At 73.2% G+C, this 56,839-nt stretch carries 52 protein-coding genes (1 of these 52 cut by a window edge); 22 read left to right on the top strand and 30 right to left on the bottom strand.

Annotated elements, in window-relative coordinates; all coding sequences use genetic code 11:
- Positions 1-1,731: the 3' portion of an acetyl/propionyl/methylcrotonyl-CoA carboxylase subunit alpha gene (locus PV341_RS05075; protein ID WP_499513631.1), read on the top strand. Its footprint begins 42 nt before the window's first position; only the last 1,731 of its 1,773 coding nucleotides appear in the window; the start codon falls outside the window, past its left edge; the stop codon is at positions 1,729-1,731.
- Between the two features lie 98 nt (positions 1,732-1,829).
- Here PV341_RS05075 and PV341_RS05070 read toward each other — a convergent pair whose 3' ends face one another.
- Entirely contained in the window at positions 1,830-2,819 is a 990-nt protein-coding gene (locus PV341_RS05070) for a DeoR/GlpR family DNA-binding transcription regulator (RefSeq protein ID WP_500356852.1), read from the bottom strand.
- Positions 2,820-2,999: 180 nt separating this feature from the next.
- Positions 3,000-4,448, bottom strand: coding sequence for an NAD(P)H-quinone dehydrogenase (locus tag PV341_RS05065; protein ID WP_499513630.1), 1,449 nt, complete (start codon positions 4,446-4,448; stop codon positions 3,000-3,002).
- Between the two features lie 63 nt (positions 4,449-4,511).
- Between PV341_RS05065 and PV341_RS05060 the strand changes: the two genes are divergently transcribed.
- From PV341_RS05060 to PV341_RS05050, 3 genes are all read left to right on the top strand, one after another.
- Complete coding sequence (locus PV341_RS05060; RefSeq protein ID WP_499513629.1) at positions 4,512-4,949, top strand: gamma-glutamylcyclotransferase family protein; 438 nt, start codon at positions 4,512-4,514, stop codon at positions 4,947-4,949.
- A gap of 134 nt (positions 4,950-5,083) precedes the next feature.
- Positions 5,084-5,917, top strand: coding sequence for a purine-nucleoside phosphorylase (locus PV341_RS05055; RefSeq protein ID WP_499513628.1), 834 nt, complete (start codon positions 5,084-5,086; stop codon positions 5,915-5,917).
- A 278-nt stretch (positions 5,918-6,195) separates the two neighbouring features.
- The gene (locus PV341_RS05050) at positions 6,196-7,926 is read left to right on the top strand and encodes a phospho-sugar mutase (RefSeq protein WP_500326688.1); all 1,731 of its coding nucleotides are present in this window, start codon (positions 6,196-6,198) and stop codon (positions 7,924-7,926) included.
- Positions 7,927-8,005: 79 nt separating this feature from the next.
- Here PV341_RS05050 and PV341_RS05045 read toward each other — a convergent pair whose 3' ends face one another.
- From PV341_RS05045 to PV341_RS05035, 3 genes are all read right to left on the bottom strand, one after another.
- Positions 8,006-8,659, bottom strand: a complete 654-nt coding sequence (locus PV341_RS05045; RefSeq protein WP_500326686.1) for a PH domain-containing protein — start codon at positions 8,657-8,659, stop codon at positions 8,006-8,008.
- 78 nt (positions 8,660-8,737) lie between these two features.
- Positions 8,738-9,700, bottom strand: coding sequence for a hypothetical protein (locus tag PV341_RS05040; RefSeq protein ID WP_500356842.1), 963 nt, complete (start codon positions 9,698-9,700; stop codon positions 8,738-8,740).
- Entirely contained in the window at positions 9,697-10,284 is a 588-nt protein-coding gene (locus tag PV341_RS05035) for a SigE family RNA polymerase sigma factor (protein WP_500326682.1), read from the bottom strand. The genes PV341_RS05040 and PV341_RS05035 overlap by 4 nt, the downstream gene beginning before the upstream one ends.
- A gap of 130 nt (positions 10,285-10,414) precedes the next feature.
- Between PV341_RS05035 and deoC the strand changes: the two genes are divergently transcribed.
- Genes deoC through PV341_RS05020 form a run of 3 tightly spaced genes read left to right on the top strand, consistent with a single transcriptional unit; the run spans position 10,415 to position 13,813 of the window.
- A complete protein-coding gene (deoC, locus tag PV341_RS05030) occupies positions 10,415-11,410 on the top strand; it encodes a deoxyribose-phosphate aldolase (protein WP_500326830.1) in 996 nt (331 codons plus the stop codon).
- A gap of 8 nt (positions 11,411-11,418) precedes the next feature.
- Entirely contained in the window at positions 11,419-12,915 is a 1,497-nt protein-coding gene (locus tag PV341_RS05025) for an aldehyde dehydrogenase family protein (protein ID WP_500326680.1), read from the top strand.
- Positions 12,908-13,813 carry an aldehyde dehydrogenase family protein gene (locus tag PV341_RS05020; RefSeq protein ID WP_500356840.1) on the top strand — a complete coding sequence of 302 codons (906 nt, stop codon included), beginning with the start codon at positions 12,908-12,910 and terminating at the stop codon, positions 13,811-13,813. The genes PV341_RS05025 and PV341_RS05020 overlap by 8 nt, the downstream gene beginning before the upstream one ends.
- 123 nt (positions 13,814-13,936) lie before the next feature.
- Here the strand turns inward: PV341_RS05020 and PV341_RS05015 are convergent, their stop codons facing one another.
- A complete protein-coding gene (locus PV341_RS05015) occupies positions 13,937-14,287 on the bottom strand; it encodes a hypothetical protein (RefSeq protein WP_499513621.1) in 351 nt (116 codons plus the stop codon).
- A gap of 172 nt (positions 14,288-14,459) precedes the next feature.
- Here PV341_RS05015 and PV341_RS05010 point away from each other — a divergent pair, with 172 nt between their 5' ends.
- Positions 14,460-15,083, top strand: a complete 624-nt coding sequence (locus PV341_RS05010; RefSeq protein ID WP_500326676.1) for an ATP-binding protein — start codon at positions 14,460-14,462, stop codon at positions 15,081-15,083.
- 133 nt (positions 15,084-15,216) lie between these two features.
- Here the strand turns inward: PV341_RS05010 and PV341_RS05005 are convergent, their stop codons facing one another.
- Positions 15,217-15,993: a SigE family RNA polymerase sigma factor gene (locus PV341_RS05005; RefSeq protein WP_500326674.1), complete on the bottom strand. Its 777-nt coding sequence runs from the start codon at positions 15,991-15,993 to the stop codon at positions 15,217-15,219.
- A 187-nt stretch (positions 15,994-16,180) separates the two neighbouring features.
- Between PV341_RS05005 and PV341_RS05000 the strand changes: the two genes are divergently transcribed.
- The 5 genes from PV341_RS05000 to PV341_RS04980 all read left to right on the top strand — a co-directional run bounded on the left by PV341_RS05000 (position 16,181) and on the right by PV341_RS04980 (position 19,893).
- The gene (locus PV341_RS05000) at positions 16,181-16,858 is read left to right on the top strand and encodes a response regulator (RefSeq protein WP_026251393.1); all 678 of its coding nucleotides are present in this window, start codon (positions 16,181-16,183) and stop codon (positions 16,856-16,858) included.
- Entirely contained in the window at positions 16,855-18,408 is a 1,554-nt protein-coding gene (locus PV341_RS04995) for an ATP-binding protein (protein ID WP_500326672.1), read from the top strand. The genes PV341_RS05000 and PV341_RS04995 overlap by 4 nt, the downstream gene beginning before the upstream one ends.
- Positions 18,405-19,067, top strand: a complete 663-nt coding sequence (locus PV341_RS04990) for a hypothetical protein (protein WP_500326670.1) — start codon at positions 18,405-18,407, stop codon at positions 19,065-19,067. The genes PV341_RS04995 and PV341_RS04990 overlap by 4 nt, the downstream gene beginning before the upstream one ends.
- Positions 19,068-19,120: 53 nt before the next feature.
- The gene (locus PV341_RS04985; protein WP_500326668.1) at positions 19,121-19,609 is read left to right on the top strand and encodes a VanZ family protein; all 489 of its coding nucleotides are present in this window, start codon (positions 19,121-19,123) and stop codon (positions 19,607-19,609) included.
- Between the two features lie 83 nt (positions 19,610-19,692).
- Complete coding sequence (locus PV341_RS04980; protein WP_499513615.1) at positions 19,693-19,893, top strand: PspC domain-containing protein; 201 nt, start codon at positions 19,693-19,695, stop codon at positions 19,891-19,893.
- Positions 19,894-19,968: 75 nt separating this feature from the next.
- Here PV341_RS04980 and PV341_RS04975 read toward each other — a convergent pair whose 3' ends face one another.
- Both PV341_RS04975 and PV341_RS04970 read right to left on the bottom strand, forming a co-directional pair.
- Positions 19,969-20,298, bottom strand: a complete 330-nt coding sequence (locus tag PV341_RS04975; protein WP_500326666.1) for a hypothetical protein — start codon at positions 20,296-20,298, stop codon at positions 19,969-19,971.
- A 166-nt stretch (positions 20,299-20,464) separates the two neighbouring features.
- Positions 20,465-21,658, bottom strand: a complete 1,194-nt coding sequence (locus tag PV341_RS04970; protein ID WP_500356838.1) for an adenosine deaminase — start codon at positions 21,656-21,658, stop codon at positions 20,465-20,467.
- A gap of 101 nt (positions 21,659-21,759) precedes the next feature.
- Between PV341_RS04970 and PV341_RS04965 the strand changes: the two genes are divergently transcribed.
- A complete protein-coding gene (locus PV341_RS04965; RefSeq protein WP_500326662.1) occupies positions 21,760-22,545 on the top strand; it encodes an alpha/beta hydrolase in 786 nt (261 codons plus the stop codon).
- Between the two features lie 23 nt (positions 22,546-22,568).
- On the opposite strand, the gene PV341_RS04960 is transcribed toward PV341_RS04965, so the two are convergent.
- Together PV341_RS04960 and PV341_RS04955 are read right to left on the bottom strand one after the other, a co-directional pair.
- Positions 22,569-23,405, bottom strand: a complete 837-nt coding sequence (locus PV341_RS04960; RefSeq protein ID WP_500326660.1) for an aminoglycoside phosphotransferase — start codon at positions 23,403-23,405, stop codon at positions 22,569-22,571.
- A 62-nt stretch (positions 23,406-23,467) separates the two neighbouring features.
- The gene (locus PV341_RS04955; protein WP_500326658.1) at positions 23,468-24,448 is read right to left on the bottom strand and encodes a LysR family transcriptional regulator; all 981 of its coding nucleotides are present in this window, start codon (positions 24,446-24,448) and stop codon (positions 23,468-23,470) included.
- A 63-nt stretch (positions 24,449-24,511) separates the two neighbouring features.
- On the opposite strand from PV341_RS04955, the gene PV341_RS04950 reads away from it, so the two are divergent.
- On the top strand, positions 24,512-25,798 hold the full coding sequence (locus PV341_RS04950; RefSeq protein WP_500326656.1) for an MFS transporter: 1,287 nt from the start codon (positions 24,512-24,514) through the stop codon (positions 25,796-25,798).
- A gap of 70 nt (positions 25,799-25,868) precedes the next feature.
- Here PV341_RS04950 and PV341_RS04945 read toward each other — a convergent pair whose 3' ends face one another.
- The 8 genes from PV341_RS04945 to PV341_RS04910 form a co-directional block, all read right to left on the bottom strand.
- Positions 25,869-27,146 carry a thymidine phosphorylase gene (locus tag PV341_RS04945; RefSeq protein WP_500326654.1) on the bottom strand — a complete coding sequence of 426 codons (1,278 nt, stop codon included), beginning with the start codon at positions 27,144-27,146 and terminating at the stop codon, positions 25,869-25,871.
- A gap of 15 nt (positions 27,147-27,161) precedes the next feature.
- Positions 27,162-27,584, bottom strand: coding sequence for a cytidine deaminase (locus tag PV341_RS04940; protein ID WP_500326652.1), 423 nt, complete (start codon positions 27,582-27,584; stop codon positions 27,162-27,164).
- Entirely contained in the window at positions 27,581-28,870 is a 1,290-nt protein-coding gene (locus PV341_RS04935) for an ABC transporter permease (RefSeq protein WP_500326650.1), read from the bottom strand. Before PV341_RS04935 ends, PV341_RS04940 begins: the two co-directional genes overlap by 4 nt.
- Positions 28,867-29,982 (bottom strand): ABC transporter permease, encoded by a 1,116-nt coding sequence (locus tag PV341_RS04930; protein WP_499513605.1) that lies wholly within the window; start codon positions 29,980-29,982, stop codon positions 28,867-28,869. The genes PV341_RS04935 and PV341_RS04930 overlap by 4 nt, the downstream gene beginning before the upstream one ends.
- Complete coding sequence (locus PV341_RS04925; RefSeq protein ID WP_500326648.1) at positions 29,979-31,529, bottom strand: ABC transporter ATP-binding protein; 1,551 nt, start codon at positions 31,527-31,529, stop codon at positions 29,979-29,981. The genes PV341_RS04930 and PV341_RS04925 overlap by 4 nt, the downstream gene beginning before the upstream one ends.
- Before the next feature lie 257 nt (positions 31,530-31,786).
- Complete coding sequence (locus tag PV341_RS04920) at positions 31,787-32,836, bottom strand: BMP family lipoprotein (RefSeq protein ID WP_500326646.1); 1,050 nt, start codon at positions 32,834-32,836, stop codon at positions 31,787-31,789.
- 154 nt (positions 32,837-32,990) lie between these two features.
- Positions 32,991-34,193 carry a M20 family metallopeptidase gene (locus tag PV341_RS04915; protein ID WP_500326644.1) on the bottom strand — a complete coding sequence of 401 codons (1,203 nt, stop codon included), beginning with the start codon at positions 34,191-34,193 and terminating at the stop codon, positions 32,991-32,993.
- Positions 34,194-34,753: 560 nt separating this feature from the next.
- Positions 34,754-36,325, bottom strand: a complete 1,572-nt coding sequence (locus PV341_RS04910) for a glycosyltransferase (protein WP_500326642.1) — start codon at positions 36,323-36,325, stop codon at positions 34,754-34,756.
- 206 nt (positions 36,326-36,531) lie between these two features.
- On the opposite strand from PV341_RS04910, the gene PV341_RS04905 reads away from it, so the two are divergent.
- The 3 genes from PV341_RS04905 to PV341_RS04895 are packed head-to-tail and all read left to right on the top strand — an operon-like array spanning position 36,532 to position 39,660.
- Entirely contained in the window at positions 36,532-38,400 is a 1,869-nt protein-coding gene (locus PV341_RS04905; RefSeq protein WP_500356836.1) for an AbeC-like domain-containing protein, read from the top strand.
- Entirely contained in the window at positions 38,397-38,768 is a 372-nt protein-coding gene (locus PV341_RS04900; RefSeq protein WP_500326639.1) for a hypothetical protein, read from the top strand. The genes PV341_RS04905 and PV341_RS04900 overlap by 4 nt, the downstream gene beginning before the upstream one ends.
- Entirely contained in the window at positions 38,761-39,660 is a 900-nt protein-coding gene (locus tag PV341_RS04895; protein ID WP_500356834.1) for a SecDF P1 head subdomain-containing protein, read from the top strand. The genes PV341_RS04900 and PV341_RS04895 overlap by 8 nt, the downstream gene beginning before the upstream one ends.
- Positions 39,661-39,723: 63 nt before the next feature.
- Here PV341_RS04895 and PV341_RS04890 read toward each other — a convergent pair whose 3' ends face one another.
- From PV341_RS04890 to PV341_RS04875, 4 genes are read right to left on the bottom strand one after another with little or no spacing between them, the layout of a single operon-like run.
- Positions 39,724-40,839: a hypothetical protein gene (locus tag PV341_RS04890; RefSeq protein WP_500326635.1), complete on the bottom strand. Its 1,116-nt coding sequence runs from the start codon at positions 40,837-40,839 to the stop codon at positions 39,724-39,726.
- Positions 40,840-40,842: 3 nt separating this feature from the next.
- Positions 40,843-41,799, bottom strand: a complete 957-nt coding sequence (locus PV341_RS04885) for an N-acetylneuraminate synthase family protein (protein ID WP_500326633.1) — start codon at positions 41,797-41,799, stop codon at positions 40,843-40,845.
- Positions 41,796-43,082, bottom strand: a complete 1,287-nt coding sequence (locus PV341_RS04880) for a cytidylyltransferase domain-containing protein (RefSeq protein WP_500326631.1) — start codon at positions 43,080-43,082, stop codon at positions 41,796-41,798. Before PV341_RS04880 ends, PV341_RS04885 begins: the two co-directional genes overlap by 4 nt.
- 29 nt (positions 43,083-43,111) lie before the next feature.
- Positions 43,112-44,419 (bottom strand): DUF6716 putative glycosyltransferase, encoded by a 1,308-nt coding sequence (locus PV341_RS04875; protein ID WP_500326629.1) that lies wholly within the window; start codon positions 44,417-44,419, stop codon positions 43,112-43,114.
- A gap of 187 nt (positions 44,420-44,606) precedes the next feature.
- Here PV341_RS04875 and PV341_RS04870 point away from each other — a divergent pair, with 187 nt between their 5' ends.
- Together PV341_RS04870 and PV341_RS04865 are read left to right on the top strand one after the other, a co-directional pair.
- Positions 44,607-45,587, top strand: a complete 981-nt coding sequence (locus PV341_RS04870) for a glycosyltransferase family 2 protein (protein ID WP_500356833.1) — start codon at positions 44,607-44,609, stop codon at positions 45,585-45,587.
- Complete coding sequence (locus PV341_RS04865; protein WP_500326625.1) at positions 45,587-46,939, top strand: polysialyltransferase family glycosyltransferase; 1,353 nt, start codon at positions 45,587-45,589, stop codon at positions 46,937-46,939. Before PV341_RS04870 ends, PV341_RS04865 begins: the two co-directional genes overlap by 1 nt.
- A 75-nt stretch (positions 46,940-47,014) precedes the next feature.
- On the opposite strand, the gene PV341_RS04860 is transcribed toward PV341_RS04865, so the two are convergent.
- Positions 47,015-47,674, bottom strand: coding sequence for a TetR/AcrR family transcriptional regulator C-terminal domain-containing protein (locus PV341_RS04860; RefSeq protein WP_500326623.1), 660 nt, complete (start codon positions 47,672-47,674; stop codon positions 47,015-47,017).
- Between the two features lie 66 nt (positions 47,675-47,740).
- Between PV341_RS04860 and PV341_RS04855 the strand changes: the two genes are divergently transcribed.
- Positions 47,741-49,201, top strand: a complete 1,461-nt coding sequence (locus tag PV341_RS04855; RefSeq protein WP_500326621.1) for an FAD-dependent monooxygenase — start codon at positions 47,741-47,743, stop codon at positions 49,199-49,201.
- A gap of 1 nt (position 49,202) precedes the next feature.
- Here PV341_RS04855 and PV341_RS04850 read toward each other — a convergent pair whose 3' ends face one another.
- Positions 49,203-50,783 carry an acyl-CoA mutase large subunit family protein gene (locus tag PV341_RS04850; protein WP_500326619.1) on the bottom strand — a complete coding sequence of 527 codons (1,581 nt, stop codon included), beginning with the start codon at positions 50,781-50,783 and terminating at the stop codon, positions 49,203-49,205.
- 124 nt (positions 50,784-50,907) lie between these two features.
- Between PV341_RS04850 and PV341_RS04845 the strand changes: the two genes are divergently transcribed.
- Complete coding sequence (locus PV341_RS04845) at positions 50,908-51,789, top strand: L,D-transpeptidase family protein (protein WP_500356831.1); 882 nt, start codon at positions 50,908-50,910, stop codon at positions 51,787-51,789.
- Here PV341_RS04845 and PV341_RS04840 read toward each other — a convergent pair.
- The 5 genes from PV341_RS04840 to PV341_RS04820 form a co-directional block, all read right to left on the bottom strand.
- Positions 51,780-52,205, bottom strand: a complete 426-nt coding sequence (locus tag PV341_RS04840; RefSeq protein WP_500326615.1) for an SRPBCC family protein — start codon at positions 52,203-52,205, stop codon at positions 51,780-51,782. The genes PV341_RS04845 and PV341_RS04840 overlap by 10 nt on opposite strands.
- Before the next feature lie 327 nt (positions 52,206-52,532).
- Positions 52,533-53,579: a hypothetical protein gene (locus PV341_RS04835; RefSeq protein ID WP_500356829.1), complete on the bottom strand. Its 1,047-nt coding sequence runs from the start codon at positions 53,577-53,579 to the stop codon at positions 52,533-52,535.
- Positions 53,576-54,208, bottom strand: a complete 633-nt coding sequence (locus PV341_RS04830; RefSeq protein ID WP_500326611.1) for an RNA polymerase sigma factor — start codon at positions 54,206-54,208, stop codon at positions 53,576-53,578. The genes PV341_RS04835 and PV341_RS04830 overlap by 4 nt, the downstream gene beginning before the upstream one ends.
- A gap of 51 nt (positions 54,209-54,259) precedes the next feature.
- The gene (locus PV341_RS04825; protein WP_500326828.1) at positions 54,260-54,787 is read right to left on the bottom strand and encodes an RNA polymerase sigma factor; all 528 of its coding nucleotides are present in this window, start codon (positions 54,785-54,787) and stop codon (positions 54,260-54,262) included.
- Between the two features lie 239 nt (positions 54,788-55,026).
- A complete protein-coding gene (locus PV341_RS04820) occupies positions 55,027-56,592 on the bottom strand; it encodes a beta-N-acetylhexosaminidase (protein WP_500356827.1) in 1,566 nt (521 codons plus the stop codon).
- Positions 56,593-56,839: the final 247 nt, after the last annotated feature.

Below are 56,839 nucleotides of genomic sequence, written 5' to 3'. Positions count from 1 at the left end.
CGCGTCGCCCGTGCCTGCCGGGATGCCGGGATCGCCAGCGTGGCCGTCTACGCGGAGCCGGACCGGGACGCGCTGCATGTGCGCGTGGCCGACGAGGCGTACGCGCTGGGCGGTGACACCCCGGCCACCAGTTACCTGGACATCTCCAAGGTGCTGGCGGCCGCAGCCGAGTCCGGGGCCGACGCCGTCCACCCCGGCTACGGCTTCCTGTCGGAGAACGCCGACTTCGCCCAGGCCGTCCTGGACGCCGGGCTCACCTGGATTGGTCCCCCGCCGCAGGCCATCCGTGACCTCGGCGACAAGGTCGCCGCCCGCCACATCGCCCAGCGCGCCGGAGCGCCCCTGGTCGCCGGCACCCCCGACCCCGTGTCGGGCGCCGACGAGGTCGTGGCGTTCGCGCGCGAGCACGGCCTGCCGATCGCGATCAAGGCCGCCTTCGGCGGCGGCGGCCGCGGACTGAAGGTCGCCCGAACCCTGGACGAGGTCCCCGAGCTGTACGAGTCGGCCGTCCGCGAGGCCGTCGCCGCCTTCGGCCGCGGCGAGTGCTTCGTCGAGCGTTACCTCGACAAGCCCCGGCACGTGGAGACCCAGTGCCTGGCCGACAGCCACGGCAACGTCGTGGTCGTCTCCACCCGGGACTGCTCCCTGCAGCGCCGCCACCAGAAGCTGGTGGAGGAGGCCCCCGCGCCCTTCCTGACCCCGGAGCAGAACGCCCAGCTGTACGCGGCGTCCAAGGCCATCCTCAAGGAGGCCGGCTACGTCGGTGCCGGCACCTGCGAGTTCCTGGTCGGCACGGACGGCACCATCTCCTTCCTGGAGGTGAACACCCGTCTGCAGGTCGAGCACCCGGTCACCGAGGAGGTCACCGGCATCGACCTGGTCCGCGAGATGTTCCGCGTCGCCGACGGCGAGGAGCTCGGCTACGACGACCCGCCGCTGCGCGGTCACTCGTTCGAGTTCCGCATCAACGGCGAGGACCCCGGCCGGGGCTTCCTCCCCGCCCCCGGCACCGTCACCCGTTTCGACGCGCCCACCGGCCCCGGTGTGCGTCTGGACGCGGGTGTCGAGGCCGGCAGCGTGATCGGCCCCGCCTGGGACTCCCTGCTGGCCAAGCTGGTCGTCACCGGCGCCACCCGGCAGCAGGCCCTGCAGCGCGCCGCGCGCGCCCTGGCCGAGTTCCAGGTCGAGGGCATGGCCACCGCCATCCCGTTCCACCGCGCGGTGGTCGCCGACCCCGCCTTCGCGCCCGAGGTCCACGGCAAGCCCGGTCCTTTCACCGTCCACACCCGGTGGATCGAGACCGAGTTCGTCAACGACATCAAGCCCTTCGCCGCCCCGGCCGACGCCGAGGAGGACGCCGAGCCCGGCCGCGAGACCGTGGTGGTCGAGGTCGGCGGCAAGCGGCTGGAGGTCTCCCTGCCCGCCTCGCTGGGCATGACCCTGGCCCGCACCGCCGCCGCCGGCGGTGCCCGCCCCAAGCGCCGCGCCACCAAGAAGGCCGGCTCCGCCGCCTCCGGTGACTCCCTGACCTCCCCGATGCAGGGCACGATCGTCAAGATCGCCGTCGAGGAGGGCCAGCACGTCAACGAGGGCGACCTCGTCGTGGTGCTGGAGGCGATGAAGATGGAGCAGCCCATCAACGCCCACCGCGCCGGCACCATCAAGGGCCTCACCGCGGACGTCGGCTCCTCCGTCTCCTCGGGTGCCCTCCTCTGCGAGATCAAGGACTGACATCCCGTCCGCGGACGGCAGCACGAACGCCGCGGGCCCCAGCCGGTGACCGGCTGGGGCCCGCGGCGTTCTCCGTCCGGGACGCCCTGGGTGCAGGCCTAGCGACGCCGCGGGGCCAGGTCGGCGATCCGGGCGGCCTGCTGCTCCCCGGCCAGTTGGGCGGTGCGCAGCGGGGACATGCCCGACACGCTGCCACCCGACTGGCCGGCGGCCCTGGCGCGCGGCTCACCGGGAGCCGTACCGCCCGGGTAGTTGCCGGAGGGGTGCTGATGGCGCCGGGGTCCCGGCACGGGCGGCATCTCCCGTCGCTGCCGCCCGTGGGGCATCCCGTTGTCCGCCCCGTCGGTCGGCGCGACGGCGACCTGGACACCGCGGTCGGCCAGGGCCTGGAGCTCCGTCGCGGCGCGGTCGTCGCCCGCCGGCGGTTCGTCCGTGACCAGATGCGTGATCAGGTCCGTGGGCACGGTCTGGAACATGGTGTCCGTGCCCAGCTTGGTGTGGTCGGCCAGGACCACGACCTCCGCCGCCGCCTGGACCAGGGCCCGGTCGACGCTGGCGGAGAGCATGTTGGACGTGGACAGCCCCCGTTCCGCGCTCAGTCCCGCCCCGGACAGGAAGGCCCGCGACACCCGCAGCCCCTGCAGGGACTGTTCGGCGCCGCTGCCGACCAGCGCGTAGTTGGAGCCGCGGAGCGTGCCACCGGTCATGACGACCTCGACCCGGTTCGCATGCGCCAGTGCCTGCGCCACCAGCAGGGAGTTGGTGACGACGGTCAGCCCCGGCACCCGGGCGAGCCGGCGTGCCAGCTCCTGGGTGGTCGTGCCGGCGCCGACGACGATGGCCTCGCCCTCCTCGACGAGACCTGCCGCGAGATCGGCGATCGCCGTCTTCTCCGCGGTCGATAGATGGGATTTCTGCGGGAAGCCGGACTCCCTGGTGAAGCCCCCCGGCAGCACCGCACCGCCGTGCCGGCGGTCGAGCAGTCCTTCTGCCTCCAGCGCCCGCACGTCACGCCGTACGGTCACTTCCGAGGTCTGGACGACGCGGGCGAGCTCACGGAGCGAAACCGCTCCGTTGGCGCGCACCATTTCGAGGATCAGTTGGCGACGTTCTGCTGCGAACACGAAACTGACAGTAACGCCAATGACCGTCTGCTATCAGCAGTTTGCACCGATTAACAGAAGTTGTTCGCAGTGCCGGACGTCCCGTGCTATAGAGACGAGGGCATTCGCCCGGGTGGCGACCGGCACCGGCCCCGGAGGCGGGCGTCAGAGCTCCCCGGCCGCCTTGCGGGTCGCCAACTGCCGTGCGGCTTCGGCGATCGAGCCCGAGAGCGACGGGTAGACCGTGTAGGTGTTCGCCATCTGTTCGACGGTCAGATTGTTGTCGACCGCGATCGAGATGGGGTGGATGAGTTCGCTCGCGCGCGGCGAGACGACCACACCGCCGACGATGATGCCGGTGCCCGGACGGCAGAACAGCTTCACGAAGCCGTCCCGGATGCCCTGCATCTTGGCGCGCGGGTTGCGCAGCAGCGGGAGCTTGACGACCCGTGCGTCGATGACGCCCGCGTCGACGTCGGCCTGGGTGTAGCCGACGGTCGCGATCTCGGGGTCGGTGAAGACGTTCGAGGAGACCGTCTTGAGGTTGAGCGGGCCGACCGTCTCGCCCAGGAAGTGGTACATCGCGATCCGGCCCTGCATGGCCGCGACCGAGGCGAGCGCGAAGACGCCCGTGACGTCACCGGCCGCGTACACGCCGGGGGCCGAGGTGCGGGAGACCTTGTCGGTCCAGATGTGGCCGGAGTCCTTGAGCTTGACGCCCGCGCCCTCCAGGCCCATGGCGGCGGTGTTCGGTATGGCGCCGACCGCCATGAGGCAGTGGCTGCCGGTGATGACCCGGCCGTCGGAGAGGGTGACCTCGACGCGGTCGCCGACCCGCTTGACGGACTCGGCACGGGAGCGGGCCATGACGTTCATGCCGCGGCGGCGGAAGACGTCCTCCAGGACGGCGGCCGCGTCCGGGTCCTCGCCGGGCAGGACGCGGTCGCGGGAGGAGACGAGCGTCACCTTGGAGCCCAGGGCCTGGTACGCGCCGGCGAACTCGGCGCCGGTCACACCGGAGCCGACCACGATGAGCTCCTCGGGGAGCTCGTCCAGGTCGTACACCTGCGTCCAGTTGAGGATCCGCTCGCCGTCCGGCTTCGCGTCGGGCAGCTCGCGGGGGCGGCCGCCGGTGGCGATCAGGACGGCGTCGGCGGTGAGGGTCTCGGAAGTGCCGTCGGCCGCCTCGACGATGACCGTGCGGGAGCCGTCGATCGCCTGCATGCCCTCCAGCCGGCCACGGCCGCGCATCACCCGGGCACCCGCACGGGTGACGGAGGCGGTGATGTCGTGGGACTGGGCGAGCGCGAGGCGCTTCACCCGCCGGTTGACCTTGCCGAGGTCGACGCCGACGACCCGGGCGGCCTGCTCGACGTGCGGTGTGTCGTCCGCCACGATGATGCCCAGTTCCTCGTACGACGAGTCGAAGGTGGTCATCACCTCGGCCGTCGCGATCAGGGTCTTGGACGGCACGCAGTCGGTGAGCACCGAAGCCCCGCCCAGACCGTCGCAGTCGACGACGGTCACCTCCGCGCCCAGCTGGCTGGCCACGAGGGCCGCTTCGTATCCGCCGGGTCCGCCACCAATGATCACGATCCGAGTCACGTACCCCATTGTCCCGCACGCGCCAAGTGATCACTTACGGGGGCGGTGCCCCGCTGTCGTACTCTCATGACCATGTCGCTCTACGCCGCCTACGCCGGCAACCTCGACGCCCGGCTGATGACGCGCCGCGCCCCGCACTCGCCCCTGCGCGGCACCGGCTGGCTCAGCGGCTGGCGCCTCACCTTCGGCGGCGAGCAGATGGGCTGGGAGGGCGCGCTCGCCACCCTGGTGGAGGACCCGCTGCACCAGGTCTTCGTCGGGCTGTACGACATCGCCCCGGTCGACGAGGAGCCGATGGACCGCTGGGAGGGCGTCCCGCTGGGCATCTACCGGCGCCACATGGCGCGGGTGCACACCCTCGACGGCGACGTGCCCGCGTGGCTGTACGTCCTCAACGACTACGAGGGCGGCCTGCCGTCCGCGCGCTACCTCGGCGAGATCGCCGACGCGGCGGAGTCCGCGGGCGCCCCGCACGACTACGTCATGGAACTGCGCAAGCGTCCCTGCTGACCCGCCGGCAACGACGGCCGCAGGACGTCCGGGAGGTCCCGCAGGGCCCGTCAATCGGCGGATCCTCCGAAATTTCGCAGACCGTGACCTGGGACGTCTACGCGCGTAGGAGAGAACCGGCTACTCTCATCCGCGTGAACTCTTCCGCAACTCCCCACGCCGCCCGAACCCCGCTGGGCGACCCGTACGCCGCCGCCACGGCCGCCGCCGCCCGGCTGCGCGAGCTGACCGGCGGCGAGACCCACGACGTCGCCCTGGTGATGGGCTCCGGCTGGGTGCCGGCCGCCGACGCCCTCGGCGAGGCCGAGTACGAGTTCGACGTGACCGAGTTGCCGGGCTTCCCGCCGCCCGCCGTGGCCGGGCACTCCGGCAAGGTGCGCTCGGTGCGGATCGGCGACAAGCGGGCGCTGGTCTTCCTGGGCCGCAACCACTTCTACGAGGGCCACGGCGTCGCCACCGTCGCGCACGGCGTGCGCACCGCCGTGGCCGCCGGCTGCAAGACCGTCGTCCTGACCAACGGCTGCGGCGGGCTGCGCCCCACCTACCGTCCCGGCCAGGCCGTGCTGATCAGCGACCACATCAACATGACGGCCGCCTCGCCGATCGTCGGCGCCAACTTCGTCGACCTCACCGACCTGTACTCGCCGCGGCTGCGCGCCCTGTGCAAGGAGGTCGACCCCTCCCTGGAGGAGGGCGTCTACGTCCAGCTCCCCGGCCCGCACTACGAGACCCCGGCCGAGATCAAGATGGTCCGGGTCATCGGCGGCGACCTCGTCGGCATGTCCACCACGCTGGAGGCCATCGCGGCCCGCGAGGCGGGCGCCGAGGTGCTCGGCATCTCGCTGGTGACCAACCTCGCCGCCGGCATGACGGGCGAGCCGCTGAACCACGAGGAGGTCCTGGAGGCCGGCCGCGACTCCGCCGCGCGGATGGGCAGCCTGCTCGCCCAGGTGCTCGAGCGCATCTGACCGCCCCGCACCCCCCGGTGGGGCGGGCCGGCGCACCCGTACGGGCACGCCGCGCGCGATCCCGGGGGTGCCCGCACCCTGGTTAGGGAAGGCGCGCCACGGGGAGGTAACCGGGCGGCGCCCGTCGCGGCAGCCCGCTCCACCGCCGCCCGGCCGGACGGGATCCCGCCGCGCGGCCTCCCGCTGTGGCAACGGCCGCGGGCAGGACGGGCCGGAGGCCCCAGGCCGACCCGCGCGGGGCGCGGGCGGCACCGAAGACGACATCGCAGGAGCATCACGTGGCAAGCGCAAGCGAGAAGGCGGAGCTGATCCCTCAGGCGCGCACCTGGCTGGCCGAGGACCCGGACCCCGGCACCCGGGCCGAGTTGGAGGCGCTGCTCACGGCCGTCGAGTCGGGCGACCCGGCGGCGGCCGAGGACCTCGCGGCCCGGTTCTCCGGCACCCTGCAGTTCGGTACGGCGGGGCTGCGCGGGGAGGTCGGCGCGGGCCCGATGCGCATGAACCGCTCCGTGGTCATCCGGGCCGCCGCCGGTCTCGCCGCGTACCTCAAGGCGCAGGGCCAGGGCGACGGGCTGGTCGTCGTGGGTCACGACGCCCGCCACAAGTCGGTGGACTTCGCCCGTGACACCGCCGCCGTCATGGTCGGCGCGGGCCTGCGGGCGGCCGTGCTGCCCGGGCCGCTGCCCACGCCGGTGCTGGCCTTCGCGATCCGTCACCTGGGCGCCGTCGCGGGCATCGCCGTGACCGCGAGCCACAACCCACCCCGTGACAACGGCTACAAGGTCTACCTGGGCGACGGCTCGCAGATCGTCCCGCCCGCCGACGCCGGGATCGCCGACGAGATCGCCGCGATCGGCCCGCTGACCGGCGTCCCGCTGGCGGACGAGGGCTGGCAGCTCCTCGGTGAGGAGGTCGTCGAGGCCTACCTGGACCGCGCCGCCGCGGTCGTGGACCGGCACACCCCGCGCGACATCTCGGTCGTCTACACCCCCCTGCACGGTGTCGGCCGCGACGTGCTGACCGCCGCCTTCGAGCGGGCCGGGTTCGCCGCCCCGCACGTCGTCGCCGAGCAGGGCGAGCCCGACCCGGACTTCCCGACCGTCGCCTTCCCCAATCCGGAGGAACCGGGGGCGATGGACCTGGCCTTCGCCGCGGCCCGGGCCCTCGGCCCCGACGTCGACATCGTCATCGCCAACGATCCCGACGCCGACCGCTGCGCCGTGGCCGTGCCGGACCGCACCGCCGCGGACGGCTGGCGCATGCTGCGCGGCGACGAGGTCGGCGCGCTGCTCGCCACCCACCTGGTGCACCGCCGGGCCAGCGGAACCTTCGCGGCGAGCATCGTCTCCTCCTCCCTGCTCTCGCGCATCGCGGCCCGCGCGGGGCTGCGTTACGCCGACACCCTGACCGGCTTCAAGTGGATCTCCCGGGTGGAGGGCCTGCGGTTCGGCTACGAGGAGGCCCTGGGCTACTGCGTGGACCCCGTGGGCGTGCGGGACAAGGACGGCGTCACCGCCGCCCTGGCGGTCGCGGAACTGACCGCCGAGCTCAAGGCCAAGGGCCGTACGCTCTCCGACCTGCTGGACGACATCGCCCTGGAGTACGGACTGCACGCCACCGACCAGCTCTCGGTGCGGGTCGCCGACCTGTCGGTCATCGACGACGCGATGAGCCGGCTGCGGGAGCGGCCGCCCAGCTCGCTGGCCGGTCTCGCCGTCGTCACCGCCGAGGACCTCTCCAAGGGCAGCGCGGAGCTGCCGCCGACCGACGGCCTGCGCTACCGGCTGGCCGGCTCCCCGGGAGCCGGTGTGGAGTCGGCACGCGTGATCGTGCGGCCGAGCGGCACCGAGCCCAAGCTGAAGTGCTACCTGGAGGTCGTGCTGCCCGTGCCGGGCGCCGACCGGCTGGCCGCCGTCCGCGCCCAGGCCGCCGACGTCCTCGCGGCCGTCAAGGCCGACCTCGCGACCGCCGCCGGGCTCCCCCGGGACGAGGCCGCGGCGAAGGCCTGACGCTCCGACAACGCCGACGCCCCGGTCGTGCCCGCTCGGGCACGACCGGGGCGTCGGGGTGTGCGCCCGGTCCGGCGGCTCAGCCGATGGCGAGCAGGACGATCAGCACGACCGCCCCCGCCACCGCCGGGGCGATCACCTCGTACGCCCAGCGGACCGTGACCTCGCCCTGCGCGCCCTCGCGGCCGCCGTGCCGCTCCGCGAGCTCGCGCAGTTCGTCCACGACCCGGTCGGACCAGGCCCGGGTCGACTCCGTGGCACCGGGACGGGACCCCAGCGTCGCGCCCGGGTCGCCCGCCGCGGCGGCGCGCGTCTTGGCCCGCGCGGCCCGCTTGCGGGCGCGCATCGACACGGGGACGGCCCACAACTGGTACTTCCTGCCCTCCGCGAACAGCTCCGTCGAGTACCCCGAGCGCAGCCCCTCCACGGCGCTCCAGGGCGCGGTGACGGTGCGGAACGGGTTGCGCACCAGGAGCCGGTCGTCACCGGCCAGGACGACCGGACGCAGGGTGAACGCGACGACCAGCGGCACGATCAGCAGCAGCAGTGCGAGGGCCACCCAGGGCGTGTCGCCCGTACCGCGCACGATCGCGTCGATGCCGAGCCACAGCGTGATGGCGAGCATGAGCACGCCGCCAACGACGCCGGCCGTCGAGCGGTAGGAGCGCTCGGCGTACTTCGGCTGCCCGGGGTCGGGCTGCGGTTCGGGGGCGGGGTTCTCGGAACTCGTCATGAGATCAGATTGTGCCTGACCCCGGCCCTGCGCCCCGCGGGACGGAGGTTGCGTTAGTGCATCGGCGTCAGCGGCCGCCTACTGGTACCCCTTGTCCTCCCTGGAGTCGTAGACGCGCTTGCCCGCCGCGTCGTAGCCCTGGATGTGCGGCAGGGAATCCTCCGGCGCGGCGAGGACCCCGGTCGCGACGAAGTAGCCGTGGTCGAGCACCGCCTGCCGGGTGACGCCGCCCCAGGAGACGGTGACCTTGGCGACCCCGGGTTCGACCGTGCCGATGCTGCCCCAGCGGAAGGGGAAGTGGTACGGCAGCCCCGGGCCGGTGGTGCCGTCCTGCTTGTAGAGCCGGTAGGCGTTCTCGTCCGGCACGACGGGCCCGCGGCCCGGGGCGCCGTCCGCTCCGACGCTGCTGTTGATGCCGCCCGCCTTCCCGTCCTTGTCCGTGCAGATCAGGCGGGCGGGGGCGCCGTCCACGGTGCCGACCGCCACCACACGGATGCCGTCGCCCGGGGAGTTTTCGTCGCCGGTGGCGTTCAGCGCGAGGATCACGCGGTAGTCCTCGGCCTTCCCGTAGTCGCCGGCGAAGGCGGACGCCTTGGGCTGGTGTTGCCCGCCGTACGCCAGGCACCTCTCCAGCACCTCGCCCGCCCGCTCCATCGTGATCCCGTCCGCCAGCTGCCCCGGCGTCGCGGGACCTTCGGGCCCGCTCGCCCGCGCCGTGGCGGAGGTGCGCGGCTGGACGGCGCTCGCCGTCACCGACGGCCGGGCGTCGTGGGCTGGCAGCGCGGTCGTGCCGGCACCGCCGGGCTGGTAGTGCATCGCGACGGCCGTGCCCGGCACCGCGACCAGCGCCGCCAGCCCTGCCCCGGCGGCGAACACCCGGCGTCTGCGGCTCGTCCTGCCCTGGCGCACGATCGTGGCGTAGGGCGCCTCGCCGGTGCGCAACCCGTCCGTCTGTTCCTCGAGGAGCTCGCGCAGCTGCGCCTCGAACTCCGTGTCGCCGTCCGCGGGGCCGAACCCCGCCGTGTCTGCCTTGTCCCTCATCGGACCCCTCCTTCGACCCTCGTGTCCTTCGCCGGGCCCCATGGCCCCGTCCTCGTCCCTGCGGCCGCCCCGACGGCGACAGGCTCCGCGGCCGCCACGGCCGTGCCCAGCCGGGCCCGCAGCTTGGCCAGGCCCCTGGCCGCCTGGCTCTTGACCGTCCCGGCCGAGCAGCCCAGCGCATGGGCCACCTCGGTCTCCGACAGGTCGTCCCAGTACCGCAGCACGACCACGGCCCGCTGCCGTGCGGGCAGCTCGCCGAGCGCCGCCAGCAGCTCCTCCCGCAGCGCCACCCGTGCCGTGGGATCGGCTCCGGCGCCCTCGGGCGGTACGTCCGTGAGCCGTTCGGCCACGCGTTTCTTGCGGAACCGGTCCTTGTTGCAGCTGATCAGGATCCGTCGCACGTAGGCGTCCGGATTGTCGCTGCGCTGCACCCGCCGCCAGGACCGGTAGGCCTTGGCCAGCGCGGTCTGCGCCAGGTCCTCGGCGTGATGCCGGTCACCCGTGAGCAGATAGGCGGTCCTGACCAGATGGGTCCATCTGGCACGGACGTAGCCTTGGAACTCCGCCTCGTCGTCTGGATTCATCGATGACCCCCTTCACCCACCAGACCACCGGTTCCGCCGATTCGGTTGCCGGGCCCCCCGTACGGGGACAGTCGGGCCCGTTCCGACCGGTGACATTCGCTACGCGCGTAGATATGCTGGTGTGGTGACCATGCCCACCACTGTTCCCGCTCACGGCCCCGACGCCGCGGCCCGGCTGGCGTCCATGGCCGACGTCACGGCCTCCGACGCCGCGCTACGCCGCTTCCTGCACGGGCTGCCCGGCGTCGACGCGGTCGGCCTCGAAGGCCGCGCCGCAAGCCTCGGCACCCGTTCGATCAAGACCACGGCGAAGGCGTACGCCATCGACCTGGCGATCTCGATGATCGACCTGACCACGCTCGAAGGCGCGGACACCCCCGGCAAGGTCCGGGCGCTGTCCGCCAAGGGCGTCAGCCCGGACCCGACCGACCGCACGACCCCCCGGGTCGCCGCGATCTGCGTCTACCCGGACATGGTCGCGACCGCCAAGGAGGCCCTCGGCGACTCCGGCGTGCGCGTCGCGTCCGTCGCCACCGCCTTCCCGGCCGGCCGCGCCGCGCTGCCGGTGAAGCTCGCCGACACCGCCGACGCGGTGGCCGCGGGCGCCGACGAAGTGGACATGGTCATCGACCGCGGCGCCTTCCTCGCCGGCCACTACCTGAAGGTCTTCGAGGAGATCAAGGCGGTCAAGGAGGCCTGCCGCCGTCCCGACGGCAGCTCCGCCCACCTCAAGGTGATCTTCGAGACCGGCGAGCTGGCCACGTACGACAACATCCGCCGCGCCTCCTGGCTCGGCATGCTCGCCGGCGCCGACTTCATCAAGACCTCCACCGGCAAGGTGGCGGTCAACGCCACCCCCGCCAACACCCTGCTGATGCTCGAGGCCGTGCGCGACTTCCGCGCCGCCACCGGCGTCCAGGTCGGCGTGAAGCCCGCCGGTGGCATCCGCACCTCCAAGGACGCCATCAAGTTCCTGGTCCTCGTCAACGAGACCGTGGGCGACGAGTGGCTGAGCAACGAGTGGTTCCGTTTCGGCGCGTCCAGCCTGCTGAACGATCTGCTCATGCAGCGCCAGAAGCTGAGCACCGGCCGCTACTCCGGTCCCGACTACGTGACGGTGGACTGAGAACCCCGATGACACAGACCAAGAAGAACCAGCAGCCCCAGCGGACCCAGCCGGCCGGACAGCCGGAGCCGGGCTCCGCCTTCGCGTACGCGCCGGCGCCCGAGTCCCGCTCCGTCGTCGACATCGCCCCCTCCTACGGCCTGTTCATCGACGGCGAGTTCACCGACGCCGCCGACGGCCGGGTCTTCAAGACCGTGAGCCCGTCCAGCGAGGAGGTCCTCTCCGAGGTCGCCCGGGCCGGCGAGGCGGACGTGGACCGGGCCGTCGGGGCCGCCCGCAAGGCCTTCGCGTCGTGGTCGGCGCTGCCGGGCTCCGAGCGCGCCAAGTACCTGTTCCGCATCGCCCGGATCGTCCAGGAGCGCTCGCGCGAGCTGGCCGTCCTGGAGTCGCTGGACAACGGCAAGCCGATCAAGGAGACCCGCGACGCCGACCTCCCGCTGGTCGCCGCGCACTTCTTCTACTACGCCGGCTGGGCCGACAAGCTCGCGCACGCCGGCTTCGGCCCGGCCCCCCGTCCGCTGGGCGTGGCGGGCCAGGTCATCCCGTGGAACTTCCCGCTGCTGATGCTGGCGTGGAAGATCGCCCCGGCGCTGGCCACCGGCAACACGGTCGTCCTCAAGCCGGCCGAGACCACCCCGCTGTCGGCGCTGTTCTTCGCCGACATCTGCCGCCAGGCGGGCCTGCCCAAGGGCGTCGTCAACATCCTCCCCGGCTATGGGGACGCCGGTGCCGCGCTGGTCGCGCACGAGGGCGTCGACAAGGTCGCCTTCACCGGTTCCACCGCCGTCGGCAAGCAGATCGCCCGCACGGTCGCCGGTACGAGGAAGAAGGTCACCCTGGAGCTGGGTGGCAAGGGCGCCAACATCGTCTTCGACGACGCGCCGATCGACCAGGCCGTCGAGGGCATCGTCAACGGCATCTTCTTCAACCAGGGCCAGGTCTGCTGCGCGGGCTCCCGTCTGCTGGTCCAGGAGTCCGTCGCGGACGAGGTGCTGGACGCGCTCAAGCGCCGGCTGTCGACGCTGCGCGTCGGCGACCCGCTGGACAAGAACACCGACATCGGCGCCATCAACTCCGCCGAGCAGCTGGCCCGGATCACCGCGCTCGCCGAGGCCGGCGAGGCCGAGGGCGCCGAGCGCTGGTCACCGGCGTGCGAACTGCCCTCCGCGGGCTACTGGTTCGCGCCGACGCTCTTCACCGGGGTCACCCAGGCGCACCGGGTCGCCCGCGAGGAGATCTTCGGCCCGGTCCTGTCGGTGCTGACCTTCCGCACCCCGGCCGAGGCCGTGGAGAAGGCCAACAACACCCCGTACGGCCTGTCCGCCGGCATCTGGACGGAGAAGGGCTCGCGCATCCTCTCGGTCGCGAACCAGCTCCGGGCCGGCGTGGTGTGGGCCAACACGTTCAACAAGTTCGACCCGACCTCGCCCTTCGGCGGCTACAAGGAGTCGGGCTTCGGTCGCGAGGGCGGCCGCCACGGCCTGGAGGCGTACCTCGATGTCTGAGAAGTCCGAGACGGTGCGGCTGTCCGTCTTCAAGACCTACAAGCTGTTCGTCGGGGGCAAGTTCCCCCGCAGCGAGAGCGGGCGGGTGTACGAGGTGACCGACGCCAAGGGCAAGTGGCTCGCCAACGCCCCGCAGTCCTCCCGCAAGGACGCCCGTGACGCGGTGTCCGCCGCCCGCAAGGCCTTCGCGGGCTGGTCGGGCGCGACCGCGTACAACCGGGGGCAGATCCTCTACCGCGTCGCGGAGATGCTGGAGGGCCGCCGGGAGCAGTTCGTCCGCGAGGTCGGTGAGGCCGAGGGGCTGTCGAAGTCCAAGGCGGCGGCCGTGGTGGACGCCGCGATCGACCGCTGGGTCTGGTACGCCGGCTGGACCGACAAGATCGCCCAGGTCGTGGGCGGCGCCAACCCGGTGGCGGGACCGTACTTCAACCTGTCGAGCCCCGAGCCGACCGGGGTCGTCGCGGTCGTCGCGCCGCAGGAGTCGTCCTTCCTCGGCCTGGTCTCGGTGGTCGCCCCGGTGATCGCCACCGGCAACACCGCGGTCGTGGTGGCCGGCGAGCGGGCCCCGCTGCCCGCACTGTCGCTGGGCGAGGTGCTGGCCACCTCCGACCTGCCGGGCGGGGTCGTCAACATCCTGTCCGGCCGCACGTCCGAGGTCGCGCCGACGCTCGCCGCGCACATGGACGTCAACGCGCTCGACCTGGCGGGGACGGTGGACGACGCCGCGCTGGCGAAGGAGCTGGAGGTCGCCGCCGCGGACAACCTCAAGCGCGTGCTCCGTCCACAGGCTGTGGACTGGGCCGCCGAGCCCGGCACGGACCGCCTGACGGCCTTCCTGGAGACCAAGACCGTCTGGCACCCCGCGGGTGCCGGCGCGGCCTCGGGCTCCGCTTACTGACCCGGTCCCCCCGGCGGCCCGTCCCGTCGCCGGGGGACCGGCACCGCCCGCACGGCCCGGCGGCGGGCCCCCGCGACCGATGCGTCCCCGCGGGGGCCCGCCGCCGTACGCGTTCGCGCGCCGTCAGCCGCCCTGCAGGGTCCTGACGGTGTCGCCGATCAGCGGGAGGTCGGCGACCGAGCGGCTGTCGGCGACCGGCTTGGTGACGTCCGCGGTGGAGACCGGCTTGAAGTCGGCGACCTGCGAACCCACGGCGTTGTCCAGGGGGTTGACGCTGGTCTGCGCGAACGGGTTCACCGGCAGGTGGTTCACCGTGCCGATCAGGGCCGACGTCGCCGCCCGGCCGGCCTTGGCGGCCGTGGCCGCTCCTTCGCTCCGGGCGTCCGCGTGCGCCGCCCCGGCCGAGGCGACGGCCGCGACGGACGACACCGCGAGGACGGTGGCGCGGAGAAGGGTGCGGGAGAACTGCGGCATGAGGATCCACCTGCCTGGTCCCCGGCCCGCGTACGGACCGGTCCCGGGACGGCGCGGCGGCCGTCCCCGTACGCGACAATGACGTCACTCACGGTAGTTGGTTGAACATCACGCATCCAAAGCATGTCCCGGCGGGTCACCCCAAAGGCTGAATGCGTCACACTGGTGTCCCGTGAGCTCTCGCCCTCCCGCCGCCCGCGTGATCCTGCTGACCGGCCCCTCCGGGTCCGGCAAGTCCTCCCTCGCCGCCAGGACCGGCCTGCCGGTCCTGCGTCTGGACGACTTCTACAAGGAGGGTGACGACCCGTCCCTCCCGATGCTGCCGAGCGGCATCGGCGCCGACTGGGACTCCCCGCTGTCCTGGAACGCCGACGCGGCCGTCGCCGCCGTCGCGGAGCTGTGCGCCACGGGCCGGACCGCCGTCCCGGTGTACGAGCTCTCCTCCAGCTCCATCACCGGAGGGGCGGAGGTCGGCCTCGATGGGGCGCCGCTCTTCATAGCCGAGGGCATCTTCGCCGCCGACATCGTCGCGCGCTGCGCCGAACTCGGCCTGCTCGCCGACGCGCTGTGCCTGAGCCGCGGCGCGGTCACCACCGCCCGCCGCCGCTTCGTCCGGGACCTGCGCGAGGGCCGGAAGTCGCTGTCCTTCCTGCTGCGCCGCGGCTGGAACCTGATGCGCGCCGAGCGGGGCATCGTCGCCCGGCACGCGGCGCTCGGAGCGCACGTGTGCGACCGGGACGAGGCACTGGAACGGATCGGTCGCGCATCTTTTCCACCGGTCGCCGTTCGGGTTTGAACGAAACGGCGCGCGGGTCCGTATGGACATGCGTGAGGGAGCGGTGCGCACAGACCCCCCGCTGTGCGCGACCGCTCCCTCTTGCTTCCCCCGATTCCCCCGTGGACCCCCCGGTTCCCCGTTCCCCCCGGCGTCAGGCGACCAGCTCGCCGAACGCCGCCTCCTCGTCGACGCCCGCGCTGAGCGTCGCGTCCTCGCGCAGCCGGCGCAGGGAGCGCCAGATGCTGCTCTTCACCGTGCCGACGCTGATGCCGAGGATCTCGGCGATCTCCGGGTCGGTGCGGCCCTCGTAGTAACGGAGCACCAGCATCGTGCGCTGCGGCTCCGGGAGCTTGGCCAGCGCCTGCCACAGCACGGCCCGCAGCTCGGTGCCGCGCATCGCGTCCGTCTCGCCCGCCGTCTCCGGCAGCTCCTCGGTCGGGTACTCGTTGAGCTTGCGGCGCCGCCAGGCGCTGATGTGCAGGTTGGTCATGGTCCGGCGCAGGTAACCGCCGACCGCGGCCTTGTCGCTGATCCGGTCCCAGGCCCGGTAGGTGGAGAACAGCGCGCTCTGCAGCAGGTCCTCCGCCTCGAAGCGGTCGCCCGTCAGGTGGTAGGCGGTCGCGTACAGGGAGGCCCGGCGTTCCTGGACGTAGGCGGTGAAGTCCGCGTCCGCCGTGAAGCACCGCTCCCCCGGGATCTCCCGGGCCCCCGTGGCCTCCCCGTGGACGACGCCCCCGTGCCCCCCGTCTCCCCCGTGACCGCCCTCGATCGCCGTGATGTACGGCGGCCGGGTGCGGACCACCTGACGCCCGGTGCCACGAGCGCACCCCCGCCCGCCCGTGGCACCGGACTTCTCGACGCCCCGGCCCGCGGTGTGCAGGCGCGGCTGAAGGACTGCGGTGGTCGTCGTGCTGTGCAGTGCGTTCATTTCGCGCCCCCCGTGGGTGGAGCCGGCCTGGTCTTCGTACCCGTCCGGCGGGGGCCGCCCGGTAGGCGTCCCCGTCGATGACCAATAGCTTCCCGCGCCAGTTTCATGGCGTTGTCCGCCGAGTGTCACAGCCCCGTCACAGACGACGGCGGTACCTTCCACGGTCCACTTGGGAGAGAATGCGGGCGTGCCTTTCCTGTTGCTGATCGAGGACGACGACGCCATCCGAGCGAGCCTCGAACTCGCCCTGTCGCGCCAAGGCCACCGTGTGGTGGCCGCGGCCACGGGCGAGGACGGGCTGAAGCTGCTGCGCGAGCAGCGACCGGACCTGATCGTGCTGGACGTCATGCTCCCGGGCATCGACGGTTTCGAGGTGTGCCGGCGCATCCGGCGCACCGACCAGCTGCCGATCATCCTGCTGACCGCGCGCAGCGACGACATCGACGTCGTGGTGGGTCTGGAGTCCGGAGCCGACGACTACGTCGTCAAGCCCATCCAGCCGCGCGTGCTGGACGCCCGCATCCGCGCCGTGCTGCGCCGCGGCGAGCGGGACAGCACCGACGCCGCCGCCTTCGGCAGCATCGTCATCGACCGCTCGGCGATGACCGTGACGAAGAACGGCGAGGACCTGCAGCTCACCCCGACCGAGCTGCGGCTGCTGCTGGAGCTGAGCCGCCGCCCGGGGCAGGCCCTGTCCCGGCAGCAGTTGCTGCGCCTGGTGTGGGAGCACGACTACCTCGGCGACTCGCGCCTGGTGGACGCCTGTGTGCAGCGGCTGCGGGCCAAGATCGAGGACGTGCCCTCGTCGCCGACCCTGATCCGTACCGTCCGGGGTGTCGGGTACCGCCTGGACGCGCCGGCGTGAGTCAACCGCACCACGAGGACACCACCGGTGACACCACGACGGATCAGCGGCTGAGCGGCTGGAGATCACGGCTGCTGCGGCTCACCAGCCTGCGGCTGCGCCTGGTCGCCGTCTTCGCCGCCGTGGCGCTGGCGGCCGCCGTGTCCGCCTCCGGAATCGCCTACTGGCTCAACCGCGACGCCGTGCTGACCCGCGCCCAGAACGCCGCGCTCAACGACTTCCGCGCCTCGATGACCCGCAACGCGGGCTCGCTGCCGCGGCACCCGTCCTGCGACAAACTGGCGGACGCCGCGCGCAGCATCGGCACCAGCACGCAGACCTACCAGGTGCTGCTGATCGGCACCGGCCCGGACGGCGAGCGCTGCGCGACCAAGTCGCAGAGCGACGGCTTCTCGCTGGACGCCGTCCCCGCGACGCTGCGCAAGGCCGTCAGCAAGCGCAACCCCAAGGAGGGCGACCCCGCCGAGTACCACCTGTACTGGCAGCGGGTCACCCGCAACGGACAGCCGTACCTGGTGGGCGGGGCCAAGGTGATCGGCGGCGGGCCCACCGGCTACATGTTCAAGTCGCTGGAGGCCGAGCGGAAGGACCTCAACTCGCTGGCCTGGTCGCTCGGCATCGCCACCGCCCTCGCCCTGATCGGTGCGGCGCTGCTGGCCCAGGCCGCGGCCTCCACCGTGCTGCGGCCCGTGGCACGCCTCGGCGACGCCGCCAGGAGGCTCGGCGAGGGCAAGCTCGACACCCGGCTGCGGGTCACCGGCACCGACGAACTCGCCGAGCTGTCACGGACGTTCAACCGCACCGCGGAACGGCTGGAGCGACGTGTCGACGAGCTCAGCCAGCGCGAGGCGGCCAGCCGCCGCTTCGTCGCCGACATGTCGCACGAGCTGCGCACCCCGCTGACGGCGATCACCGCCGTGACCGAGGTGCTGGAGGACGAGGCGGACTCCCTCGACCCGATGATCGCCCCCGCGGTGCGGCTGGTGGTGAGCGAGACCAAGCGGCTGGGCGAGCTGGTGGAGAACCTGATGGAGGTCACCCGCTTCGACGCCGGCACCGCACGCCTGGTCATGGACGACGTCGACGTCGCCGACCTCGTCACCGCCTGCATCGACGCCCGTGCCTGGCTCGACGCGGTGGAGCTGGACGCGCCGCGCGGCATCATCGCGCTGCTCGACCCGCGCCGCATCGACGTGATCCTGGCCAACCTGATCGGCAACGCCCTCAAGCACGGCGGCTCGCCGGTCCGCGTCAAGGTGCGGCAGGACGGGGACGAGCTCGTCGTCGAGGTCGCCGACAACGGCCCCGGCATCCCGGAGGAGGTGCTGCCGCACGTCTTCGACCGGTTCTTCAAGGCGGACGCCTCCCGGGCCCGTTCCGAGGGGAGCGGCCTGGGCCTGTCCATCGCCCTGGAGAACGCGCACATCCACGGCGGAGAGATCGCCGCGGCCAACAACCCCGGTGGCGGCGCGGTGTTCACGCTGCGCCTGCCGATGCGCACCGGGGCCGGCCAGGCGGCGGAGACCGAGGAAGGGAACGAGAGCAAGTGACGCAGCCGTCCCGGGGCGCCGCCCCGGACGCCCCGGGTCTCCCGTCCGCGGGTGCCGCCCGCCGTCGCCGGCGCGCCCCGCTCCTCATCCTGCTCGGCGTGGTCCTGCTGGCCGGCTGCGGCATCCGCACCACCTCGGTGCCGGTGGACGCCGGGCCCGCGCCCTCCCGTGTCTCCTGCGCGGTGCCGGACGAGGAGGCGAGCCCCACGGCGACGGCCTCCGCGTCGCCGCAGGGCCCGGCCGCCCGGGTGTTCCTGGTGTGCAGCGCCCAGGTGGCCGCGGTGAACCGCTCGGTGCGGACCGGGGGCCTGGACCAGCTGGGCATGGCCGTGCTGCTCCTGCGCGAGCTGCAGCGCAAGCCGCGCGGCGGCGAGTCCGCGGCCGGCTTCACCACGGCCGTGCAGGGCGACCTGGCCGTGGAGGGACCGCGCCGCGACGACCCGCGCGGATCGCTCCGGCTCAGCGCCCCGCTGGGCGACCTGCCGCCGTTCGCGCTCGCCCAGGTGGTGTGCACGTACGCCGGTACGGCCGCGGGCTCCGGCAGCGGCGGGGTGCTCCTGGGCGGCTCCGACGACACCCCGGTGCGCCGCTTCACCTGCACCGGGGACCTGCGCACCGACCCCGAGGCGGCGGAAACCGCTGGAACCGCCGTGAAGTGACAGACGTCCTTCCAGGCGTGCGGCGCGACGGCTCTCTCCCGAAAGTGCGCGCGGTGGGCCTGGTACTCGCCGCGGTTCATCTGGCTCTGGTGGGGTGGCTGATGCTGCGTCCGCAGTACGTGCCCTGGGTGGACGCCCCCAACCTCCGTCCGTTCGCCTCCATCCGCTCCGACCTCGCCATGGGGCCCGCGGAGGCGGCCCGCCGGATCGGCGCGGGGCTGGCGCTGCTGGCCCCGCTGGGCGTGCTGCTGCCGATGGCCGGCGGCCGGGTGCGGGTGTCGGCACCGGGCTCGTTCGCCCGCACGGTCTTCGCGGGGCTGATGATCTCGCTGGCCCTGGAGTTCGTGCAGACCGGGGTGCCGGGCCAGATCTTCGACGTGGACGCCCTGCTCCTCAACACGGCGGGCGTCGCGCTGGCCCACCTCGCCGTGGTGCCCGCGGCCCGCGCCTGGGTGCACCGGCGCAGCGTCCGCCGGGAGGACCGGCTGACCGGTGCTCAGGGGCGGACCCCGAGGATTCCCAGGGTCGGGATCGCACCGTAGAGCGACGATTCACGACGGTATGCGCTCGTACGGTGATGTCATCGGCCGGAGAGACCGGCCTGGACTCCCGAAGGAGCACCGCCATGTCCGCACTGGTCCGCCCCCGTCACGGCCGGATGATCGCCGGGGTCTGCGCCGGACTCGCAGACCGGTTCGGCACCTCCGCCACCACGATGCGCGTGATCTTCCTGCTGTCGTGCCTGCTGCCCGGGCCGCAGTTCCTGCTCTACCTCGCGCTGTGGCTGCTGCTGCCGGACGAGGGACACGCGAAGACCGCCGTGTGACGCCACGGGCCCCGGAACACCTGCGGGCCGCACCCCGAGGGGGCGCGGCCCGTCCGGCGTTCGTCCGGGTGGTGCTCAGCCGCCGATCGGCAGGCCCTGCAGCGGCAACTGGCCCAGCGGCAACTGGCCGCCGACGGGGAGGCCGCCGAGCAGGGTGCTCAGGCCCGTGGGGGCGTTCTGCACGCCGGGGACGATGTTGGCGGTCTTCGGCAGGCCGCTGGTGACGGCGCCGACCGGGACCGACTTCGCCACGTCGGCGACCGGCACGGAGGCCGGCAGGGCCGAGGCGTTCGGCAGGCCCAGGTTGGTGTCCGTAGGAGCGGCGGAGGCGACGCCCGCGGCGGCCCCGACGAAGGCCACGCCCAGCGCGGCGGCACCGAGAGTCTTGACGGTTCCGGTCTTCATGGTTGCGATCCTCGTGATGGGGGATGGTGCGTCCGCCGCGGCACACACGGAACGTGTTCGCGGGATTTCGGAACGTATCGACGGGACGCGGGGCGGTGCAAGCGGCCGCGCGCGGCCGCACGCGGCCTGGGCCGCCCCGCCGCCGCACGGCGGGACGGCCCGGGTCTCATCCCTCTTCCGGCAAGGAATCGCTGGCCACGACGGTGGCGGCGGCCGTCTGGCGGAACAGCCACTCGGCCTTCAGCTCCGAGTATCCGGGCTTGATCACGTCATTGATCATCGCGAGACGTTCATCGAAAGGGATGAAGGCGGACTTCATCGCGTTGACCGTGAACCACTGCATGTCGTCGAGCGTGTAGCCGAAGGCGGCCACCAGTTCGGCGAACTCGCGGCTCATGCTCGTGCCGCTCATCAGGCGGTTGTCGGTGTTGACCGTGACCCGGAAGTGCAGTCGGCGCAGCAGCCCGATGGGATGTTCCGCGTACGAGGCGGCCGCGCCGGTCTGCAGGTTGGAGGTGGGGCACATCTCCAGGGGGATGCGCTTGTCGCGCACGTAGTTGGCGAGCCGCCCGAGGGAGACCGTGCCGTCGTCCGCGACCTCGATGTCGTCGATGATGCGCACGCCGTGCCCGAGCCGGTCGGCGCCGCACCACTGCAGGGCCTGCCAGATCGAGGGCAGGCCGAAGGCCTCGCCGGCGTGGATGGTGAAGTGGAAGTTCTCCCGCTGGAGGTACTCGAAGGCGTCGAGGTGGCGGGTGGGCGGGAAGCCGGCCTCGGCCCCCGCGATGTCGAAGCCGACGACGCCCCGGTCGCGGTAGCGGATGGCGAGTTCGGCGATCTCCTGCGAGCGGGCGGCGTGCCGCATCGCGGTGAGCAGGGCGCCCACCCGGATCCGGCCGCCCGCCTCGCGGGCCCGCCGTTCGCCTTCCCGGAAGCCCTCGTTGACGGCCTCCACGACCTCGTCGAGGGAGAGCCCGCGTTCGACGTGGAGCTCGGGGGCGTAGCGCACCTCGGCGTAGACGACGCCGTCCGCGGCGAGGTCCTCGGCGCACTCGGCGGCGACCCGGGTGAGCGCCTCGCGGCTCTGCATGACGCCGACCGTGTGCGAGAACGTCTCCAGGTAACGCTCCAGCGAGCCGGAGTCGGCGGCCTCGCGGAACCAGGTGCCGAGCTTGTCCGGATCGGTCTCCGGCAGGCCGTCGTAGCCCGACGCGCGGGCGAGGTCGACGACGGTCCCGGGGCGGACGCCGCCGTCGAGGTGGTCGTGGAGCAGCACCTTGGGCGCGCGGCGGATCTGCTCGGGCGTGGGGGTGGCCCCCGCAGCGCCCGCGGGGAAGGGGAGCGTGCTTGAGCTCGTCATTTCCGAAACATACCCCCTACGCGCGTAGAGCTCTTGGATGATGCCGAATATTGACCTCCCGGCCAGGTCGTGCACACCTTCCCGTCTGCCATGGTTACGCCATGGCTTCGCAAGCTTTACCGGTGCGTGGTGCGCGGTTGGGGAAGAGAGTGACACCGGGTCTGAACCCGGCGGCACGGCGGGATACGGACGACGAGGCGGTCCGTGCCGCCGTGCTGCTGCTGCCCGGCGGCAGTGCGCTGAGCACCCGTCGGCGCTCCCCCGTGGCCGCCGCGGCGATGGTGCCGCTGGCCCGCCGTCTGGTGCGGGCCGCGGGCCGCGGTGAGGGCCTGGCCGTGCACGTCGTGCACTACCGCTTCCGCGGCTGGAACGGCGGTCACGCCCACCCGGCCGAGGACGCGCGGTGGGCGGTCGACGAGGTCGTCCGCCGCTACGGTGACGTACCGGTGTCGCTGGTCGGCATGGACATGGGCGGCCGCGCCGCGCTGCACGCGGCGGGCCACCCGGCCGTCAACTCGGCGGTCGCCATAGCCCCGTGGCTGCCCGACGCCCCGGAGCCCGATCCGGTGAAGCAGCTGATAGGCCGCCACATCCTGATCGTGCACGGTACGAACGACGACTCCACGCACCCCGACCTCTCCTACCGGCTGGCCGAACGCCTGAAGAAGGTCAACCGGGACGTGTGCCGGTTCGAGGTCCACACCGACGGCCATCTGCTCCACGACCACCGGGCCGAAGTCGCCTCCCTGACCGCCGACTTCGTCCTCGGCACCCTGCTGGGGCGGTCCTTCGCCCGCCCGGTCGCCGACGCACTGGCCGCCCCTCCCCCGCTCGGCCTGCGCATGCCCCTGGCCTCGGGTTTCGGACGGTCGCCCCAACTGCGCTGAGCGCGGGGCGCCGAGCACCGGGGTCAGCCCCGCCCGCGGACCCTCCGTTCGACGAGGTCGGCCACGCGGGTGAACCCGGCCATCTCGTCCTCGGGCAGGGCGCCGCCGGGACCGGCCGGCACGGCCGGCGCACCCAGACGGAAGAGCAGGGCACGCAGGAGCATCTGCGCGCCCTCGGCACCGGGGACCGCCGAGTCCACCAGGCGGTGCCCGGCACGGTGGTGGAGCAGGCCGTCGACCACCACGATCGCGTCGGCGTACGCGACGGGCCGCCAGTAGGGCGAGAAGTCGATGACCGCGGGGGCCCGGCCGGGCGCGAAGAGGACGTTCCCCGTCAGGTCGCCGTGGATGAGCTGGGCCCGTGCCTCGACCGGTTCGCGGAGCCGTTCCATCCTGGTGACCAGCCGCCGGATCTCCGCCGGCGGCTGCGCTGTCGACTCGCCCCAGGCGAAGCGGTCGGCCACCGCCCACGGATGCCGGTGCGCGTCCAGGTGGCCGGGTCGCGGCACATCGCGCAGCGCCTCGTGGAAGGCCCTGCCCGCGGCCAGCAGGGCGTCCCATCTGCCGGCGGGGCCGGGCTCTCCCGCCAGGAACTCGGTCGCCGCCCATCCTTCGACGACGTGACCACCACCCGCGGAGCGCAGGAATCGCGGAACCCGGAAGTCCCGGCGCCCCTGCAGACGTTCCATCAGCCCCGCGGCCCAGGCGGTCTGCCCGGCGTCGGCGCCCGGCTTCAGCACCGCGCCCGCCACCCGGACGCTGTGCCCCTGGCCTCCTGCCAGCGGCTCGGGCCGGCCGGAGAGCCCGAAGGCCTCCACGACATGCGGGGGCGGCAGGGCCGGGTCGGTCGCACGGGTCATGCCCCGCATCCTCCGGGACCGGCGGCTCCGGACGCATCCGCGTTCCGGGCCGGCCGGCGGCGTCAGCCGGGGAGGAGCTGACCGCGCCTGCCGAGCAGGAACTTCTTGAAGGCGGCGACGGGTGCCGTGTCGGGGTGGCCGCCGAGCCAGGCCACGCCGATCTCCCGGACCGCGCGCGGGGCGGTGACGGTGAGCTCCACGACTCCGGGACGCGGGACGAGCGGCGGCGGCAGCAGGGCCACCCCGAGTCCGGCGGCGACCAGACCGCGCAGGGTCTCGGCCTCCTCCCCCTCGAAGGCCACCCGCGGGGTGAAGCCCGCCTCCGCGCAGAGGGCGTCGGTGATGCGCCGCAGCCCGTAACCGGCTTCCAGGCTCACGAACAGCTCCCCTGACGCCTCCGCCAGGCGCACCCTGCGGCGGGAGGCGAGCCGGTGGTCGGCGGGGACGACCAGCCGCAGCCGCTGCTCGTCGAGGCGCCGGACGACCAGGTCGGGCGCGTCCGGCACCGGCGAGGTCAGGCAGAGGTCCAGATCGCCCGCGCGCAGCCCGGCGAGCATCGCCTCGCCGTAGTTCTGCACGAGCTGGAAGCGGATCCGCGGATGGTCGGCGCGGAAGGCCCGCAGCAGGGCCGGTACGGTCTCCGGGCCGAGCGTGTGGAGGAAGCCGAAGGCGACCCGTCCCGACTGCGGGTCGGCGTCGGCGCGTACGGACTCGGCCGAGCGCTCCACCTCGCCCAGCGCCCGCTCCACCGATGCGAGGAAGCCGCGGCCCGCGGGCGTGAGCGAGACCGTACGGCCCTGACGGGCGAAGAGCGTGACGCCCAGGTCGAGTTCGAGCCGGACCATGGCCCGGCTGAGCGTGGACTGGGGCACCCCCAGCTCGCGCGCCGCGCGGGTGACGTGCTCGTGCCGCGCCACCGCGGCGAACTGGGCGAGCCGGGGGGCCAGCACCGCCGCCCAGGAGGCGCTGTCCAGCTCCGCTCGCGTGTCTGTTGCGTCACGGGACGGTGACAGCGACCGGGCTGACCTCGCTTCATGCGTCATGGGAACGATTATCGCCACTCCGTGCATTGGACGCATGAAACCGGCCCGGCCTAGCGTGAAGGCATGTCTCCCGCCGATACAGGGGCGTCCACCGTGATACGGCCGGGTGCCGCCGCCTCCGCCCCCTCAGCCGCGACACTGCGACCGGGTGAACCCGGCTACCGGCGCGCCATCCTGGCCCTTTTCGCCGCGGGACTCGCCACCTTCGCCCTCCTCTACTCCACGCAGGCCCTGCTGCCGGCGCTCTCCACGGGGCTGTCCCTCAGCCCCGCCCAGGCGAGCCTCACGGTCTCGGCCACCACCGCCGCCCTGGCGCTGGCCCTGCTGCCGGTGAGCGCGCTGAGCGAGAAGTACGGCCGCACGGCCGTGATGACGGCGTCGGTCTTCAGCGCCTCGGCACTGGCCCTGGTCATCCCCTTCGCGCCGGACCTCACCACCCTGGTCGTTCTGCGCGCCGTGCAGGGCGTGGCCCTCGCCGGGCTCCCGGCGACCGCGATGGCGTACCTCGGCGAGGAGATCCACCCCAAGGCGGTCGCCTCCGCGATCGGCCTCTACGTCGCGGGCAACAGCATCGGCGGCATGAGCTCCCGGGTCCTCACCGGCGCGGTGGCCCAGGCCTTCGGCTGGCGCGCCGCACTGTTCGCCGCCGGCGCCATGGCGGTGCTGTGCGCCGTCGCCTTCCGGCTGCTGATCCCCACCGCCCGCAACTTCCGTCCCGGCCCGGTCAGTCCCGCCGCCCTCTGGCGCACGGTGATCGGCCACCTGGGCACCCCGCTGCTGCGCCGGCTCTACCTGATCGGGCTGCTCTTCATGGCAGTCTTCGGCGCCGTCTACAACGTGCTGGGCTACCGGCTCGCCGCCGAGCCCTTCGGCCTGTCGCAGACCGCGATCGGCCTCATCTTCCTGGTCTACCTGGTCGGCACCGGCGCCTCCGCGGCCTCCGGCGTCCTGCACGCCCGCCTCGGGCGGCGCGGCGCCCTGTACGTCGCCGTGGTGCTGGCCGCGGGCGGGCTGCTGCTCACCCTCGCGGGCTCCCTCATCGCCGTGCTGACCGGACTGGTCCTCATCACGGCCGGCTTCTTCACCGGCCACTCCATCGCCTCCGGCGCGGTCAGCCGCACCGCCACCACCGGCCGCGCCCAGGCCTCCGCGCTCTACCTGACCGCGTACTACGTCGGCAACAGCCTCGGCGGCACCCTGGGCGCCTCCGCCTTCCACACCGCCGGCTGGGGCGGCACCGTCGCCCTGTGCCTGGCCGCCGTCCTGGGCGTCGCGGGGATCACCGTGTACGCGACCCGGCGCGCGGTCGCGGACCGGCGGCTCGCCGTCCCGGCGGGACGCACGGCCTGACGGCCGTACGACGAAGGACGGGACCGGTGGAAGTCCACCGGTCCCGTTCCTGGTCGCGGGGCGGCCCCGCTCAGGCGATGCGGTCCAGCACGATCGGGGCCGGCGTGAACGCGGTGCCCGCCGGGGAGATCTCGACGCCGCCGGCGAGGGCCGCCAGCGCGTAGTCGAACTTCTCCGGGGTATCGGTGTGCAGGGTCAGCAGCGGCTGGCCCTGCGTGACCGTGGCACCCGGCTTGGCGTGCAGCTCGACGCCCGCGCCGGCCTGCACCGGGTCCTCCTTGCGCGCCCGGCCGGCGCCCAGGCGCCAGGCGGCGACACCCACGGCGTAGGCGTCCAGGCCGGTGAGCACACCGGACCGCTCGGCCGTGACGACGTGCTGCTCGCGCGCGACGGGCAGCGCCGCGTCCGGGTCGCCGCCCTGCGCGGCGACCATGCGGCGCCACACGTCCATGGCGGAGCCGTCGGCGAGCGCCTTGGCGGGATCGGCGTCCTTCAGCCCCGCAGCGTCGAGCATCTCGCGCGCCAGGGCGACGGTCAGCTCCACCACGTCGGCCGGGCCCCCGCCCGCCAGCACCTCGACGGACTCGCGGACCTCCAGCGCGTTGCCCGCGGTCAGGCCGAGCGGGGTGGACATGTCGGTGAGCAGCGCCACGGTCTTCACGCCGTGGTCGGTACCCAGCCCCACCATCGTGGAGGCCAGCTCGCGGGCCTGCTCCAGGTTCTTCATGAAGGCGCCGGAGCCGACCTTGACGTCCAGGACGAGCGATCCCGTCCCCTCGGCGATCTTCTTGGACATGATCGACGAGGCGATCAGCGGGATCGCCTCGACGGTGCCGGTGACGTCGCGCAGCGCGTACAGCTTCTTGTCGGCCGGGGCGAGGCCGTCGCCCGCGGCGCAGATGACGGCGCCGGTGTCGCCCAGGACCCGCAGCATCTCCTCGTTGGACAGCAGCGCCCGCCAGCCCGGGATGGACTCCAGCTTGTCCAGGGTGCCGCCGGTGTGGCCGAGACCGCGGCCGGACAGCTGGGGGACGGCCGCACCGCAGGCCGCGACCAGGGGCGCGAGCGGCAGCGTGATCTTGTCGCCGACGCCACCGGTGGAGTGCTTGTCGGCGGTCGGGCGGGGCAGCGAGGAGAAGTCCATGCGCTCGCCGCTGGCGATCATCGCAGCCGTCCAGCGCGCGATCTCGGACCGGTCCATGCCGTTGAGCAGGATCGCCATCGCGAGCGCGGACATCTGCTCGTCGGCCACCTCACCCTTGGTGTAGGCGTCGATGACCCAGTCGATCTGGTCGTCGCCGAGGCGGCCGCCGTCGCGCTTGGTGCGGATGACGGAAATGGCGTCCATGGTTCACGTACCTTCTTAGCGGTTGGTCAGGTCGTCCGGGCCGAACGCGTCGGGGAGGACGTCGCGCATCGTGCGGATGCCGTCGGACATCTCCACCAGCAGTTCGGGGCCGCCGTGCTCCCACAGCAGCTGACGGCAGCGGCCGCACGGCATCAGCTGGTCGCCCTTGCGGTCGACGCAGGTGAAGGCGACGAGCCGGCCGCCCCCGGTGGCGTGCAGGGTCGACACCAGCCCGCACTCGGCGCACAGGCCGAGTCCGTAGCTGGCGTTCTCCACGTTGCACGCCGAGATGACCCGCCCGTCGTCCACCAGTGCGGCCGCGCCGACGGGGAAGTGCGAGTAGGGGACGTAGGCCCGGGACATGGCGTCCCGGGCCTGCGTCCGCAGGCCTTCCCAGTCGACGTCGTCGACGCCGACCGGGCCCGCGGTGTCGCTCACTTGCCCTGGCCCTTCCGGTACCTCATACCGTCAGCCTTGGGCATCCTCAGACGTTGTGCCGACAGGGAGAGCACCAGCAGGGTGACGACGTACGGGGTCGCTCCCACGAACTCGCCGGGCACCTCGTCGGTGAACAGGTACCAGCCCAGCACCGCCGCGCCGACGACCAGGCTGACGCCGCCCTGCCAGAAGCTGCGCTTCCACAGCTTCCAGGCCGCCAGCAGCACCAGCAGGACCACCAGGAGCAGCAGCAGCGCGTGCACCGTCGGGCCGCCGTTGCGCAGCTGGAGCGCGTCGGAGTAGCCGAACAGTCCGGCGCCGGTGGCGAGGCCGCCGACGCGCCAGTTGCCGAAGATCATCGCGGCGAGGCCGATGTAGCCGCGGCCGCCGGTCTGGCCCTCGAGGTAGATGTGCGCGGGGACCATCGCCAGGAAGGCGCCGCCGAGGCCGGCGAGACCGCCGGAGGTGATCACGGCGACGTACTTGTAGAGGTACACGTTGACGCCGAGCGACTCGGCCGCGACCGGGTTCTCACCGCAGGACCGCAGCCGCAGACCGAACGGGCTGCGCCACAGCAGGAAGAAGCTGCCGACGAAGAGCAGCACCGCGACGACCGTCAGCGCGGAGACGTCGGTGACCAGGCCGCCGAGCACGCCGGCGAGGTCGGAGACGAAGAACCAGCCGTGCTTCTCGATGCTCGCCAGCCCGTCGGACAGCCCGGGGATGTCGAACGACGGCAGGGCGTCGACCGGTGGGGACTGCTTGGGGTTGCCGCCCTTGGTGGCCGCGTCGCCGGTGGAGAACCACAGCTTGGCGAGGTACTGGGTGGCACCGAGCGCCAGGATGTTGATGGCCACGCCCGAGATGATGTGGTCGACGCCGAAGGTGACGGTGGCGACCGCGTGGATCAGACCGCCGAGCGCACCGCCGACGACACCGGCGAGGACGCCCAGCCACGGGTTGGTCTGCCAGCCGGCCCAGGCACCGAAGAAGGTGCCGAGGATCATCATGCCCTCGAGGCCGATGTTGACCACACCGGAGCGCTCGGACCACAGACCGGCCAGACCGGCCAGGCCGATCGGCACGGCGAGGCCGAGCGCCGCGGTGATCTGGCCCTGGGCGGTGAGCTGGTCCTGACCGGTGATGATCCGCACCACCGACACCAGCGCGAGCGCGGCGGCGATGATCAGCAGGATCATCGGGAAGGAGAGGCGGCCCTTGCGGCCCTTGGCCCCTGCGGCCTTGGGAGCCGCGGGCGGCGGGGTCTGGGTCATCGTGGCGGTCACGCCGTCACCTCCTTCTTGGTGCGGGCCTGGGCGGCGAGTTCCTCGCCGACCTTCTGCTGCTGGCGCTTGAGGCCGTAACGCCGGACGACCTCGTAGGCGATGACGACGCTCAGGACGATGACGCCCTGCATGACGCCGACGATCTCCTTGTCGTAGCCGTCGAACTCCAGGCGGCCCGAGCCACGCTCCAGGAAGCCCCACAGCAGCGCGGCCAGCGCGACGCCGACCGGGTTGTTGCGGCCCAGCAGGGCCACCGAGATGCCCGTGAAGCCGATGCCGGCCGGGAAGAGGTCGGAGCCGTAGGCGTGGGCGTCGTTCAGCAGCAGCGGCATGCCGGTGAGACCGGCCAGACCGCCGGAGATCAGCATGCTGGTGATCACCATGCGCTTGACGCTGACGCCGCTCGCGGTGGCGGCGCTCTCGGACATGCCGACGCTGCGCAGGTCGAAGCCGAAGCGGGTACGGCCCAGCACGAACCAGTAGCCGATGCCGATGACCACGGCGAGCACGACGAAGCCGTAGATCTGGCCGATGTCCTCGCCCATGTCGAAGTTGAACAGGTGGCCTGAGGAGGGCAGCGGCGTGGTCGACACCGAGGTCTGCGCCTTGTCCAGGTGGCCGAGCCGGCCGTCCTTGAGCAGGTAGCCGACGATGTAGGTGGCGATCGAGTTCAGCATGATCGTCGCGATGACCTCGCTGACCCCGCGCGAGGTCTTCAGCAGGCCCGCGATGCCGGCCCACATCGCGCCGACGATCATGGCGACCACGATGATCAGTGGGACCTGCAGGAAGCCCGGCAGCGTCACCGCGCCGCCGACGGCCGCGGCGAAGAAGGCGCCCAGGCGGTACTGGCCCTCGACACCGATGTTGAACAGGTTCATGCGGAAGCCGACGGCCACCGCGATGCCCGCGATGTAGTACGTGGTCGCCTTGTTGATGATCTCGACCTGGCTGTCGCTCTTGAAGCCGTAGTCGAACATCGTCCCGAAGGCGCCGAACGGCTCCTTGCCCGTGGCGAGCAGCACCAGCGCCGTGATCACGAACGCGGCCACGAGCGCCAGCACGGGGGCCGCGACGGCGAGGAGCACCCGCTCCTTGTCGATCTTCTTCATCGTTCCTCTCCCCCGTGGTCGGCGTCGCCGTCCTCGTGCTCCAGATGGCCGGCGGCCGCGCCGGTCATGGCGGAGCCCAGCTCCTCCGGGGTGATGGTGGCGGGGTCGGCGTCGGCGACCAGACGGCCGCGGTACATGACGCGCAGGGTGTCGGACAGGCCGATCAGCTCGTCCAGGTCGGCGGAGATCAGCAGGACGGCCAGGCCCTCGCGCCGGGCCTCGCGGATCTGGTCCCAGATCTGCGCCTGGGCGCCGACGTCCACCCCGCGGGTGGGGTGCGCGGCGATCAGCAGCTTGGGCCGGTGGCTCATCTCGCGGCCGACGATCAGCTTCTGCTGGTTGCCGCCGGACAGGGACGCGGCGGTCACCTCGATGCCGGGGGTGCGGACGTCGTACTCGCGCACGATCCGCTCGGTGTCGCGGCGGGCCGCGGCCGGGTCGAGGAAACCGCCCTTGCTGTTGGGGCGCTCGGTGACGTGGCCCAGGATGCGGTTCTCCCAGAGCGGGGCCTCCAGCAGCAGGCCGTGCCGGTGCCGGTCCTCGGGGATGTAGCCGATGCCGTCCTCGCGGCGCTTGCGCGTCGGGCGGTGGGTGATCTCGTCGCCGTCGAGGCCGATCCGGCCCGCGTCGGGCGGCAGGATGCCCATGATCGCCTCGACGAGCTCCGCCTGGCCGTTGCCCTCGACACCCGCGATGCCGAGGACCTCGCCCTTGTGGATGGTGAAGGAGATCTGGTCCAGGACGACGCGCTCGATGCCCTCCAGGTCGGTCTCCGACAGGTGCAGACCGTCGATGGTCAGCATCGGGACGTCGGTGACCGTGGACTCCCGGGTCTCGGGGGACGGCAGCTCGCTGCCGACCATCAGCTCCGCGAGCTGCTTCGGGGTCGTGGTCCGCGGGTCGGCGGAGCCGACCGTGGTGCCCCGGCGGATGACGGTGATCTCGTCGGCGACGGAGAGCACCTCGCCCAGCTTGTGGGAGATGAAGATGACGGTCAGGCCCTCGGCCTTGAGCTCGCGCAGGTTGTCGAAGAGCGCGTCGACCTCCTGCGGGACGAGGACCGCGGTCGGCTCGTCGAGGATCAGCGTACGGGCGCCGCGGAAGAGGACCTTCAGGATCTCGACGCGCTGACGGTCGGCGACACCGAGGTCCTCCACCAGGACGTCCGGGCGCACCCCGAGGCCGTAGGCGTCGGAGATCTCCTTGATCTTGGCCCGGGCCTTGCCGCCGATGCCGAACAGCTTCTCGCTGCCGAGGACGACGTTCTCGAGGACGGTGAGGTTGTCGGCGAGCATGAAGTGCTGGTGCACCATGCCGATGCCGCGGGCGATGGCGTCGCCCGGGTCGTGGAAGGTGACCCGCTCGCCGTCGATGGTGATGGTGCCCTCGTCCGGCTTCTGCATGCCGTAGAGGATCTTCATCAGGGTCGACTTGCCGGCGCCGTTCTCGCCCACGAGGGCGTGCACCGTGCCACGGCGAACCGTGATGTCGATGTCGTGGTTGGCCACGACACCTGGGAATCGCTTGGTGATGCCGCGGAGCTCCACGGCATTCTGGCTGGGGGGGCTGGACGCGTTGATGGCGCACTCTCCTCGCGGAAAAGAGCGGGGCGGGCGGGGTGTGGCGAACGTATCGCGAGAAGGGGCCTCTACGCGCGTAGCGTTGCCAGATCCATAAAGGGAAGAGTCACAACGGACACCGCGTGCGCGACACCCGGCTGAACACAGGCGCGAGGCCCGGGAAGGGGGGAGCCTGGGCTGTCCCCTCCCGAGCCTCGCGACCGGCGCTCACGAGAGACCGGGCGTCACTTGACGGTCGTCTTGACCTTGATGTCGCCGTTCACGATCTTCTTCTTGGCCTCGTCCAGCTGGGACTTGATGTCGTCGATGAAGCCACCGCTGGTGGACAGGCCGACACCGTCCTTGGCCAGGTCGTAGGCGTGGGTGCCGGTCAGCGGGGAGCCGCTCTTGACCGACTCGACGACCTCGTAGACCGCGACGTTCACGTTCTTCAGCGCGGAGGTCAGGATCGAGTCCTTGTACTTGGCCAGACCCGGCTGCTCGTGCTGGTCGGAGTCGACACCGATCGCCCAGGCGCCGGACTTGCCGGCGACGGCCTCGATGGCGCCGTTGCCGGAGGAGCCCGCGGCGGCGTAGATCACGTCGATGCCGTTGTCCAGCATGCCCTGCGCGGCGGCCTTGCCCTTGGCGGGGTCGGAGAAGCCGGAGAGGTCCGAGCCGCTGGTCAGGTACTGGGTGGTGACCTTGACCTTCGAGTTGGTGTCCTCGACGCCCTGGCGGAAGCCGGCCTCGAACTTGTTGATCAGCGGGATGTCCACGCCACCGATGAAGCCGACCTTGTTGTCCTTGGTCTTCAGGGCGGCGGCGACACCGGCGAGGTAGGAGCTCTGCTCCTCGGTGAAGACGATGCTGTCGACGTTCTTGGCGTCGACGACCGAGTCGACGATCGCGAAGGTCGTCTTGGGGTACTTCTTGGCCGCGGCCGTGATGGACTCGCCGTAGGCGAAGCCGACACCGATGACCGGGTTGTAACCCGCGTCGGCCAGGTCCTCCAGGCGCTGCTCGCGGTCGGCCTCGGTGTCGGAGGTCTTGGCGGTCAGCTCCTTGACGTCGACGCCGAAGTCCTCCTTCGCCTTGTCCAGGCCCTGGGCGGCGGAGTCGTTGAACGAGTGGTCACCACGGCCACCCACGTCGTAGGCGACGCCGACCTTCAGCTTGCCGCTGCTGCTGCTGTCACCGTCGCTGTCCTTGGAGCTGCTGCCGCAAGCGGTCGCGGTGAGCGCGAGAGCCGCGGAGGCTATACCCGCGGCGGCGATCTTGGTTACCCGGCGCAAGAGGGTACCCCTTCAACTCTGAGCGCCCCGTCCGGCGCTGGCTTAACCGGAGCTTAACGCGCGTAGATGTCAGGTAAAGGGGGGTTGGCCGCCCGTTATCGGATCGTCGCATTTCGGCCAGGTGACCCGGCCGTGTCGACCGGGTCACCCACCGTCATGCCAGCAGCGCAGCGGAGGTGAACAGCTCCACGCCGACCTTGATCGCGCCCTCGTCGACGTCGAAGTCACCTTGATGCAGATCACGCTTTGACGTGTCCCCAACGGGCCGTACGCCCAACCTCGCCAGCGCGCCCGGAACCTTCTCCAGGTACCAGGAGAAGTCCTCGCCGCCCAGGCTCTGCTCCGTGTCCTCGACGGTGTGCGCGCCGTAGCGGGCCGTCATGGCGTCGCGCAGCAGCTCGGTCGAGTCCGCCTCGTTGACCACCGGCGGCACCCCGCGGTGGTACGTCAGCTCCCACTTCGCCCGGTACATGGCGGCCACCTGGTCGATCACCTCGTGGACCAGGTCGGGGGCCTCGTGCCAGGCGTTCAGGTCCAGGCAGCGGACCGTGCCCTCCAGCTCGGCGTGCTGCGGGATGACGTTGGCCGCGTGACCCGCCTCGATGCGGCCCCACACGATGCTCATCCCGGAACGGGGGTCGATCCGGCGGGCCAGCACGGCCGGCAGCTCGGTGGCCATCTTGGCGGTGGCCATCACCAGGTCGGTGGTCAGGTGGGGGCGGGCCGTGTGGCCGCCCGCGCCGTCCAGGGAGAGCTCCAGCCGGTCCACGGCGGAGGTGATCGATCCCTGACGCAGCCCGATCCGCCCGACCTCGACCTTCGGGTCGCAGTGCAGGGCCAGGATCCGGCCCACGCCGTCCAGCGCGTCCGCCTTGATGGCGTCCAGCGCACCGCCCGGCATGACCTCCTCGGCCGGCTGGAACACCAGCCGTACCGGACGCCTCAGCTTGCCCTCGCGCTCCAGCTCCGCCAGGACCAGGCCGGCGCCGAGCACCACCGTGGTGTGCACGTCGTGGCCGCAGGCGTGCGCCCGGCCGGGGACGGTGGAGCGGTACTCCACACGCTTGGTGTCCGGGATCGGGAGCGCGTCGAGGTCCGCGCGCAGCGCCAGCCGCGGACGCTCCGGGTCGGTGGCACCGATGTCGCACAGCAGACCCGTGCCGCCGGGCATCACACGGGGCTTGAGGCCGGCCTGCTCCAGGCGGGCCTTCACCGCGGCGGTGGTACGGAACTCCTGCCGGCCCAGCTCGGGGTTCATGTGCAGGTCCCGCCGGAACGCCACGAGTTCGGCCCTGAGCCGCTCGGGCACGACGCCCAACAGCGCACCTTCGGGTGCGGCGGGAACTGTGGGCGCCACTGGCACGGGCTTTTCGGAGGGTTCGGAGGCTGAGTCGTTCACCTCCGACAGGCTAGACCGCATCTGTGCTCCTGATCGCTACATCGCCGTAAATTCATGCCGCGCGAGGAAGAAAAACTCCCCCGTTCGGCGCGTACCCCGCGCTGTACAGGGGTATGAACCTGGTTTATCCCTAGCCACTCCATAGTGGCCCAACGATCGCCCTGCCGCGAGGCAACGCCCTGTGACCGGCCCCGGGCGGCTCAGGCTGCGGCTCGGGCGAAGGCGGCGGGAGCCCCGGATCCGGACGGCTCGGGGGAGGGACGGCGCGGGCCCAGGAGCGTCCTCCCACGTCGGCCGGACCGGCATGCGGACGGCGCGGTCCAGGCGCGGGACCACTCCCCGCGGGTGACCCGGCACGGGCCGGACGAGGGCCCGGATCCCCCTGGCTCAGGGCCGGCGGGCAGCCCGGCGGCCTCCGCGAGGTCGGCCGAGTCGGCAACGCGGACCCGGCCGGCACGGACGGCCGCCGTCCGCGGGGCAACGCCCTGTGACCGGCCCCGGGCGGCTCAGGCTGCGGCTCAGGCGAAGGCGGCGGGAGCCCCGGATCCGGACGGCTCGGAGGAGGGACGGCGCGGGCCCAGGAGCCGCGCGTAGAGGTCGATGAGCGGCTCGGACTGCTTCTGCCAGGACCACTCGCGCAGCACGTCCGCACGCTCGTAGGCCTTGCGGTAGCGGCGCGGGTTGGTCAGCACGGCGCCGACGGCACGGACGAAGTCGGCGGTGTCCCCCGAGCGGAAGACCTCGCCGTTGCCGATCTCCAGGGTCGGCCGGGCCAGCACGCGGACGTCGCTGACCACCACGGGCAGCCGGGCGTGCGCGTACTCGAAGTAGCGGGCCGGGAGCGCGACCTGCCGGTCGGGGAGCCGGTGCACCGGGAGCACCCCGATGTCGGCCGAGGACAGGAAGCGCGGGATCTCGGCGGGCGGCACGTAGGGCAGCACGTGCAGCCGGCGGGCCACGCCCAGCTCGGCGGCGCGGCCGGTGAGGGTGCGGATCCAGGGGTCGTCGAGGTCGGGGACGACCAGCGCGGCGTGCAGGTCGTACAGCTTGGGCAGCGCGTCGACGACCGTGAGCAGGCCGCGGGCGGGACCGGCGGAGCCGCTGTGGACCAGCAGCGGGACCTCCGGGGCGAGGTGGCAGCGGTCGCGGACGCCGGGCGGCGGCGGGGAGGGCAGCGGCTCGTGCGGCGGGGTGTTGCGGGCCACCGCGGGGCGGGCGGGCAGCCCGTGGCGCTCGCGGAGGCGGTCGGCGTAGGTGTCGGCGACGGTGACGACGCCGTCCGTCAGCGGCACGTAGCTGCGCTCGTGGGCGTCGCGGGCGACGGCGGCACGGCGGGTGGGCTCGGTCTTGGCGGTGGTGTCCCAGACCACCTCCACCCGGTGACCGGTGCCCTCGGCGCGCATCGCGGCCCGCACGGCGGTGCCCAGGGTCCGGTGGCCCAGGGCGTGCACGAGGTGCGGGCGCAGTTCGTCGAGGACCGGGCCGTAGGCGATCTCCAGGTCGAGCAGGAGCGGGTCGAGCCGGCGCCAGCAGCGCTTGCCGAGCAGCAGCCGGGTCGCGGTGGCGGCGGCGCCTTCGAGGGGTCCGCCGGGGGTGGCGCGGCGGCGGACGGCGGCGCGGTACTGCGCCGAGCGCAGCGCCGTCCAGGCACGGCGCAGCACGTGCCGGAACCTGCCGCCCGCGTGGGCCAGACGGGCGGCGGCCTTCACCGGTAAAGGGCGGTGGATCACGTCCAGCTCGGCCCCGCGGGAGGCCAGCAGGGCCGTGTGGGCGGCGAGCAGCGCGGTGCGGTAGGCGTGCGACTCGGAGCTGCGGTAGGCGAGGGCGTGCCGCAGGCCCGGACGGGGGCGCTGCAGCCGACGCCGGTGGAGCGTCTCGGCGACGGTGACGCGGATGAGCCGCACTCCCCCGGGCGCGGTGCCGGCACCGCGTCCGGAGGGGTGCGGCCCTTCCGGGGCGCGGCCGATGAGCGTGACCTCGTACCCTGCGGCGGCCGCGGCCGCCGCCACACGGTGCGCCCGGGAGTCGCCGTCGAGCGCACTGTCCGCGAGGACCGCGATGCGCGGCGCGGACCTCGGTGCCGTTGCCATGGATCAAGACAACCGGGTACGGGTGACCGCTCGGTGAAGTGGATCTTGCGGAGAGTGGAACGACACCGGCCGCCGACCCGCGCGCCCTTGCGCGCCCCCGCACTTCAACACGCCCCGGCGCGACCGGTTTTCCCTCTTGCCGCGCCTTTCGGGAGCTCGCCGGCGGCCACCAGACTGGTGTGACGAGGGGAAAAGGGGTGGGGCGTGTGACATCGCGATACCCGGGCGCCGGGAGCACGGGGGCCACCGGGGACACGGAGGCGTACGGCGCGGACGGCGGAGGTGCAGGCGGCGGAGGTGCGGGCGGCGGCACGGCCGCGGTGCCGCCGCCCCGCCCCGGGCACGCGCCGCGGACGCCGCAGGGGGCGTCCTCGGCTCCCTACGGCGCAGAGGAGGACTGGAGCGCGTCCACCCGCTACATGTGCGCGGGGGCGCGTCTGGACGAGGGCTTCGCGCGCCGCGTGGTGCACGAGCTGCGGCACGAGCGGTACCGGGCCTGCGCGCCCTCCTACGGCGTCGACCTCGACCGGGTCGGCGCCCACGCCGAGCAGACCCTGCGCGACCTGCGCAAACGGGATCTGGCCGTCGGCGCCGTCTTCGTCCTCTCGCTGCTGGTCGCCCCGGTGACCACCCTCGCCTACTGGTTCGCCACCGCCTTCCTGCCCGGGGGCGGCACGCAGACGGGCTCGGTGCCGCCGAGGCGGCGCCAGGTCCGGGAGGGGCGGCGCGACCCGGCCGTCATGGCGGTGCTGCGGGCCCTGGCGGTGCAGCTCGCCGTCCTGCTGGCGGCCTCGTGGCTCGGCGCGCTGGTGCCGTTCTGGCCGAGCGCCGGACCGGTGGTGACCTTCCTGCTGACGCTGGTGCTGCTGATCGGCTGCCCGTGGCTGTTCACCTGGGAGCAGCGCAACGCGGCGTGGAAGGCCATCCGTGAGCAGCTGACCCGTGAGGCCTTCCGCTCCCCCGCGGAGGATCCGCCCCGCGACCCGGACGCGGCGGGGCTGCCGCAGTCCTCCGTGGGCGGCGACGCCAACCTGGTCGTCTACAGCGGCTACCGGCCCTTCGTGGGTGCGGGCGACGAGGTCACCTCGTGGTCCTTCGCGATGCGGCTGACCCCCGAGGGCCACCAGCCGGGCTCCGGGCAGGAGCCGCCGCCGGTGCCCTTCGACACGGCCGGGCTGATCCGGCGGATGGCCGACGACCTCGACGCCCTGCGCGCGGCCGCGGCCTCCCCGGTGGACCGGATCCCCGGCCTGGAGGTCACGGAGAAGGTCTTCGTCCACGGCACGGAACTGCGGCAGAACGCGCTGTACGGGGAGGCGGTGTTCTGGCCCGGCGCCGCGGGCCACTGGCCGCCCGAGGGCAGGCCGGCCGACCAGCTCTCCTCGGAGCGGATCGCGGCGGCCCGGGGCGTCGTCGACGGCCCCGTACGGCACTGCCTGGCCGCGCAGGTGCGCAGTTGGGGGACGGACCTGGTGCTGTCGGTCTTCGTCCAGACCGCGGTGAGCGGGGCGACGCTGTACCTGCAGGCCAACACCCTGGTGCTGACCCCGGTCCGGGAGGCCTACCGGGTCGCCGACTCCGTCTCCCGTCCCGAGGAGGCCGAGGAGGCGGCGCCCGGACTCGCGGACGCGCTGCTGCTCAGCCGCTCGGTGCTGATGTCCGCGCTGCCCGACGCCTATGCGGAGCTGCGCGCCCCGGCCCGGCGCGAGCGCGCCCTGGCGGCGCAGCGGACGGCGATCACGGACGACCGGCGCTATGACTTCGGGGCCAGGATCAGCCTGCGCGAGCTGGCGTCCTCGCACACCTACCGCGACTTCTTCCAGAAGGTGGACGTCACGCGGATCGGCAAGCAGATCGAGCTGCAGATCCTCGGCACGCTCGCCGAGTTCCTCGCCGAACACGGCTTGGACCGGGGCGACCTGACGCAGCATCGGAACGTCATCCTCAACCAGGGGATCATGATGACCGGCGGCTCCATGAGCGGCAGCATCGCGGCGGGCTCCGGTGCCGCCGCGATCTCCACCGGCGTCCGGCAGCCCGCGGCGGGGACGGGCAGCGAGGGGGGCGCGAAGTGACGCCGCAGGATCCGGCTCCGCAGGTCAACCACGGCATCGTGATCGCGGGATACGCCCGGGTCAGCGACTCGGCCCTGGCCGCCGGGCGCGGGTCGTCCGCCCGCAAGGACGGCACGGACGCCGAGGCGCTGCGCGCGGCGCTCGCCGCGATCGGCGAACTCCGCCGCCGCCTGGACGCCTTGGAGGGCGCCGAGGCCGCCGGGGAGGAGGCCGGCGCCCTGGCGGACGACCTCACGGCGGAGGAGGTGGACGGCCGCCGGGTGGGCGAACGGCTGACCCGGCTGCGGGCCCTCGTCGGCGACGCCACCGCGCTGAGCGGGCTGGTCACGGCGGTGCACGAGAGCGTACGGGCCATCACCGGTGGGTGAGCGTCCGCGCCGTGGGCGGTCGATGGTGGCGCTCGCGGTCTGCTGTGCGGCGCTGGCGGCGGCATGCTCGCTGCCGGGGGACGGCGAGGGGGCGGGCAAGTCCGCCGACGGCCCCCGTACGAAGGCGGTGTTCGCCCCGCGTGATCCCGTGGACGCGGCGCGGCTGCGGCAGATCGCCGACCTCATGGGGCGGCGCGCCGAGGGTTTCGGCTACGAGGACGTCACCGTGGAGGCCGGCGCGGGCCGGGTCACCCTCTCCCTGCGCGGAGGGAGCGAGCGGGAGATCGCCTCGCTGGGGAAGCCCGCGGTCCTGGTCTTCCGGCCGGTGGTGCTGCTGGAGGCCTCCGGCACCGGCTCGCCCGCGCCCCCGTCCGGATCCGGGACGGGTCCCGGCCCGGGCACCGGCGGCTCCGCTCCCGGTGGCGCGGAGTACGCCGCTCTGGACTGCTCGGCGCCCGCCCAGCGGGTCGACCACCAGCAGGGCGACGCACGGTGGGCCGTAGCCTGCGCCGAACGGGCCGAGAGCGGCACGTGGACGAAGTACCTGCTCGGACCCGTCGCCCTGGGCGGCACCGAGATCAGCGAGGCGGAGGCCGTACTCGACACGCGGAACGCCACCGGATGGCAGATCCGGATGACCTTCGGCAACAGCGGCGCACGGAAGTTCGCCGACCTCACCGCGCGTCTGGCCACGCAGCTGAGCCCGGCCAACCAGTGCGCGATGGTGCTGGACGGCGCGGTGCTGTCGGCGCCGCTGGTCAACTCGGCCATCACCGGCGGCACCGCCGTCATCACCGGCAACTACACCCGCAGCTCCGCCGGCCGGCTCGCCGCCCAGCTGGGCACCGGCGGTCTGCCGACGGAGATGGAGGTCGTCTCCGTGACGCACTGACCCGCCGGCGGAACGGGCCGGCGGGCCGGTGCGGGTCGGTCTCGTCCGCCCTGCCGGACGGGCTCAGTTGACGGCGGCCGTGCCCGAGGCCACCGAGGCGAGGCCGTGCAGGTCGCGGGCGCTGCCGGTGATCCCGGACAGGAAGCTCTGGGCCCGCGGCGAGGCCCGGTCGGTCAGCCACTCCGGATCGACGTCGCAGACCCTGATCTTGACTCCGGTGCCCTCCAGGGCGAGCGGCAGGGTGTGCACGACCGTGGAGGGGAAGCTCAGGACCGTGTGCCCGATCGGGCCACGGCGGGCGATCAGTTCCAGCGGCAGGTCGGGCCGGACGATCTGCAGCCCGGTCTCCGCCGAGAGCCGGTGCAGCTTGTCGGCGCTCTCCCGGCGGTGCGCGAAGTAGCGGGTGGCACCGTGCGCCCGGGTCAGGGCGGCGACGGCGGTCAGGTAGCGCTCGGGGTCGACCACCCCGGTCTCCACGAGGGAGGTGCCCACGATGTCGGTGCCGGCACTGATGGTGGGCGGGCCGAACCGTGCCCGTGTCCAGGCGAAGCGGTTGGTCCGCAGCGCCATTCCGGGGGGAGGCGAGGCGGGCATCGAGCTGAACAGCTCGACCCGCCGCCCGGCGCCTGGGGTGAGTCGGCGCCGGGCGGCTGAGGCGAAGACGCCGAAGGCGGCGTCCACCGGCGACAGCCGGCGGCCGCTGCGGTGCCAGCGGACGAGCCGGGCACCCCTGGCGAGGAGTTCGGTGAACTCCATGGTCGCCGTGCCGTCGTCCACGACGGTGATCTCCTTCGCCCGGCTGAGCGGCAGGAGCACCTGCACCAGCCGGGAGAAGGGGTCGCCGAGGACGACCCGCCCCGCGGCCCGCAGGGCCGGGGTCAGTTCGACGGCGGTGCGCAACAGCGAACCCCGGGAGGAACGGGCTTCGCACCAGCGCACCGTGATGCCCTCGTCCATCGCCAGCTCCGTCATGCGACGGAGCTGGCCACGCGTCATGGGGTCACGCGGGGCGAGGGCGACGATGGTGAGCGGCCGCCCGGGCGCCGCCGGGCCCGGGACGGCCGTGGCCGTCCCGGGCCGCGGCGTGGGCACCGCGGGCGGGTGAACATGCGCCCACTCCAGCACGTTGAGCAGCTGAACGGGGCTCTCTACGAGTGCCAGAGTGCCGCTGTCGCTCATGGATCAGGCCGACACCGACTGCGGCTCGGCCGCGGCGGCCGCCTGCGCCGCCTCCTGCTCGGCGATGACGCCGGGCACGCGGCGCAGCTTCTTCATCGGGCCGAGCTCGCCCTCGTAGACCTTCTTGACACCGTCGCCGAGCGCCTGCTCGATGATGCGGATGTCGCGGACCAGGCGGTCCAGACCCTGCGGCTCGACGGAGGCGGCCTGGTCCGAGCCCCAGTTGGCGCGGTCGAGGGTGATGTGGCGCTCCACGAAGACCGCGCCGAGGGCGACGGCCGCGAGCGTGGTCTGCAGGCCGATCTCGTGGCCGGAGTAGCCGACCGGCACGTTCGGGAACTCACCCTGCAGGGTGTTGATCATCCGCAGGTTGAGCTCCTCGTGCTTCGCCGGGTAGGTCGAGGTGGCGTGGCACAGGATGATGTTCTCGCTGCCGAGCACCTCCACCGCGTGGCGGATCTGCTTCGGGGTGGACATGCCGGTGGAGAGGATGACCGTCTTGCCGGTGGCGCGCAGGGCGCGCAGCAGCTCGTCGTCGGTCAGCGAGGCCGAGGCGACCTTGTGGACGCGGACGTTCTCGAACTTCTCCAGGAACTCGACCGAGGGGACGTCCCACGGGGAGGCGAACCAGTCGATGCCCTTCTTGGTGCAGTACTCGTCGATCGCGCGGTACTCGTCCTCACCGAACTCCACCTTGTGGCGGTAGTCGATGTACGTCATGCGGCCCCAGGGGGTGTCACGCTCGATGTCCCACTGGTCGCGCGGGGTGCAGATCTCCGGGGTGCGCTTCTGGAACTTCACACCGTCCGCGCCGGCCTCCACGGCCGCGTCGATCAGGGCGAAGGCGTCCTCGAGGGAGCCGTTGTGGTTGATGCCGATCTCGCCGGTGACGTAGACGGGCTGGCCGGGGCCGACCAGGCGGTCGCCGATCGGACGAAGGCGGGCGTTGGTGGTGGTCACTGGGAGAGTTCCCTTCGGGAAAGTGAGGGGCCGAGGATCCACGAGGCGATCTCGCGGACAGCTCCGCGTCCTCCGGGCATTGCGGTGACGGAGCGGGCGGCGTCCTTGACGATGTCGTGCGCGTTGGCGACGGCCGTGGGCCAGCCGACGAGCGCGAAACAGCCGAGGTCGTTGACGTCGTTGCCGACGTACAGGACCCGCTCGGGGGCGATTCCTTGCTCCTCGCACCACTGCTTGAGTGCGAGGTCCTTGCGGTCGATGCCGTGGAGCACGGGGACCTTGAGCTTGCGGGCCCGCGCGGCGACGACCGGGTTGGTCTCCGTGGACAGGATCAGGACGGGCAGGCCGTTGTCGCGCAGGGCGGCGATCCCGAGCCCGTCACCGCGGTGCACGGTGACGGCCTCGCGTCCTTCGGAGTCGACCAGCACCGTGTCGTCGGTCTGGGTGCCGTCGAAGTCGAGTACGACCGCGTCGACGTCGTCGCGGGTCGGGTGCGCCGGCGCCTCGGGGGCGGTCTCCGTCGCGGGGTCGAGCAGCGGGGCCAGGGCGCGGGCGCGGGCCAGGTCGTCCGGCTCGTCGATCTCCAGGACCTTGGCGGGGTCGGTCCGCACCAGCGCGGTGTGGCCGAAGAAGCGGTGCTTCGCCTCGCGGAAGCCCGGGACGCGCATCGCGTAGGCGGCGCCGGTCTCCAGCAGGTCCTGCGGGCGGTCCTGGCGACGCGGGCGGTGGGCCTTGTCGTGGTTGACGCCGTAACCGCCGGTCGCGGCGGCCACCGTCGTACGGGACCGGCCGCCCTCGGCGGCCTCGTCGGCGGCCGCGGCGGCGGCGCCGATCTGGTCGGCGGCGTCACGCCAGATGAAGCCGTGGAAGGGGGCCACGGTCACGGCCGTGTCCGCGCCGTCCTCGACGATCGCGGCGACCACGCCGTTGACGTCCTCGGTGGTGATGAACGGGCTGGTGCACTGGACGAGCAGCACCACGTCGGCGCCGCGCCCGGTCATCGCCTCGTGCGCGTCCATCGCGTGCAGGACCGCGGCCTCGCTGGTGGCGGTGTCCCCGGCGATGGCGGCCGGGCGCAGGACGACCTCGGCGCCGGCGGTGCGGGCCGCGTCGGCGATGGCGGGGTCGTCGGTGGAGACGACGACGTCGGTGACGAGGCCGGCCTCCCGGCAGGCGCGCACGGCGCGGACGACCAGCGGCACGCCGCCGACGGGTGCGAGGTTCTTGCCGGGTACGCCCTTCGAGCCGCCGCGGGCGGGAATGACGGCCAACACCGTTGGCATGGTGGCTCCTTGCGACTTGGGGGGCGGGTTCACAGCTGGCCCCACCTGCGGATCACGGGCGCGACGCGCTGCACGCCCTGGCGGTACGCGGCGCGCGCGGAGTTGCGCGCGATGTCGCGCACGGCCCGGCGCAGCGGGCTGGGCTCGGTGGGCTCGGTCGCGGCGCCGGGCAGCGGCTCGCCCTTGGGGTCGAGGCCGTGGCGGGCGAGCACGCCGGGCAGGTAACCGGGCGCGGTGGTGGTCGTGTAGTACGGCGCCAGCGGCGGGAGCACAGGGGCGGCGGTCAGTTCCGTGACGCGCTCGCGCACGGCACGGAAGGGGTCGCCGTCGGAGGCGATGCCCTGGCTGCGGGCCCACTCGGGGTGCACCCTCGGCACCTCGCCGGAGTCGATCTGGTCCCAGGAGGCGTAGGCGCCGGAACCGAGGAAGTGGTGGTTGCCGAGCGCCTCGCGGATCCCGAGGTCGGTGAGGACGGCCGTGGGGATGCCGCGGTGCATGGACTCCAGCGCCGCCGTCGAACTCACCGTGACCAGCAGGTCGGTGCGGTCCAGGACTTCGCCCATGTGCCCGTAGACGAGCTTGAGGTTCTTCGGCGGGTCCAGCTTGGCCACCAGCTTCTGGTACGGCTGTTCCTCGATGTGCGTGGTGTGCTCGCCGGGCTTGCTGCGCAGCTTGACCAGCACCTCGCGCTCCGGGTGGAAGCGCGCGTGGTCCACCGCGCGGCCCAGCAGGTACGTGCGGTCCCTGCGGCTGTCCGGCACGGAGGGCTGGACGGCGAAGACCACGGTGAACGGCCGGTCCGCGGAGGGCTCGTAGGGCTTGCCCTCCAGGAAGGGCAGGGCGGTCTCCACGACCGTCCCGGCGTCGGTGCCGACGCCCTCGTAGACGTCGCGGAAGCGCTGCGCGTCGTGGGCGCTGTTGGCGAGCACGGCGTCGGCGCCGGCCCGCAGCAGGAGCCCGTCGGCGAGCTTCTCGTAGACGACCCCGACGTAGCCGGTGACGACGACCGGACGGCGGGGGGTGCCCTGCCAGGCGCGGGCGAGTCCGTGCAGCATGGCCTGGACGGTGCCGCCGACGCAGGAGAGCACGACGACGTCCGCGGTGTCACGGGAGGTCCCGGCCAGGAACTGCGCCGCCGTGACCTCGCGCATCGAGTCCGCGGGGATGCCGACCTCGGCGAGCTGGCGCTCGGTCGGGGTCGCCCGGCCGCGGAGCAGGCGGGCGTCGAGCCGCGCCTCCGGGGCGATGCGGCGCGCCGTCAGCGCACCCCATTTCCATCGGGTGTCCGAGTCGGCGAGGACGGTGACCCTGATCGGGTCGGCGGTACTTGCTGGCACGCCGCAGACGCTAGGAATGCATTCCGAGCGGGTCTCCAACGCAACGCCAACGGACGGTTAACAACGCGCCGCCGAATGGGGAATCGGCCGCCCCCGACGGCGGATTCATGATTCCGCCATCTCCCGTTCACCTTGGGGTGGGGAAGGCGTCAGGGTGGGGGACGAGCCGCCCCATAGGGTGCGCGACGTGGTTAAGCTCTCCGTCATCGTCCCGTTCTACAACGTGCAGGATTTCGCTCCTGACATGTTGAGGAGCCTCCGCGCGAATACGCGCGCGGATTTCGAGTTCATTCTCGTGAACGACTGCGCAACGGATGACACCCCGGGAATCCTCGAGCGCGCGCTGCCCGACCTGCCCGGGGCGATACTCGTCTCCCATGAGAGGAACGGCGGGCTCGCCACCGCCCGCAACACGGGCATCGACGCCGCCCGGGGCGAGTACCTGACCTTCCTCGACGGCGACGACTGGCTGGCCGAGGGCTACCTGCCCCGGCTGCTGGAGGCCATCGAGACCCTCGGCACCGACTTCGTGCGCACCGACCACGTCGTCTCCCACGGGCGCAGGCGCACCCTCGCCCGGGTGCCGCACGGCCGCCGCGGGGTCGCCCTCGACCCGCGCGAGGCGATCCTCCCCGCCGACCGCACGACCTCGGTGGACTACCCGTACGCCTGGGCCGGGATCTACCACCGGCGGCTGGTCGACGCGGGCTTGCTGCACTTCCCCGACGGGCTGCGCACCGCCGAGGACCGGCCGTGGATCTGGCGGCTGCACCGCGAGGCGAAGTCCTTCGCGGTCGTCGGCCTGCTGGGCGTCTTCTACCGGCGCGGGGTGGCCACCTCGCTCACCCAGATCGGCGACATCCGCCAGCTGGACTTCATCCGCTCCTTCGACCAGGTCCTCGCCGAGACCGCGGCGGACCCCGACGCGGACCGCTTCCTGCCCAAGGCGGTGCGCACCTACTGCGCGGTGATCGCGCACCACCTGGGCGCCATGGGCCGCTACGAGCCCCGGGTCGCACGGAAGCTGAAGGCGATGAGCGCGGCCGCCCTGAAGCAGATGCCGCAGGAGATCCTGAACGAGGCGCTGGACTCGATGGACATGAAGCGCAGCCTGCTGCTGCGCCGGACACGCAGGCGCCGCGGCCTCGCCGGGGCGGTGGCCGCGTGATGCCCCGTACCCAGGTGTTCCTGGCGTCGACGCTGTTCGGCGCCGCCACGGTGGCCGCCGCGATGGACGCCGGGCTGTTCGCCCCGGCCGACCGCAGGCTGCTGCTGGTCAGCAACAACGCCGCCGTGCCCGAGATCGCGCCGGCGCTGGACACGGCACCGGGCTTCGGGGCGCTGCGCGGCCGCTTCGACCGGGTGCTCTCGTGGAACGACACGATCGCCCCGCTGCACCCCTCCGGGTGGTCCCCGCGCCCCGAGGACGTGCCCCTGTGGGAGCGCCACCTGCGGCGGCTGTGGGACCTCGGCGGGGACGAGGTCGAGCTGGTCGTCGAGTCCCTGCACGTCGACCCGGCCCTGGCGCTGGTGAACGTCTTCCCGGGCGCGCCCGTCGAGGTGTACGCCGACGGCCTCATGGTCTACGGCCCGACCCGGGACAAGCTGGACCCGCTCGTCACGACCCGGGTGGGCCGGCTGCTGCACCTGGACCTGGTCCCCGGACTGCGGCCGCTGCTGCTGTCGGAGCACGACGTCCCGGCCCGGCTCGTCCCCGCGGAGGCCTTCACCGGCGTCCTGGCGGGGATCGCGGAGCACGCCGCGGCCCCGGCTCCCCTCCCCGAGGGCGGCGCGCTGCTGCTCGGGCAGTACCTGTCGGCGCTGGGCGTCCTCACCGCCGCCGAGGAGGAGGAGCTGCACGTCCGCATGGTGCGCGGCGCCGTCGCGGCGGGGCACCGCACGGTGGTCTTCAAGCCGCACCCGACGGCGCCCGCGCACTGGTCGCAGCGGCTGGAGCGGGAGGCGGAGGCCCTGGGGGCGGAACTGACCGTGGCCGGGGCGTCCGAGCTCGCCGAGGTGCTCTTCCTGCGGACCCGCCCCCGGCTCGTCGTCGGCTGCTTCTCCACCGCGCTGTTCACCGCGTCCGCCCTGTACGGGCTGCCGGTCGCCCGGGTCGGCACGGAGCTGGTGCTGGACCGGCTGACGCCGTACCAGAACAGCAACCGCGTGCCCGTCACGATCGCCGACCGCCTCCTGCCGGACCTGGAGGACCGGACGTACCGCGAGGCGGCGGAAGCCTGGCGGCCGCCGACGGCGGAGCGGGTCGAGCGGGACCTGACACCGCTGGTGCGCGCCGTGGGCTACTGCATGCAGCACCAGACGTACGCGCATCTGCGGGACGAGGCGGTCCGCTACCTGACGGACGGCCTGGACACCGGCACCTGGCGCTACTTCAAGCGGCGCCGGCTGGCGTCCTTGGCGCTCCCGGGAGCGGTGCCGTCCCAGCTGGCGTTCCTGCCGGCCAATCCGGCCGTGCGCAGGGTCGCACGGCGGATCAGGCATGTGACGTCCCGCGGCTGACCTCGGGACGTCAGGGCCACGGGGGCCGGCGCGGAGGTCGCGCCGGCCCTCCGCGCGCTGATGGCCGCGCGGTGACTACCGCGCGCCGTCCGGGGCGAGGGTCCGCTCGATCCCCGCGACGAGGACCCGCAGACCGGTCTCGAAGCGCGCGTCGTAGTGGTCGAACATCTCCCGGCCGGCCTCGCCCACCAGCGGGAACTCCCCGCCGAGACGGGCCTGCCGCTCGTCGGTGTCGTAGCGCGGGTCGCGTCGGCCGGGCAGCGGCTGCACGGCCTGCTCCTCGATCACGAAGCCGATGGTGAAGGTGTACGCGGTGAACCACGCGTTGAGGGCGTCCTCGACGCGGAACCCCTGCTCGACGAGGGCACCCAGGTAGCGCTCCATGGCGCCCGCGTGGCTGTCGTCGGTGAGGTGCGTGCCGCTGAAGACCTTGGCGCCGTCCCGGTAGGCCAGCAGGGCCGCACGGGTGCCGCGGCAGGCGGTGGCGATCCAGTCCCGCCAGTCGGAGCCGGGGACCTCCTGGCCCATGCCGCGCTCCAGCATCTGCCGCAGCATGCGGGTGGCCATGGCGTCGAGCAGGGCCTGCTTGTTGGCGAAGTGCCAGTACAGGGCCGGTGCCTGCACCTGGAGCTCCTTGGCGAGCCGGCGCAGGGTCAGCCCTTCCAGCCCCTCCTCGTTCAGCAGGCCGAGGGCGGTCTCCACCACCTTGTCGCGGTCCAGTCGCGTCGCTGCCACGTGCCCATCCTGTCCGTCCGTCGGTACCCCGTGACAATTTAACACCGTTAAGGGAACCCTCGGGACATGGAACTTAACAGTGTTAAGGAAACCGGCGTCCTGATCGTCGGGGCCGGCCCCACCGGACTCGCCCTCGGCGTCGACCTCGCCCGCCGCGGCGTGCCCGCGCTCGTCGTGGAGCGCTCCGACCGGCTGTTCCCCGGCTCACGGGGCAAGGGCCTGCAGCCCCGCTCGCTGGAGGTGCTCGACGACCTCGGTGTGGTCGGCTCCGTCCTCGCGTCGGGCGGCCCCTACCCGCAGGGCCGCGTCTGGCAGGACGGCCGTCCGGTCCACGAGTGGGAGATGTTCGAGCGGGTGCCCGCCACCTCCGGCGCCCCGTACGGCGCGACGTGGATGGTCCCCCAGTGGCGCACGCAGGAGATCCTGCACGCGCGGCTGCGCGAACTGGGCGGCTCGGTCCGCTTCGGCGCCGGGCTCACCGGTCTCACCCAGGACGCGGACGGCGTGACCGCGGAACTGGCCGACGGCACGACCGTACGGGCGGCGTACCTGGTCGCCTCCGACGGCGGGCGCAGCGCCGTGCGCAGGGCCCTGGGCATCGCCATGCACGGCGAGACCGTCGACCCCGCCCCGATGCTCGTCGCCGACGTGACGCTGACCGGCCTGGACCGCGAGCACACCCACGTGTGGCGGGGCCCGGACGGCACCGGCGCCGTCGCCTTCCCGATGGGCGGCACCGACCGGGACTTCCAGTTCGTCGCGACGTACCCGGCCGGCGCGGAACGCCCCGACACCTCACCGGACGGGGTGCGCAAGACCGTCGAACAGCGCACCCACCTGTCGGCCGACGACGTGCTCGAGGTCATGTGGAGCTCCGACTTCCGGCCGCGCGCCGCCCTGGCAGAACGCTTCCGGGAGGGCCGGGTCCTGCTCGCCGGGGACGCCGCCCACATCCACTCCCCCGCGGGCGGCCAGGGCCTCAACACCGGCATCCAGGACGCCTACAACCTCGGCTGGAAGCTCGGCCAGGTGCTGCGGCACGGCGCCGCGGCCGAGCTGCTGGACAGCTACGAGCAGGAGCGGCTGCCGGTCGCCGCCGACGTCCTCGGCATGAGCACGCACCTGCACCGCAGCACCATCAGCCGGGGCCGGCCGATGAACCAGCGGGGCGCCGAGGTCCACCAGCTCGGTCTCGGCTACCGCGACGGCCCGCTCACCGCCGAGACCCGCGAGGGCCTCGCCGAGGACGCCCTGCGGGCCGGGGACCGCGCGCCCGACGCACCCCTGTCCGGCGACGGGCGGCTCTTCGACGTCCTGCGCGGCCCCCACTTCACGGTGCTGGCCGTCGGCACCGAACCGCCCGCGGCGCTGCCCGGCTTCGCCCGCGCGCACCGCGCGGGGGCCGGCAGCGCGGTCCACCGCGGCTACGGCGAGGGCCTGTTCGTGGTCCGCCCGGACGGCTACGTCGGCCTCGCCACGCGCGACCCGGAGCGCGTCACCGCCTGGCTCGCCCGCTTCGCCGGGTGATTCAGAAGACGTCCGAGGGGACGTACGTCCCCCAGACCTCGCGGAGCGCCTCACAGACCTCGCCCACCGTGGCCCGGGCACGGAGCGCGTCCCTCATCGGGTACAGGACGTCCTCCGTGCCCTCGGCGGCCTTCCGCAGCGCGGACAAGGCCGAGTCCACGGCCCGCCTGTCGCGTCCGGCACGCAATGCGGCCAGCCGCGCCACCTGCGCCTCCTCGATCGCGGGGTCGACGCGCAACGGCTCGTAGGGCTCCTCCTCCCCCAGCTGGAAGCGGTTGACGCCGACGACCACCCGCTCCGCGGAGTCAGTCTCCAGGGCGATCCGGTAGGCGTTGCGCTCGATCTCGGCCTTCTGGAATCCGCGTTCGATCGCGCTCACCGCCCCGCCGAGCTCCTCCACCTTGGCCATCAGCTCCAGCGCGGCCGCCTCCAGGTCGTCGGTCATCGACTCCACGACGTAGGACCCGGCGAAGGGGTCCACGGTCGCCGTCACGTCGGTCTCGTACGCCAGGACCTGCTGGGTGCGCAGCGCGAGCCGGGCGGACTTCTCGGTGGGGAGCGCGATCGCCTCGTCGAAGGAGTTGGTGTGCAGCGACTGCGTGCCGCCCAGCACCGCCGCCAGCCCCTGGACGGCCACCCGCACCAGGTTCACCTCCGGCTGCTGGGCGGTCAGCTGGACGCCCGCGGTCTGGGTGTGGAAGCGCAGCATCCACGACCTGGGGTTCCTCGCCCCGAACTCCTCGCGCATGACGCGGGCCCAGATGCGGCGGGCGGCACGGAACTTGGCGACCTCCTCCAGCAGCGTCGTGCGCGAGACGAAGAAGAAGGACAGCCGGGGCGCGAAGTCGTCCACGTCCATGCCCGCGGCGAGGGCGGTGCGGACGTACGCGACGCCGTCGGCGAGGGTGAAGGCGATCTCCTGCGCGGGCGAGGCACCGGCCTCGGCCATGTGGTAGCCGGAGATGGAGATGGTGTTCCAGCGCGGGATCTCGGCGCGGCAGTAGCGGAAGAGGTCCGCGACCAGCCGCAGCGAGGGCTTGGGCGGGAAGATGTACGTGCCGCGGGCGATGTACTCCTTGAGCACGTCGTTCTGGATGGTTCCGGTGAGCCGGTCCGCGGGCACCCCCTGCTCCTCGCCGACCAGCTGGTACATCAGGAGCAGCAGGGCGGCGGGCGCGTTGATCGTCATCGAGGTGGAGACCCGGTCCAGCGGGATGCCGTCGAAGAGCACCCGCATGTCCTCGACCGAGTCGACGGCCACGCCGACCTTGCCGACCTCGCCGTGGGCGAGGGGGGCGTCGCTGTCGTGGCCCATCTGGGTCGGCAGGTCGAAGGCGACGGACAGGCCCGTGGTGCCGTGGGCGATCAGCTGCCGGTAGCGCGCGTTGGACTCGGCGGCGGTGCCGAAGCCCGCGTACTGGCGCATCGTCCAGGGCCGGGTGGTGTACATCGTCGGATGGACACCGCGGGTGTAGGGGTAGCCGCCCGGCTCACCGAGCCGTTCGCCCGGGTCCCAGCCGTCCAGGGCGTCGGGGCCGTAGACGGGCTCGATCGGCAGACCGGATTCGGACTCGCGTGCCATGCGTCATGCCTCCAGCGACTCGGCCCCCTTTCCTCAGTGTGCGGCGAACCGTGACCGGGCCGGTGCAACTACATGCCGGGGAAATCAGTCAAAGGGTGTACCGACTCATCTCCAGGGGGACGAAGTGGCACTCATATCCGTCACAAGAACACGCGCGGCGGCCGCGGCCGCCGCGCTGCTCACCGGGGCCCTCCTCGCCGGCTGTACGGCCCAGGCGAGCGAGCCCACCGCCAGGGCCTCCGTGGCACCGGACGCCGCGGGCCCCACGGCGAGCCCCTCCGGGAGCCCGAGCACTGCGCCGGGCAGCGGCTCCCCCTCGCCGACGGCATCGCCGTCCGCCACGAAGAAGCCGGAGGCCGACCGCACCCCCCGCCCGGTCGTCGTGATCGCGCGGGGCAGCAGCAGCGCGAAGGTGCGCGAACTGCAGGCGCGGCTGAAGCAGCTCGGCCTCTTCGGCCGCAACCCCACCGGCTACTACGGCGACGTCACCGCCTCCGCGGTGCGCACCTTCCAGTCCCGCCACAAGCTGCCCGCCTCGGGCACCGTCACGGACAGGACCTGGGCGAAGCTGCGCTCGGTCACCCGGCAGCCCACGCGCGGCGCCATGTACCCGCCGACCAGCAACCCGGTGGCGAAGCTCGACCCGCGCTGCATGACCGGCCGCGTGCTGTGCGTCAGCAAGACCAGCCGCACCCTGGCCTGGGTGGTGAACGGCAAGGTCGTCTCCGCGATGGACGTCCGCTTCGGTTCCCAGTACACGCCGACCCGCGAGGGCACCTTCAGCGTCTTCGCCAAGAGCCGGAACCACGTGTCGACGATCTACCACACGCCCATGCCGTACGCGATGTTCTTCAGCGGCGGCCAGGCGGTGCACTACTCGGCCGACTTCGCGGCCCGCGGCTACACGGGGGCCTCGCACGGCTGCGTCAACGTGCGCGACCGCGCGAAGATCTCGGCGCTCTTCGACCAGGTGCGGATCGGCGACAAGGTCGTCGTCTACTGGTGACCCCGGGCCAGGAGCCCGTCCAGCGCCCGCCCGAACAGCAGCCGGCCGGCCCACGCGGTGGGCCGGTCGAACGCCCCCGGCAGCGGGCGCACCCTCAGGTCCTCGCGCCACACCACGCGTGAGCCCCCCTCCTCCCGCGGCCACACCTCGATCTCGGCCCAGCCGAGCACGGTCCGGCCGCGCTTCTCCAGCCGGCACCGCCCGGGACGGCCCGCGTCCGGCGGCTCCCAGCGCACGATCTCCATGGGGTCGTCGACGGCCATCCGCCCGAGTCCGGTGCGTGCCGTGAACGACCGCTCCCCCGTGACGACGGCGGTGGTGAACGGCACCAGTTCCGCGTGGCGTTCCCAGTCGGTGACCCGGCGCCAGGCCTCGGCGGCGGGGAGCGGGCAGTGCCGCTCGATCCGGAAGATCACGTCGTCGAGCCTACGCCGCCGCCCCTGCGGCACCACGTGAGGACGCGGGCGGAGCGGGGGGAAAGCGCTCCGCCCGCGTCCCTCGTTGGGGGCCCGATACGGGGGGACCGGGCGACCCCTCGACCGATGACCAGTCGGTCTACTGGTTAAAGCGCCCGGCAGGCCGAAAGTGTCACACCCCGCACCCGCCGCGCCCGGGAGCGCGGCCGGGAGGGAGAGCTGCCCGGCCGCGCTCGGGTGCGGACCCATGGGCACGGGAAGTGCCCGGATCCGCGGGGCCGATGACCAGTCGGCCCGTCCATGGGAGCGCGCGGCGGCCGGAAAGTGTCACTCGCCGCCGTGGCCGCCGTGCGGTCCCGGCCGCCCGTCGGACGGTACGACCGGCGCGGACGGTGGCGACGGTGCGGCCTTGGAGGTCGGTACGGACGGTGCGACCGGGGCGGGCCGTGAGGTGCCGCGCGGGCCGTGGCCGCCCTGGCGGTGGTGTCCGCCGGAACGGTTCTTCCAACGGCCGGGGTCCTCCCGGGAGTCGTCGTCGCCCCGCTCGCCCCCCTTCTCGGCCTTGCCCCCGTTCCCCCCGTGCCCGGCGTTCCAGCCGAGCAGATCGGTGCAGTAGCGGCGGACCTCGCGCTGGCCGCCGCCCGCCGCCTTGCGCAGTTGCTTGTAGGCCTGCTCGTCCACGCGCTTGCGGTGCCGGCCGGCCGCGGCATAGGCCCGGCACAACGCCCTGTGGTCCAGGGCCGGCGTGGAGGACGGCGAGGAGGACAGCGTCCCGGCCGGCCGGCCGGGGAGGACGGTGCCGTGGGTGCCGCCGGTGCCGCCCGCCGGGCGGCCGTGGCCGGGGCCGGGGCGGGAGGTCGGCGGGGCGGTGCGGCCGGGTGACGGCGAACCGCTGTCCGAGGCCGCCGTCGCCCCGCTCTGGGTGTGCACCGGGGCGGGGTCCGGGACGCCGCTGCCGAGCAGGGCCGGCAGCGCGCCGGCGGCGGCCGCCATGCCGACCCCGGCCATCGCGGCGGTCGCGATCAACGTGCCCGTCACCGATCTGGAGTGACGGGCCGTACGGCTCCGCCCGCTCCGGGACACCGCACCAGCGCCCGCGCCGGGCGACCAGTCGTCGGCCGTGCCGAGGCGGACGCCCGCGGTGGCCCCGGTGAGCGCGTCGTCGCCGCGCGCGGCACGGAACGCGGCGAGGGCGGCCTCCTCGCGTTCCGGGTCGAGGGGTGCGGGAGCCGCGGCGGCGGCCAGCAACCCGGCCAGGGCGGCGGCGCGCTCGTCGCGCCAGGCCCGCTCCGCGGGGTCGTCACCGTGAGCACCCCGCAGCAACCGCTCGGCGGTGGCGTCGTCCAGCCAGTCCTGTCCTCGGTTATCGCTCATCTCATGTCCTCAAGCGTTCGGGACGCCGAAAACGTCACACTTGACGACCCGCCGTCGGAATCCAGCAGCTCAGCCAGACGGCGCAGGCCGCGGCTGGTGGCCATGCGCATCGCACCGGGCCTCTTGCCGACGACCTCGGCCGCCGACCGGGAGTCCAGGCCCATCACGACGCGCAGCAGCACCGCCTCGGCCTGGTCCTGGGGAAGGGCGGCGATGGCCGCCAGCGCGGCGCCGGTGCCCACCGCGGCGACCGCCTCCTCGGCGGTGTCCGAGACGGCGGGCCGGTCGAGCAGTTCCTCCACCCCGGCGGCGGCCAGCGGCCGGCGGCCCACCGCCCGCAGGTGGTCCAGCGCCCGGTTGCGGGCGATCCGGGCCGCCCAGCCGCGTACCGCGTCCCCGTCGCCGTGGAAGCCCGGCAGGTCGCGCGCTATCTGCAACCACGCCTCCGACGCCACGTCCTCGGCGTCCACCGCGCCGACCAGCGAGCGTACGTACTGCAGCAGTTGCGGCTGCACCGCTCGGTACACGAACCGGAAGCCGTCCTCGTCCCCCTCTTGCGCCGCGCGTACCGCGGTCGCCAAATCCACGTGCGGGCCTCCCCCTCGGAATCGCGCACCATACTGCCCCATGATGGGCGCCGGCAGGGCGTCCGGGGGCGGCTACCCGCCGGTCACCAGGGGTCAGGACAGCAGCCGGGAGAGCCGCTTCAGGCCGCGGTGCGCCGCCGTACGGACCGCTCCCGCCCGCTTGCCCAGCACCCGGGCCGCGGACACCCCGTCCAGCCCGACGACGACGCGCAGCAGCACCGCCTCCGCCTGGTCGGGCGGGAGCGAGGCGATCAGGGCGAGGGCGCGCTCGGTGGCCAGCGCCTCCAGTGCACGGTCCGCGGTGTCCTCGGCCGCGGGGAGGTCCAGCAGTCCGGCGTCGAGGGGACGGGCACGGGGCCTGGCGTCCTGGCGCCGCAGGTGGTCCAGGGCCCGGTGCCGGGCTATGGTCGCCGCCCAGCCCCGGAAGCCCGCCCCGTCCCCGCGGAACCGGCCGAGGTCGCGGGCGATTTCGAGCCAGGCCTCGGAGGTGACGTCCTCCGCGTCGTCGCCGACGAGGCCGCGCACGTAGCCGAGCAGCAGCGGCTGGACCAGCCGGTAGACCACCGCGAAGGCGTGCTCGTCCCCACCCTGGGCGCGCCCGACCGCGGCCCCGAGCTCCATGTCGCGGTCGGTCCGCGGATCGTGGCGCCCCCCGTTGCTGGCCACCCTGTCCTCTCGAATCGCCGACATCCTGTACAGCGTGGATTCGCACTGAATCGTCACACCTGTCGGGCCGCCCTGGCGATGGGTGTGACATTTTCGGCCGCGTTGACGCTTTAACAATCAGAAGCGGCCGAAGACGCTCCTGTGGGGGGAGGCGGACTTCGGCCGCTTCACCTGGGGCGGCCGGGTACGGCGGCTCAGCCGGCCCGGTCGGCGAGGGTGCTGAAGTCCTGCCAGCTCAGGACCGGCGGGCCCGGGTCCCAGAGCTTCTGGGTGAGCGCGCGCAGGGGCATCCGGATGCCGGCCGCGACCTCGTCCTCGGTCTGGGCGTCCGCCCGGTCGCACCAGACGGCCAGCCGCGCGCCGAGGATGCGGTCCGGTCCTGCGAGCGCCGCGGGCACGGCGCCGTCCCGGTAGACGACGGCCGGGGTCCACTCCTCGTAGATGCGCCGCCCGCTGGGGTAGGGGAAGTTCTCCGGCGCGCCGAGGACGTAGTACAGGTACCAGGAGTTGAGGTTGAGCAGCTGCCGGCCCTCGCGCAGGAGGTCCTCGGGCAGCCGTCCGCGCAGTTTGTTGCTTGACCAGTAGGCGACCACCCGGTCCGGGTCCGCGGCGACCCGGGCGCCGCCGGAGAAGCCGTCGTTCCAGGCCTCGACCCGTTTGCCGAGCGATCGCAGGGTGGCAGCGCGGTCGTTGAGCCAGCCGGCCGCCGCGTCGGCCACCCCGGCGTCCGGGCCGTAGCGCTCACGCGCGTACGCGGCGAGCTGCGGGAAGGACGTCTCCGGATGGTCGGCCACGAGCGGTCCGTACTCGTCGCCGCCGACGTGCCAGTGGGCACCGGGGAAGAGCGGTGCGTACTCCTTGAGCAGGTCGTCGACGACGTCGGCGGCACCGGGCCGGGAGATGTCCAGCGCCCCGCGCACGGGGGTGCCGTCCACGGAACGCAGCTGGAGGTCCGGGTGGGCGTCGAGCACGGCACCCATGTGACCGGGGCTGTCGATCTCCGGGACGACGGTGATGTGCCGCTGCGCGGCCAGGTCGACGACCGCGCGGATGTCCTCCTTCGACAGGTGCCGTGACGAGACGATCTCGGGGTGGCTGTCGCTCTGGAGGCGGAAGCCCTGGTCGTCGCTGAGGTGGAGGTGGAGCTGGTTGTACTTCAGGTCGCCCAGCTCGCGGACCCTGGCCTCCAGCCACGCACGGCTGAAGTACTTGCGCCCGATGTCGATCATCAGTCCGCGCTCCGGCCGGTCCGGGCGGTCCTCGACGGTGCCGGCCGGCACCCGTCCGGTGGAACGGACCGCCTGGAGGAGGGTCCGCGTGCCGTAGAAGACCCCGGCGTCGGTGCCGGCGCGTACTGTCACCCCGTCGGCCGAACTTGTCATCTCGTACGACTCCGGGCCCGCATTACTCCGTTCGAGTGAAAGCGCAATGTCCCCCGGCTTGGCGGGCCCACTGACGTACGGCCGGCGGAGCTCCTCCGCGAGCAGCCGCGCCTCGTCCTCCACGGCGCTCCCGGCGGGCGCCACCACGCGCGAGCCGGGGCCCGGTACGAAGGCGGCGGTACCGGCGGCAGGGGTGAAGGAACGGACGGCGGGGATCGAGGGGAACCCGGCGGACGTGCTCGCCCGCTCCGTCGGCGGGGCGCCGGGGGCCGCGGTCCCCGCGGGTGCGGCGAGCGCGGGACCGGCCCCGAGCACGGCGCTCAGCACGGCGGTCAGCACGGCCGTCGCCGCGTACGCCGACGCACGTTTCGCCCGCATCTGCCACATGATCCGAATTTATGCCCGCTGTGTGGATCTCGCCGTGCGGACCAGGGGAAGCCGTGCACTTTCGTTCCCGTACGAGTGAAATTCGTGCATCCGTCGTACAGGGCCGAACATAGGCCGATACGGTGGTCGTCACTCGTCGTCCCCCTGTGGTTCACGCCGCGCAGCCGCCTCGCGGTTCCCCCACCTTCGTCACCGTTCCCTCCCAGGAGCCCACCGCTGTCCAGCGACACCCCCGCCC

Source organism: Streptomyces sp. PA03-1a, from assembly GCF_033792805.1.
Lineage (GTDB): Bacteria > Actinomycetota > Actinomycetes > Streptomycetales > Streptomycetaceae > Actinacidiphila.
This window is presented reverse-complemented; position numbering and strand designations above follow the sequence as displayed.

Coding starts and splice junctions, on each gene's coding strand:
- PV341_RS04970 (WP_500356838.1), bottom strand. CDS start 21,658: ATGACGAGCTCAAGCACGCTCCCCTTCCCCGCGGGCGCTGCGGGGGCC.
- PV341_RS05020 (WP_500356840.1), top strand. CDS start 12,908: ATGTCTGAGAAGTCCGAGACGGTGCGGCTGTCCGTCTTCAAGACCTAC.
- PV341_RS04825 (WP_500326828.1), bottom strand. CDS start 54,787: ATGGAGCTCGGGGCCGCGGTCGGGCGCGCCCAGGGTGGGGACGAGCAC.
- PV341_RS04910 (WP_500326642.1), bottom strand. CDS start 36,325: ATGGCAACGGCACCGAGGTCCGCGCCGCGCATCGCGGTCCTCGCGGAC.
- PV341_RS05040 (WP_500356842.1), bottom strand. CDS start 9,700: ATGAGGGACAAGGCAGACACGGCGGGGTTCGGCCCCGCGGACGGCGAC.
- PV341_RS05070 (WP_500356852.1), bottom strand. CDS start 2,819: ATGGTGCGCGCCAACGGAGCGGTTTCGCTCCGTGAGCTCGCCCGCGTC.
- PV341_RS04960 (WP_500326660.1), bottom strand. CDS start 23,405: ATGACCCGTGCGACCGACCCGGCCCTGCCGCCCCCGCATGTCGTGGAG.
- PV341_RS05035 (WP_500326682.1), bottom strand. CDS start 10,284: ATGAATCCAGACGACGAGGCGGAGTTCCAAGGCTACGTCCGTGCCAGA.
- deoC (WP_500326830.1), top strand. CDS start 10,415: ATGCCCACCACTGTTCCCGCTCACGGCCCCGACGCCGCGGCCCGGCTG.
- PV341_RS05045 (WP_500326686.1), bottom strand. CDS start 8,659: ATGACGAGTTCCGAGAACCCCGCCCCCGAACCGCAGCCCGACCCCGGG.
- PV341_RS04930 (WP_499513605.1), bottom strand. CDS start 29,982: ATGAAGAAGATCGACAAGGAGCGGGTGCTCCTCGCCGTCGCGGCCCCC.
- PV341_RS04850 (WP_500326619.1), bottom strand. CDS start 50,783: ATGGCACGCGAGTCCGAATCCGGTCTGCCGATCGAGCCCGTCTACGGC.
- PV341_RS04955 (WP_500326658.1), bottom strand. CDS start 24,448: ATGACGCATGAAGCGAGGTCAGCCCGGTCGCTGTCACCGTCCCGTGAC.
- PV341_RS04830 (WP_500326611.1), bottom strand. CDS start 54,208: ATGGGGCAGTATGGTGCGCGATTCCGAGGGGGAGGCCCGCACGTGGAT.
- PV341_RS05015 (WP_499513621.1), bottom strand. CDS start 14,287: ATGCCGCAGTTCTCCCGCACCCTTCTCCGCGCCACCGTCCTCGCGGTG.
- PV341_RS04890 (WP_500326635.1), bottom strand. CDS start 40,839: ATGAGCGACAGCGGCACTCTGGCACTCGTAGAGAGCCCCGTTCAGCTG.
- PV341_RS04835 (WP_500356829.1), bottom strand. CDS start 53,579: ATGAGCGATAACCGAGGACAGGACTGGCTGGACGACGCCACCGCCGAG.
- PV341_RS04965 (WP_500326662.1), top strand. CDS start 21,760: ATGGCTTCGCAAGCTTTACCGGTGCGTGGTGCGCGGTTGGGGAAGAGA.
- PV341_RS04855 (WP_500326621.1), top strand. CDS start 47,741: ATGGAACTTAACAGTGTTAAGGAAACCGGCGTCCTGATCGTCGGGGCC.
- PV341_RS04950 (WP_500326656.1), top strand. CDS start 24,512: ATGTCTCCCGCCGATACAGGGGCGTCCACCGTGATACGGCCGGGTGCC.
- PV341_RS04945 (WP_500326654.1), bottom strand. CDS start 27,146: ATGGACGCCATTTCCGTCATCCGCACCAAGCGCGACGGCGGCCGCCTC.
- PV341_RS05025 (WP_500326680.1), top strand. CDS start 11,419: ATGACACAGACCAAGAAGAACCAGCAGCCCCAGCGGACCCAGCCGGCC.
- PV341_RS04975 (WP_500326666.1), bottom strand. CDS start 20,298: ATGAAGACCGGAACCGTCAAGACTCTCGGTGCCGCCGCGCTGGGCGTG.
- PV341_RS05065 (WP_499513630.1), bottom strand. CDS start 4,448: ATGGGGTACGTGACTCGGATCGTGATCATTGGTGGCGGACCCGGCGGA.
- PV341_RS04880 (WP_500326631.1), bottom strand. CDS start 43,082: ATGCCAACGGTGTTGGCCGTCATTCCCGCCCGCGGCGGCTCGAAGGGC.
- PV341_RS04820 (WP_500356827.1), bottom strand. CDS start 56,592: ATGCGGGCGAAACGTGCGTCGGCGTACGCGGCGACGGCCGTGCTGACC.
- PV341_RS05005 (WP_500326674.1), bottom strand. CDS start 15,993: ATGAACGCACTGCACAGCACGACGACCACCGCAGTCCTTCAGCCGCGC.
- PV341_RS04865 (WP_500326625.1), top strand. CDS start 45,587: ATGCCCCGTACCCAGGTGTTCCTGGCGTCGACGCTGTTCGGCGCCGCC.
- PV341_RS05060 (WP_499513629.1), top strand. CDS start 4,512: ATGTCGCTCTACGCCGCCTACGCCGGCAACCTCGACGCCCGGCTGATG.
- PV341_RS04980 (WP_499513615.1), top strand. CDS start 19,693: ATGTCCGCACTGGTCCGCCCCCGTCACGGCCGGATGATCGCCGGGGTC.